Source organism: Haloarcula vallismortis ATCC 29715 (assembly GCF_000337775.1).
Classification (GTDB): Archaea; Halobacteriota; Halobacteria; order Halobacteriales; family Haloarculaceae; genus Haloarcula; species Haloarcula vallismortis.
Window position 1 is genome coordinate 57,672 of record NZ_AOLQ01000015.1, and the last position, 54,034, is coordinate 111,705.

Consider the following 54,034-nt stretch of genomic DNA (forward strand, 5'->3'; position numbering starts at 1 on the left):
CGCCGCCGTCGACGAGCCGAACAGCAGGCAGACGGAGCCCTTCCTCGTAAATCTCCTGTGCGCCCGGTGGCATGCTTCCCGGCGAACTCCCGCCAACGTCGGCGTGATGGGCGCGCGAGACGGCGTACCCAATCACCTCGTCGTTCGGCGCGATGGTCGAAACGAGCGTGATGTCCGGGAGGTGTGTTCCGCCGGCGAACGGGTCGTTAACGACGAACACGTCACCCGGTTTCGGGTCCTTCTGGAGGACAATATCTACCGCGTCGGGCATCGCGCCGAGGTGGACCGGGATGTGTTCCGCCTGTGCAATCATGCGACCAGACGCGTCGAAAAGCGCCGTCGAGCAGTCCTGGCGTTCCTTGATGTTCGGGGAGTACGCCCCGCGAATGAGCACGTGGCCCATCTCGGCTGCAACGCTCTCAAGCTGGTTTCTGAGGATTTCAAGCGTTACGGGGTCGATCGAATCCTGTCTGTCACCCGGTGTCATGGCTTCGTCGTTCATGTCTCGCTCACCTCCGCTGTCAGTGTGCCGTCATCGCGGACCCGCACGTTCCAGGCCGGTGGGACGACAATTGTACTCTCATCGCCCTCGATAACCGCGGGGCCGTCGATTCTCTCCCGTGGTGGCAGCCGCGCCCGCTCGTAGACCGGCGTTTCGCGGACCTCGGCACCGAACACCGCCTCCCGAGATTCCTTCTGTGGGTCACCCTCGGCGGCGTACTCAACCGGTGGGGCGCTCCGTTCGACGGTCGTCGTCACGCGACAGTTCACCAGCTCGACGGACTCGTCCGCTCGATACCCGTACGCGGTCTCATGCGCTGTGGCGAACCGCTCGCGGGCGTTTGCGGTGTCGAACGGTCGGTCGATGTCCACAGTAAGTTCGAAACTCTGACCGGCGTACCGGAGGTCGGCGGAGCAACGTACTGTTGCCGCCTCGCGGTCGCTGACCTCTGCCAGCAGTTCCTCGGCCAGCTCATCGTAGACTGTGTCGACATCCTGGGGGTCGACCGCGTCAAGCGGGCGCTGGTACGTCCGTACGGCGTCGCGCTTCTCGTCGGCCGCGAGCAGGCCGTATGCCGACAGCACGCCAGAAGCGCGCGGAATTACCACCCGGTCGATATCGAGGCTGTCCGCGATTGCGGCCGCGTGCATCGGTCCGGCACCTCCGAACGCGGCAAGCCCGAATTTCCGAGGGTCGTACCCGCGCTCGACGGTCACAGAACGGATTGCCCGGGTCATGTTCGCATTGGCGACGCGGTAGACGCCACGAGCGGCCTCGCGGGGACCATCGAGACCCGCCTCGTCGGCAAGGTCTGCAAGCGCGTCGTATGCTGCGTCTTCATCGAGCGATAGTTCCCCACCTAAACTGGTGCTTGCGCCGATATAGCCCAGCACGAGGTTCGCGTCGGTCACTGTCGGCTCAGTCCCGCCTTTCCCATAGCAGGCAGGACCGGGGTTTGCTCCGGCGGAGCGCGGGCCGATGCGGAGTGCGCCCCCGGCGTCAACCCAGGCAATGGATCCGCCACCTGCGCCGACTGTTTCGACGTCGACCATCGGTGTCTTGATCGGCCGTTCGTTGATGACGCCCGCCGTCGTCCGCTCGGCTTCCCCGTCGCGAACGAGGCTCACGTCGCTAGAGGTCCCGCCCATATCGAACGTGACCAGCCCGTCATGTTCGTCGGAGTCGTCGGCCGCCATCGAACCGGCCCCGACGACGCCGGCGGCAGGACCCGAGAGGACCGTCGTAACAGCGTTCCGCCTGACGGTGTCTGCGTCGGTGATGCCGCCGTTTGCCTGCATAATCCGGGGCTGTGGGACCCCGAGTTCCCGCGCCCGGTCGGTGAGGTGACTGATGTAGTGGTCAATCGCCGGCCGCACGTACGCGTCGACGACGGTCGTCGACGTCCGCTCGTACTCGCGGAACTCGGCGAGGACTTCGTGTGAGGCTGAGACGGGCACGTCGAGTTCGTCCCGCAGGATGTCTGCGACGCGTGTTTCGTTTTCTGGGTGGGCGTACGCGTGCAAGAGCGAGACGGCGACAGATTCGACATCCATCTCGTGTAACTGTGCGGCGATCGCCCGGACTTCGTCCTCGTCGACGGACTGTTCGATACCGTCAGTGGTCGTCCGTTCGGAGACTTCAAATCGCCGGCGTCTGGGCACCAGCGGTGTCGGCTTTTCGGCGGACAGGTCGTACAGCGACGGACGATCCTGCCGGCCGATTTCCAGCACGTCTCGGAACCCTTCGGTCGTGACGAGCGCGGTCTTTGCGCCGTCCTCTTCGAGGAGCGCGTTGACCGAGACGGTCATTGCGTGGGAGAACTCGCTGACGGTCTCCGGGTCGATGCCGGCCTCCGCACACGCTTTCTCGATGCCGGCGATGACGCCCTCGCTCTGGTCCTCAGTGCTCGGGACTTTCGCAGTCACGAGTTTGCCGTCGAGCGACAGCGTCACGTCGGTGAAGGTTCCACCGACGTCGACACCGATCCGCCGGCCGCCCATCTACAGCACCCCCGCGACGCTGAGCAGCGTCCGAACTCCGAGCCACACGACGATGAGCGTCACGATAGCGCCGAGGGCATTCGCTACTGACCCGTTCGTGTACTCACCGAGGAGCTCACGCTGGTTCATCGCGTATATCAAGAACACCGCGACGATCGGCAATAAAATCCCGTTGACGACCTGTGCGAACACGATGATCTGGACGGGACTGCCGCCCAGCAACACCGAGAGAATCCCGACCCCGAGGATGGTCCCCCAGACAGCACGGAACTGTGTGCTTTGCATGTCCGAATCCCAGCCCAGTGCACCCGTGGTCGCCCACGCGCCCGCGAGCGGGGCAGTCGTCGCGCTCGTGAACCCGGCGGCGAAGATGCCGATGCTGAAAAACAGTTCGGCGTACGGACCCGCGATGGGTCGCAGCTGTTCGGCCATCCGGCCGATATCGCTGATTTGCGTGCCCGGCTCGAAGGCCGCGGCCGCGGTCACCATAATCGTGATTGTGATCACGCCGCCGACGACGATTGACAGCACCGTGTCGATGCGTGAGTGGCCGATATCCTCTGGCCCGCTCCACCGCTCCTGAACGTTACTCGCGTGCAGGAACAGGTTGTACCCGACGATGGTCGTTCCGACGAGGCCGGTGATGAGGTACAGCGACCCCGAGGGGATTCCGGGGACGAACCCCATCGCAATCGCACCCGGGTCGGGACCGATGAGAATTGCCGACGCAACGAACGAGAATGCCATCACGGCGACCAGCCCAATGAGCGCTCGCTCGATCAGCTTGTAGCGCCCAGTGTAGAGCAGGAGGCCGGCGACGAGTCCCATCACGACGCCCCACACCGTCGAATCGATACCCGTAATGGTCGCGAGCCCTGCGGCACCGCCGAGGATATTCCCGGCTTCGTAGGCAGCAGTCCCAACGCCGATCGCGCCGACAACAAGGAATATACTCAGGTACTCGACGATTTGATTGTCGAACCGCTCTCGAAGCGCTTCGCCGAGTCCCTCCCCAGAGACAAGGCCCAGCCGCGCACTCATCTCTTGGAGAACAATCGTTGCAACGATCGAGAAAACCATCGTCCACAGGAGTGCGTAGCCGAACTCCGCCCCGGTGACGCTCGCAGTCGTGACCGTGCCTGGGCCGATGAACGCGGCGGCGACCATCGCTCCCGGGCCGACGGCTTTGAGTCGTTTTGTAATGCTCATGATTGTTGGTTTTGATAGCCACTGTCACGGTCCCGGCAGGTGACGAAAAGTATTGTTAAGACCTGTGTGTGTCCGGAACATCGGTTGTATGAACTCTATGTCTGTGCCGCTAGGTGTGTGAACAAGTATGACACACTTCAGCCCCGGATAGGAGTCTATCTGGGTCCCAAGCGGGGGTATTCACGGTTCCCGTGTTCTCAAAAGTACCTTCGAAACACTCTCTTCGATTTCAATTTCGAACGGGAGGTCAGTAATGCTACCGCGGATGAATCGGATCATCAACCATCGGACCGACTCGGATGGGAACACCACGTGGAAACTCCCCTTTTCGTCGCGTCGGACAGTCAGGAATCCACACAGTGAGAGCCAGTCGAGCACGTCTTCGAGTGAATCAAATCGTTCGGCATACTCTTGAGCGTGGTACTGCGCCACCTGATCGATCATTTCGAGCACTTCCTGGTCACGTGCATCTGGGTCGGTAAACTGGCTCAGGAGTGCATGAAGGAGGTCGATGTCCAGCAGGACGTGCTCGCCTGTCGAGAGCATCTCGTAGTACGTCTGAAGGTGATCGCTGTCACTCGCATGGGCCGAGTCGAAGTTTGCCGCGTAGAACGCGATTGCTTCGCGGATCAGTTGGCTTTGACTCTCCCCAGTTCGGTCGGTCAGCCCCTCTAACGTCTCCTTTGTCTCCTCGTCGAGAGAGACGGTGACGCGGTCGGTTGGCATAGTGGCCCTCGTCACTGGATGGCCTTAATATCGTGTCGTTTGGTGACAGAGACCTCTCAGACCGCAGCAAGACCGGCACGTCTGGACGGCATCCGGAACCAGTTACGGCCAGGTACCGCTCTGCTTGCCGGCGTTCATGACCCGCTGGAGTGCAACGACGTATGCAGCGGTTCGGAGCGACGGGAGGTTTCGCCCCTCGTACGCATCGATGAGGTTCCCGAACTGCTCGACGATAATTGAATCCAGTTCCTCGTTGACGCGTTCTCCGGACCAGTAGAAGCGCTGCCTGTTCTGGACCCATTCGAAGTAGGACACGATGACGCCGCCCGCGTTCGCGAGGATATCCGGAACGACCAGCGTCTCGCGGTCACTGAGAATATCGTCCGCGGTGGGAGTAATCGGGCCGTTTGCAGCCTCTGAGATGACATCAGCGGAGATCTCATGCGCCAGCGACTCGCCGATGGCGTTTTCGAGTGCGGCCGGAATCAGCAGGTCGATATCGAGCGTGAGCAGCTCCTCGTTGGTGAGCTCTCCCTCGGCCTCCGGATAGCCGACGACGCTCCCGGTTTCGCGTTTGTAGTCCTTGACTGCGATGGGGTCGAACGACGCGTCGCTGTATATCGCCCCGCTCGAATCGGAGACAGCGACGACGTTGGCACCCATCTCGTAGATGAGTTTCGCCGCGATCCAGCCGGCGTTCCCGTAGCCCTGAACCGCGACCGTCGCGCCTTCGAGGTCCTTATCGAGATACTCGAAGGCTTCACGCGCCGCGACGACCGTCGACCGCCCGGTCGCTTCGACGCGGCCTTCGCTGCCGCCGCTTGCGAGGTCCTTTCCGGTTATCACGCCGGGTTCGGTCGTGTTTTCGAGTGTCTCGTAGGTGTCCTTGATCCAGTTCATCTCGCGCTGGCCTGTGTTGACATCGGGCGCGGGCACGTCGCGGTCGGCACCTATCAGCGGCGTCAGTTCCTTCGCAAACGAGCGCGTGACCCGTTCCAGTTCACTCTCCGAATAGTTACTCGGGTCGATGACGATGCCGCCTTTCCCCCCGCCCAGTGGGATATCGCTCGTCGCCGTCTTGTAAACCATCCAGCCGGAGAGCGCCTTGACCTCGTCGCGGTCGACCTCCGGGTGATAGCGGATGCCGCCTTTGTAGGGGCCGCGGTCACCGTTGAACTGTGACCGGTACGCACGGAACACCTCGACCGACCCGTCGTCCATCTCGACAGACAGGTTCGTTTCAAGTATCCGCTCGGGCGCTTTCAGCCGCTCCAGTTGTCCTTCTGAGATGTCCAGGTGCTGTGCTGCGGAATCGATCTGTGTCCGCAGGCTCTGGTACGGATTTACATCAGACATGTCTCCACAGGACTCATAGAGATACCAAAAGCTATCTATTTCTACCAGAAAGATTACTATACCAATCGATATAGTAGATACTAATTTGAGGGCTTACATCGGCACTTGAATGCGAATCACTCAGATAGTTTTACACTTCTATCAAATTTCGATACAACTACGTCTCCTGTCTTTTCTGTCACCCGAACAGCGGTGTCCGTATCGAGTGCCACAGCGTCTGCAACCTGTTCCGTTCCACGTACTGGAACGTCGACACGATCGACGTCCGGAATCAGGCAGTCACGACGTCCGGCGCGTTCGAGCAGGACGTCACCGCTGGGGAAGTGCCAGACCCGCGTCACGGTTCGAAACACTGGCACCGACAGCGGTGCTTCGATGTGCCTGATAGCTCTCTTCTTCATCAAGCGACGTTGTACGTCCATCATAGCTGATCTGAGGCGGAAGCTGCTGGCTCTCTGAACGACGAGCAAGGACTGCCTGTATCGGCGACTGCGTGATGGCTGTCACGTGTCATGCGTTCCGGCCGTCGACCCATGGCACTCTATCGAAAGGACCACAGGAATGAGCAAATACTAAATTGTTTAACAACGAATCCTTCCGAACATTCGGTGTTTATTATTGAACCCCACATCCAAAATCCGGGAACTGAACCACCCAGTTCCCGACAGGTGGCGACAATTCGAACGAGTGTCTACACATAGCGCCAGTGGTCACAGTGAGAAATTCGTGCCCCGGAGCAGCAGATGAGCGACGCTGAGAGTCCATTCGATACGGCGCAGATTCTCGTCGTCGGTTCGGCGACCTGGACAGAGCCGTTCACAGCGGCTCTCAGAGCCAGCACCGGGGCCGCTGTTCTCACTGCCGGGACACCCCCGGCCGCTCTGGACACAGTTCGTCAGCGCTCGGTCGACTGTGTCGTCACGACAGCGACACTCGACGATGGGAGTGGCATCGACCTGGTCCGACAGCTCCGGGACTCGGCTCCGGACCTCCCAGTCGTCCTCGGGACGACGGACGGCAGTGAGGCCCTGGCAAGCGAGGCAATCGAGGCGGGCGTTTCCGACTACGTCCCCCTCACAGGGCCTGATGGCCTGTGGACAAATGAACTGGTCGAGCGAACTGGGAAGGCGCTCCAGTCCGCTCGGCGAGCGATCACGCAGCGCGAACGGGCACGGCAGTTCGACGCCGTCTTCCACGACACACAGACGGCCACGTGGGTCCTCGACCCGGACGGTTCGCTCGCCCGTGTGAATCAGACGGGCCAGGCGATGATTGACGCGGACGCGGACGCGGTCATCGGCGACCCGTTCTGGACGCTGCCGTGGTGGGCACAGTCCGAGGGAACCGAACGTGATATCCGGCAACTCGTGGCGGCCGCACGCGACGGGCAGTTCGGTAGCGCGGTCGTTCACCGGCCTGGGACGGCCACGGACCGCGTTATCGAGCTTTCGGTTCGGCCGGTCGAGAACGACTTCGGCGACATCACCTCAATCGTCATTGAGGGGATAGACATCACGGAGCAGGTCACCCTCGACCGTGACCTCCGCCAGTCCGAGGAACTCCACCGGGTCACGCTCAGCAACATGACCGACACCGTTCTCATGACGAACGAGGACGGGGAGTACACCTACGTCTGCCCGAACGTCCACTTCATTTTCGGCTACACCGACGACGAGATTCACGAACAGGAGACGATAGATACGCTCCTCGGCGAGGACCTGTTCGACCGTGCGGAACTCGCTGAGAAAGGTGCTCTCAAGAATATCGAGTGTACCGTCACGGATAAGGCGGGCCACGAGCACACGCTGCTGGTCAACGTCCGGGAAGTCGCAATTCAGGGCGGGACACTGCTGTACAGCTGCCGAGATATCACGAAACGGAAACAGCGAGAGGAAGCGCTGGCGACGCTACAGGAGACCGCACGGAAGTTTCTCTACACGGAGACGAATCAGGAGATCGCCCAGCACATCGTCGACGACGTGCTCAGTGTGTTCGACGCCTCCGCGAGTGCGATCTATCTGCACGACGTCGAGACGAACGAACTCCGGCCCGTCGCACAGTCCCAGGCGATGACCGAACACCACGGGCCGCTGCCGGCCGTCCGCACGAACGACGACACACTTCCGAGCCACAGCTTCGTCAACGACGAGACACTCGTGTTCGACGATGTCCACACGTCGGACCGACTGGAAAATCGAGCCACTGACCTCCGGAGCGTCATGTTCATTCCACTCGGCAGCCACGGCGTGTTCGTCACTGGCTCGACGGCTGTCGGGGTGTTCGATGACGTGACACAGGAACTCACCGACCTGCTCGCAGCCACCGCCGAGGCTGCCCTTGACCGGGTCGCCCGGGAGTCCCAGCTCCGGGAACAGGACCGCGAACTCCAGCGACAAAACGAGCAACTGACCGCTCTGAACCACATCAACAACACGATTCGGGAGATCGACCAGACCATCGTCAGCGCCGAAACACAGGACGAGATCAACCACACCGTCTGTGAACGGCTGACCGACACGGACCGATTCAAGTTCGCGTGGATCGGGAGCGTCGATCCGGGCGGTAACACTGTCGAACCGCAAGCATGGGCCGGCAACGAACAGGGGTATCTCGACAGTCAGTCAATCGCCGTCGCGGCCGCCGAGACCGAACCTGCGGGCCAGACGGCGGCGACCGGTGAACTGACGATGATACCCAACGTCGCCGCCGACCTCCGGGACGCGCCGTGGCGGTCGGACGCGCTTACGCGCGACTTCCTCTCAGTGTTGAGTATCCCGCTGGTGTACAACGACCTCAGGCATGGGGTCCTTACTATCTATGCGGACACGAAAGACGCGTTCGACGAGACGACGCGCACGGTGTTGCGCGAACTCGGCGAGACAATCGCCTCGGCGCTCAGCGCTATCGAACGGAAACACGCGTTGCTCACGACGTCGGTGACCCGCGTCGAGTTCGATATTGATGACGAGCGGTTCCTCCTGTCGCGCCTCGCCCGGTCGACGGGGTGTACCCTTTCCTACGAGGGCGGCATCCAGCACGCGCCGGCTGGTAACAGTGTATTTGTTACAGTCGAAGATGCCGATGTGCGTACAGTTGCGGCGGCTGCGGCGAAGATGACGACGATAGACGACGTGACACAGATTAGTGACGACGACACCGAGAGTGGGGTCCTGCGGCTGGAATTGTCACAGCCGTTCCTCGCGCTGGAACTCGCCGATCACGGCGCTATCTTCCGGGAAGCGACCGCGGACCCGGACGGAACCACGCTGGTCGTGGATGTGCCACAGAGCGTCGACGTTCGAAACATCGCGCAGTTGGTCGACAGCACGTTCTCCGGCGTCGAACTCAGGCGCAAGGAGACGCTCGAACAGGGCATCGAGCAGGACCGGAGTTCGGAGTTCCTCACGGAGCTCACGGAGCGCCAGCTCGAAGTGATTCAGACCGCCTACTACAGCGGCTACTTCGAGTCGCCGCGCACAAAATCCGGCGAGGACATCGCGACGATGCTTGAGATTTCGCCACCAGCGTTCTATCAGCACGTGCGGACCGTTCAGCGGAAGCTGTTCACCACACTGTTCGAAGACCGCAGCGTATCGGGTCTGGAATCCTGACCGGGGTTCAATAGTAAACAACCCAACTTACCCCTACTTTGTTGTTTAACCTCTGAATATTCCTTTGATGTCCTTCTATTCCTTAATCGAGTACCGGCGGTTAGAAACCGCCACTCGTGAATACACATGAGAGATGTAGAGCAAGACCACGACGAGCAGACACCGTACGAGTGCTTTGCGTGTGGCACAGTCATCACTGCAGAGAGCCACCCGGAGAACTGTCAGGACTGTGGCGGCGAGATGCGTAACCGACTGACACCGCTGGAATAACCATGGGACCGGAACTGAACTCCGCTTCTCCGTCGGAAGATTCTTCGACGCCGCCCGAGCCCGAATCAGCGCTCGAAACAGCCCGGTTGCAACTCCACCGGGCCGCAGACCACCTCGATATCGACCCGAACATCGTCGAACGACTCAGGCATCCACAAAACGTTCACGAAGTCACCGTCCCGATTGAGCGGGACGACGGCACAGTCGACGTGTTCACTGGCTATCGAGCCCAACACAACAACGTCAGGGGGCCGTACAAAGGCGGGCTTCGGTATCACCCTGACGTGACGCGGGACGAATGTGTCGGCCTCGGGATCTGGATGACCTGGAAATGCGCGGTGATGGACCTCCCCTTCGGCGGCGCGAAAGGTGGTATCGCGGTCAATCCGAAAACGCTGAGCCGGGACGAGAAAGAACGGCTCACCCGCCGGTTCGCACAGGAACTCCGCGAGGTCATCGGTCCGAACCGTGATATTCCCGCCCCGGATATGGGAACGGACCCACAGACGATGGCGTGGCTGATGGACGCCTACTCCATGCAGGAAGGCGAGACGAGTCCGGGCGTCGTCACCGGTAAGCCGCCGGTCGTTGGCGGGAGCGAAGGGCGTGAAGACGCGCCCGGCCGAAGCGTCGCGATTATCACGCAACAGGTCTGTGAGTACTACGACCAACCGCTGGCAGAGACCACGGTCGCCGTACAGGGCTACGGCAGCGTCGGCGCGAACGCGGCACGGTTGCTCGATGAGCAGGGCGCAACTGTCGTCGCGATTAGCGACGTGAACGGGGCCATGTACGACCCTACCGGAATCGATACCGCGACGGTCCCGTCACACGACGAGGAACCAGAGGCAGTCACGGAGTACGCTGACACCGTGATTTCCAACGACGAACTGCTGACGCTGGATGTTGATGTCCTCATCCCGGCCGCACTCGGGAACGTCATCACCGAGGCGAACGCGGACGACATCGCCGCAGATTTCGTCGTCGAAGGTGCGAACGGTCCGACCACGTCCACCGCTGACTCGATTCTCGCCGAGCGAGATGTGGTAGTGATTCCGGACATTCTGGCGAACGCCGGCGGCGTCACGGTGAGCTACTTCGAGTGGCTACAGGACATCAACCGTCGGTCGTGGTCACTCGAGCGAGTGAACGACGAACTCGACGCGGAGATGCGGGCGGCCTGGGACGCCGTTCAGACGGAGTTCGAAAAGCGTGATATCACATGGCGCGATGCGGCGTACATCGTTGCCCTGTCCCGTATCGCGACGGCCCACGAAACACGCGGGCTCTGGCCGTAGACTGTCTCTATCGGCTCCATCACGGATTCCGGCACTGTCCGTCGATGCTGGGAAACCGCAACTACCGTGACGCTCAGTAGCAGAACTCGAACCGTGCCCCACCAGCAGCACCTGCCGTCACACGGATGGTCCAGCCGTGTGCTTTAGCGATGTCTTCCACTATCGAGAGTCCGAAGCCAGTGCCACCGTTGGTAGATGTGACGCCGTGTTCGAGTACTTCGTCACGTTTTGCCGGCGGAATCCCCTCGCCGTCGTCCGCGACGTAGAACCCGTCACCGTCCTCTAGCTGCCCGACGGTTACTGTGACATCTTTCCCACCGTGTTCAATCGCGTTTCTGAAGAGGTTCTCGAACAGTTGTGTCAAGCGGCTGGCGTCACCGGCCACTGTCGGGACTGTATCGGCAACCGTCAGCGTTGCGTCGGCCGTGTCGACGTAACCCCACGCCTCTGTTGTCATGGTCTTGAGGTCGATCTGTTTCGTCTCCGTGACCGTGCTCTCGCCACGCGCCAGCGTGAGGAGGTCGTCGATCAACCGCTCCATGCGGTCGTGTGCCGACTCGATACGGTCTATGTGAGTAAGATCGCCGGTCTCCTCGACGATGTCGAGAAACCCGATAGCGATAGACAGCGGATTCCGGAGGTCATGGGCGACGACACTGGAAAACTCATCGAGTCGCTCGTTCTGTCGCTGTAGTTCTGTTTCCCGGCTTGCCCGCGTGAACGCCGCTTTGACAGTCGAACCTAGTATCCGGAACAGGTCCATGTCTGCCTCAGAGAAGGTCTGGTCCTGCGGTGCGCCGACGCCCATGAGTCCAAACTCGCCTAAGGGCACGAACAGGCCACTTTTGAGTTCCGTGCCTCCCGCATCAAGCGACGCTTCAGACTGGAGGTCGTCGTACTGACGTAGCTCCGACGCCTCGAACGCTTCCCACGCCAGCGTCTCGCCGGCTTCCAAACGTGGCAGCTCATCGAGTAGCTCTCTCGTGGCTGCACTCGCTGACAGTGGGACGAGTTCGTCGGTCTGGTCGGCGTACTCCCAGATTCCGGTGAGCTCGAATCCGAGAATATCGCCAGCAGCCTCGACGGCGATGTCCCCGATTTCGTCGCTCGATTGCGCAGCACTGAGCCGCCGTGCAGTCGCTTGCAGTGAGCGGAGCTTCGACTCCAACTTCTTTTGCTCAGTGATGTCCTCTAGCACGGCCAGTACGCTCGTTATCTCACCGTCCGGAGCAGTGATTGGGGTGACCGACAGGAGCAGATCCAGCTTCTCGCCGTCTTTCCGTTCCCGGCGTACCTCTTTGCCGCGAATCGGCTTACCGCTCAGTGCGCGGTCCCGGTGGGACGCGAACTCAGACTGTCGCTCGTCTGGGATTATCGGATTGGGTTCGCCAAGCACCTCTTCGCGCGACCAGCCGAACATGTTTTCCGCCCCGTCGTTCCAGCGGACGACGGTCCCGTCAGTGTCGATTTCCATGACAGTGAGCGGCGTCGCTTCGATGAGCGATTCCAGCCGCTGGTTCGTCGTCTCGAGTTTGCGTTCCCGCTTGACCTGCTCGGTCACGTTGCGAGCAATGCCGACGACTCGGACGATCTCGTCGCCGAGGATGACCGGCGCGAGGCTCGTGTCCCAGAACCGTGCGTCGGGAGCGATGTCCAACTCTTCCTGATACGAGATTGGCTCACGCTGTTCGACACAGCGCGTGTAGTTCGCCGCGAGCTCGGCACCGCGGTCGTCACCGAAGACCTCCCGTGGCGTCTGGCCCCGGACTTCGTCGGTCGTGAGCCCTGTCTGTAACTCATACCCGGGGCTGAGTCGGGCAAACTCGAACGATGGCTCGTCACCGGCCGTCTCAACATCGAGCATGAAGATGGCGTCCCCGGAGGTGTTGAGCAGTGCCTCGTACTCCTGGGCAAGTTCTCGGTGTGCTCGCTCCTCGGCTTTTCGCTCCGTGATATCCTGAAACACGCCCCGAAGCACAGGCTCGTCGTCTTGCGTGCCATCGATGCGCTCGCCCCACGCCCGCACATCGCGTATCTCGCCGTCAGTCCGAACGATACGGAGGTCGAGATCGTACGGTTCTCGGTCTTCGATTGCCCGCTCGACGGCCCCCGTAATCGTCTCTCTGTCGTCGGGATGGTAGAACTCGACTGCGTCACCGAGAACCGGGTCGTACTCGTCGCCAACGCCGTGAATCCGGCGGACTCCATCGGACCAGTCGAGGTCGCCCGTCGACGGGAAGTACTCCCAGACACCGATGTCTGCGATGTCCTGCACTCGCTCGAACAGGAACTCCTGGCGTTGCAGGTCCGCCCGGTCTTGCCCCCGCGAGATTTCGGCGCTCACGAGCTCAGAGAGCAACTCGACGAAGGTTCGCTCAAGTTTCCCGAAGGGGGCGACTCGCGTTGTGGGACTGGAAAAATTGACCGTTCCGTACCGCTCCCCGTTGACGACGAGTGGGACGCCGATATACGATTCTAACTCGAACTCACGGTACGCGGGGTGTGTCTCTCTCCCATCAGTGACTGCATCTGCGAACGAACAGACTGCATCTGTGCCCACGACTTCTTCGCAGTACGTCGATTCGAGTGCGAACTGATCCCCGGATTCGATTTCGGAATCCGGTGCGTGCACTGATTTGACTGTGTACGAATTGCCCTGAATACGCGAGACGATACCGATATCGAGGCCGAGCGTTTGACACCCTAATTCAAGAAGCTCGCGAAGGCGTGTCTCGGCCGAGGCATCACTCCGTGCCATAATGGTCTGGAGTTCTCGAAGCGCGTCGCGCTCCCGTTCCAACTGTCGCTTGGCCTCAGTTTGCTCTGTGATGTCTCGGGCAACGACCAGCACCTGCTGTGTCTTTTGGCTACGGAACGGTGTAATGCGGACGTCAAATGTCCGTCTATCGCCGTCAGCCGTGATATCGAGTTGCAGGTCCGCGTCGTACAACCCGGTAACGCCTCCGTCGCTCTCTATCTCGTTGAACGTTGAGTCGACTGCCTCTGTGAACCGCTCTTTGTCGGCTGCGCTTATGCGGTCTCCCACGACCGCTTTCAGCCGTTTTCCCGTGAGCTGAGCCGTCCCTTCCTCGGAAATCAGCCGCTTCGACGCCGCGTTCGCAAATTCGATTGTCCCCTCATCGTTGAGGACGAACACGACGTCGTGGATGTTTTGGAGGATTGTCTCACTGCGTTCTAGCTCCAGTTCCCGCTCTCGTTCCGCCGTTGTCTCGCGTGAAAAGACGGTGAGACCGTCATTGTCCGGGAATGCCCGCACTTCGACCCAGTAATTAAACGGCTCTCCCAGGTGTTGCTCGAACGACACCGGTTCGCCGGTTTCCATCGCGGTCCGGTACTTGTCTTCGAGTTCTGTTCCGACTATCGAGGGGAACTCGTCCCAGATTGTGGCACCGACGATAGCGTCGGGGTCGCGGTCGACACGCCTGGCCATCTTCTCGTTTATGTATTCAATTTGCCACTCGTCGTCGACGGCATATATCGCGTCAGTTGCGCGTTCGAGCGTCCGCTGGAAGCGGTCAGACAGCCGCTCGGCGACCACTTGCTTGCGGGCAGCTTCGACAAGTGTCCGGATGCGGCGCGCGAGTAACTCGAAGCTGTTCTGGCCCGTATTGATCGGGATGTAATCGGAGACACCCGCCTGTGTTGCTTCGCTCGCGATTCGCTCACTCCCCCGGCCGGTAAACAGGATCGTCGGTAGCTCGTACTGTTCGGCTTGGAGCCGATTCAGGAAGTCGATTCCCGTCCCGTCCGGCAGTGAGTACGAGGTGACCACACAGTCGACTGTTGAAGTCCCGAGCAACTCGAGTGCAGCTTCGACAGTCCCGACAGTTGTGACCTCAAAATCTGACGAGATATTCGCGAGTTTCGTCTGCGCTAGCTCGGCAAAATCACCATCGTCGTTAATATATAGAACGTGAATGGCATCGGGAGTCCCACCACCTGTATATGACATTACTCTACCTACGCCGCTCGCCTTTATCAAGTATATGTGCTGGTTCTTATCTGTGATACCCAGAAGCGGGAGTGGGCAACTTTCCGAACGTACCGTGACCGGGTGTTGGTTCACTCAGCGACCATCTATTCGTCCTCTGCTATCGGTAAACCATGCCTCAGTGGTACCGGAGTATATAATCTGAGATTTGGGTCAGCAACTTTATCCTCCGGAGTTCGGTACAACCGATATTGTGCCAGAGAGGTCAAGTATTGCTGTGCTTCATGTTGATGATGAACCGGATTTCTTAGATGTGGCAACTGGAATACTGGAACAGCAATCCAGTAATCTCACCGTTATAACTGCAACAAGTGCCGCCGAAGCGCTTGACCGACTTGCGACAGCGTCTGTCGACTGTATTATCAGCGACTATCGGATGCCTGAGAAAGACGGTATCGAACTCCTCAAAGCTATCCGTGAAGAGCATCCCGACCTCCCGTTCATCCTCTTCACTGGGGCAGGGAGCGAAGCTGTCGCAAGCGACGCTATCGCCGCCGGTGCAACCGACTATCTCCGGAAAGGGCACGGAACGGACCGATACGAACTCCTCGCAAACCGTATCGAAAACGCTGTCGAGCAGTACCGTACCAATCAACGCGCCACTGAACTTGAGCGGATTCGCACGCTCGTCAGCAGCATCGACCAAGCACTCATCCGAGCGAGTACGCTATCGGAGATCAAAACTCGCGTCTGTGAGATTATTAGCGACTCTGAGCCCTACCGTTTCGCATGGATCGGTGAGCGCGACTCTGACACAGACCGAATCGAGCCACAGGCCTGGGCCGGTGTCGAGGACGAGTATCTCGATACTATCGTTGTTACTGCGGACGACTCTCCGACTGGACAGGGTCCCGCAGGCACGGCGGTTCGAGAACGACGTGTCGCGACGTCGCAAAACATCCAAGATGACCCGGCGTTCGAGGTCTGGCGAGAGGACGCACTCGATCGTGGCTACCGAAGCAGTGCTGGGGTTCCGCTGGAGTACAATGGTACTCTGTATGGTGTTCTGTGTGTCTATTCGTCCCGTCCATTTGCCTTCGGTGAGGACGAACAGGCGTTACTCGACGAACTCGGGGATAGCATCTCACACGCAATGCACTCGATAAAGATTCGGGACGAACTGCGTACAGAGCGGACATTTATCGACCAGGCACTCGATTCACTCGCCGACATATTCTACGTCCTCGATTCTGCGGGCAACATCCAGCGCTGTAACGAACAATTCGCAACCCTGGCCGGCTACACTGATGCCCAAATCACGAATCTCGACGCGGTCAGTCTGTTTCCGGAAGACGAACAGGACGCAGTCGCCGAAGCAATCGAGGAGGCGCTCTCAACGGGGCACTCGACCATCGAAGTAGATTTCCTTACCGCGGAGGGGAAGCGCGCTCCCCACGAGTTCACCGCTGACCGATTAACCGATCAGGACGGTAACCTGAGAGGGATCGTCGGCACTGGTCGAAACATATCCGAACGCACAAGACGTGAACGAGAACTTCAGGATCAGAAAGAGCAACTGGAGCAGTTTGCCACAACTGTCAGTCACGACCTTCGGAACCCGCTAAACGTCATACAGGGCCGGCTTGATCTCATCCAGGCCGAACAGTCGAGTGACCATCTTGCTGTGATTGAGACTGCGACCGATCGGATGGAACGCATCGTAGAGGACCTCCTCTGGCTCGCGCGGGAACAACAGGAAATCGGGTCACTGGAACCTGTTGCCATCGAAGCCGCCGCTGAGGCCGCGTGGAAGCTCGCCTCTGACCCCGCGGACGAGGCTGAACTGTACTGTGATTGCGGGGCCGATACCCAGCCACTGATAAAAGCTGATCCCGACCAACTCCGGCACCTGCTCGAAAATCTGTTCCGGAACACGATTGATCACGCGGGTCTAGACGTCACTGTCGTAGTCGGTGGGATTTTCGGCGACCGCAGCGGATTTTACATCGAAGACGACGGCCCTGGCATCCCCGACGAGGACCGCAAAAAGGTGTTTGAGGCTGGCTACTCGACCTCCGAATCAGGGACTGGTCTGGGACTCAACATCGTCAAACGCGTCGCTGACGCTCACGGCTGGGATATTCGCGCAACTGAGAGCTCGATAGGTGGAACACGATTTGAGATTACCGGCCTCGAAGTCGTGGACTAACTCACGAGTCAGCATCTGACCGTTTTGGGCAGGACGCCAGGGTCCCTGTGATATGGTGGGCTCGCCGCTACTGAGTTTCCTGCCGCGGCCGGGCTGGATACGCCCCGAGTACGTGGCGAACGTTGTCGGCGTCCTCGCTACCGGGGCACGCCTACTCCACAGCGCAATCACTGAATCTGGCCCGACAGTCCCGGAAATTATTTGCGGTGCTTACGACCACGGTGTCGACTGTTCGTTGGGTACGTGTGTGCGCGTCGACGGAAAAATGAGTGACGCTGAATGCTCCCCGACTATCTGCCGTGGCCTCTCTGTACGCCCCCTGGGACTCATGATCGGTGGGTTAGTTCCGTCACGGGGTTTACCGACAGGGTTTGTGACCCGCCCGTCCAAAACATTACAGGCCAGTAGCTACCGGTCGCTAACGGTGACTGTGATGATGATTTCCCGGCTGACGAGCAGGTGTGCGGTCATCACGGACTCCGATATCGCGAGTACGGAAGCTCAGTAACCACAGAGCTACTAAAATGGGATAAAACGTCACAGGTGTTATTTCTGATCAACTCCATTGCATATGATAGGGTTCTGGTCCCCGCGCCACCTCCCCCACTGCATCCGGCTAAGCTCATCAAGCGGCCCGGGTCCAGAACCCGTTGTCGTGGATGACGACCCCGAATGGTGCGGTGTACACCCCCCGGCTGCCCACCATTCCTTTGCTGGCGGAACGCGGATTTCCTTGTTATGTGACGAGACAGGACCACGCGCGTGAGAACTGAGTGACTTGCGGCCAAACCCACTGGCTGCGCGGGGTCCCCGCAAGCATCTTATCGATATCGGAGCTATGTGGCTTCTGAGCTGCGTCCAATCGTGCTTCTCCCACTCCACTGCAACGTACCAGTCGTTCTGTAATCAGTGGTGCCGTATGGCCCGGAGATGACAGGATTGCGCGGAACTGCTATGTGGTATGTGTTAACACAAATGGTATTACGACTGGCGTATTACTGGGATTCGGGTTCTGGCTCCCGTTTTGGGCTTCGTCACACTTTGAGCCCACTCGTTTCACCCCCTGCCTTGAGTCCAGAACCCGACCGTGCCACTGACTACAGTGGGTGGCACACACGGTGCCCACTGCCACCCGCCATCCGCTTCCCTGCCGGGGTGAATCCCTGTCTGGCCTTACTTGCGTCCGAAAGCGTGAAATTGCTGTTTCTGTCGTGGCCCCTACCTATGGCTAGTAACTGCTCGCAGAAGCGTGTACCAAGGCCAACCGTCTTTCTCAGTGCATCTCCGCAGTTCCAGTCGCGGTAGTTGACGCCGAAGTGGAACACAAGCACGTCGGGATCGATGTCGGGTAGTGCCTCGTAGTCGATCTACATTCCGGACTGCCCTAAAAATCACATCAACCCGGCTACGCGTACCGGGTAGTGGCTGCGGGGACGAGCAGGGAATCTCTAATCCGAGATGCTTTTGTGCCAGGAAGGGTTCCATTAGCGGGGTATGAACGACCTACGCACTGGATTGAGTTATGGTGACGTTTTGCTGGTCCCGAAGCGGTCGCCGGTCGACAGTCGGAGCGACATCGACCTCTCGACGCCACTCACCCCGACCGTGGAACTGGACACGCCGCTGGTCTCCGCCGCGATGGACACCGTCACCGAGGCAGAACTGGCAATCGAGCTTGCGCGCTCTGGCGGATTTGGGGTGCTGCACCGGTTCCTCACCCCTGACGAACAGGCCGAGCAAGTAAAGCAGGTGAAAGCAGCGGACGAACAGGTCGGCGCAGCAGTCGGTATCAACGAGGATTACGTCGCACGGAGCCGTGCCGTGATTGCGGCCGGTGTCGATGCCCTCGTCGTCGACGTAGCACACGGCCACCTCGACCGGACGCTCGAAGCCGTGGAAACCCTTGCGGACGAATTCCCTGACACAGACCTCATCGCCGGCAACGTCGCGACGCCCGCGGGTGTCGAAGACCTCGCCGCCGCCGGGGCCGACTGTGTCAAAGTCGGCATTGGGCCGGGGTCCCACTGCACCACCCGGAAAGTGGCGGGTGCCGGCGTCCCCCAGCTAACCGCCGTCGATGACTGCGCTACAGCCGCCGAGGATCTGGACGTCACTATCTGTGCCGATGGTGGGATTCGCACGTCCGGTGACGCGGTGAAGGCCCTCATGGCCGGGGCCGATACCGTGATGCTGGGGAGCCTCTTTGCCGGCACTGAAGAGGCCCCCGGAGCAGTCGTCGAAGTAGATGGGACGCGGTACAAACGGTCACGGGGAATGGCGACCACCGCCGCGGCCGAGGACCGTGATGATAAACAGAACAACGTCAGCGCCGACGAGGGGGTCGAAGCACTGACCCCGTACAAGGGCTCTGTCGCTGCTGTAGCCGAGGAGTTCTGTGCCGGTATTCGCTCCGGACTCTCTTACTGTGGCGGGCATACCATCGCTGCGGCCCGTGACAAGGCGGAGTTCATCCGCGTCGCGCAGAGCGCGAAAGAACGCGAGGGGTTCCACACGGACCACGACTGGGAAGGCGTCAACGTGGAGAGTGAAGTGACGCAGGTCCGCGACGCCGGCACCGAGGCACCCGCCGATAGCGACGACTGACCTGATAGAACGACTGGCCGGGTCGGCGCTTATCGAGTGCGGGGTCGGTACCGACGCCCAACCCTCGTAGGCTGTGTACTCTAGCCGATGCTGGTGTCCGGAGACTCGATTGTCTGGCGTGTTTGGATTGCATCTGTAGAACCGCAACTACCCATATCAGGGGTGTAATTGGCCCCGTTACTCGTCGTCTTCATCGGCTGCAGGGAGGTCGTCGTCCATCTCCTCAGTACTCTGCAACAGGAGATCAGTACCGGCTGCGGCGATCATACCGACCCCAACCGCGCGTAACTGCCGGCGATACGCCGGCTTCACTTCGAGCGCGGAAGCGTTGTCGAAGTTCTTCCCGATCATGGATTTGATGAATTTGACACTTATCTGCGGGAAGAGCGCAGTCACCACGCCCTGGAAAAGCACGACTGCTGCACCGAGTTTGCGACTTTTTTGACAGTCCAACATACCTTATCTAAGTATTCGACAGGAATTACTATTGCGACTAATCTACTGCATTGAGAAATGTAGAAACTGTTTTATGATACTTCATAGCGTGAAAATGGTGTTAACTTAGATTTCGAAGGCAGTTCGACCATTCGGGGCATTAGCCAATGATATGTTGTCCTGAACGCATCGACGACGCTTCAGATGTCGTTCGAACCGGCCACGTATAATAAAAGCCTCCCGGTAACTCCACTATCCGGACTTTCGAACCTGCACTGCTGAATGCTTGTACTCGGGAATCTCGGCGACGGGGTCGAGTGCATCGCCGGTCAGGGCGTTTGCGAGGGGCTCCAGATAGTGGAACGTACAGAATACGACGCCGGGTCGAATGGCCGCCGTCACGGCCGCCGACACTGTCACGCTGCCGCGGTCGTTCTCGATGACGACGGTGTCGCCGTCCTCGATACCACGGGCGGTGGCGTCGTCCGGATGGATTTCGAGGACATCCTCCCCGCGCATCCGCATGAGGGTCTCCGACCGGCGGGTGAGCGCCCCGCTGTTGAAGTGCTGGAGCGCCCGCCCAGTCGTGAGCACGAGTTCGCCATCGGCGACGCCGTCAGCCGGCGGCGTCGGCGAAACCGGGAGCAGCGGAGCGGTTTCCTCGCCCGACGCGAACGTCTCCGTGTGGAGCACGTCGGTTCCGCAGTCGGCGTCGGCCGGGAACGGCCACCGCTGGTAGCTATCCCCGATGCCCTCGTAACTCATGCCGGCGTACAGCGGATTGACACGCGTCAGCTCTTCGAACACCGCTTCCGGGCCGTCGTAGTCGAACGCGTCCGACTCGTCGACGAGTCGCTGACCGAGGTCTGTGAGGATATCGAGGTCTCGACGGGCGTTTCCGGGCAGGTCGGCGTTCGGTCGCATCCGCATCACGCGTCGGTCCGTGTTTGTCACGGTGCCCGCTTTCTCCGCCCAACTGCTTCCCGGAAGCACGACATCGGCATGGTCGACGGTCGCTGTCTCGAAGAGGTCGATGACGACGCAGAAATCGAGGTCGTCGAAGCCAGCCCTGACAGCGCTCGCGTTGGGTTCCGTGACGGCCGGGTTCTCGCCGAACACGACCGCGGCCTTGACTGCGTCACCGAACTGGTGTGTCGCGGTCGTCTCCGTCAGGCCGGGTTCGCTCGGCGGCTCGGCGCCCCATTCGTCGGCGATCCGCTGTCGGGCGTCCGGGTCTGTAACGGGTTCGTAGCCGGGGAGCACGCTGGGAAGCGCGCCAACGTCGCCGGCCCCCTGGACGTTGTTCTGGCCGCGCAGCGGGTTCACGCCGGTGCCCGGGCGACCGACGTTGCCGGTCAGCAGTGCGAGGTTCAACAGCGCGTGCACGTTGTCGGTCCCGCACGTGTGTTGGCTCATTCCCATCCCTGTCACAATCGCCGCCCTGTCGGCTTCGGCGTAGGCTCTGGCGGCTTCCCGGACGGTTTCCGGGTCGACGCCGGCCGCGTCGGCACCTGACCCGACGTTGACGCCATCGAGATGTGCGGTCAAGTCCGCGTAGCCGGTCGTTCGGTCTTCGATAAAGGACTCGTCGACGAGTCCCTCGTCGAGAACGACTTTCGCCATCGAATTGAGGAGCTGGATATCGTATCCGGGGCGAACGTCGAGGTGAATGTCAGCGGCATCGGTCGTGTCCGTTTCACGAGGGTCGATATGGATGAGCGTGGCCCCGTTGCGAATCGCCGGCAGGAAGTACGACCGGAAAATGACGGGGTGTTGTTCGGCCGGGTTCGCGCCGGTGACGAGCAGACAGTCGGTTTCCGCGAGGTCATCGAGCGTGTTCGTCATCGCCCCGGCACCGAACCGCTCGCTCATCGCGGCGACGGTCGAGGAATGACAGAGGCGGGCACAGTTGTCGACGTTGTTGGTACCGAGCATCCGCGCAATCTTCTGGAAGACGTAGTTCTCCTCGTTCGTGCAGTTCGACGACGCGAAGAATTCGACGGCGTCTGGCCCGTGCTGGTCGATGATCTCCCCGAGGCGGTCGGTCACGCGAGACAGAGCGGCCTCCCAGGGTGCAGTGGCGAAACGCCCGTTCTCACGGACGAGTGGCTCGGTCAGCCGGTCCTCGTGTGTGACTACGTCGAACGCGGCTCCGCCCTTTGGACAGATCTCCCCTTTGGTGTTCACTGGCCCCGCTGTGCCGGTCGCTTTGCCGTTGCCCGCGTATTGTATCGTACACCCGACGCCACAGTACGGACAGACTGTCTGCTCGGCCCGGGGATTTTGGTTCTGGTCAGTGCCCATTTCTACGTGAAGTAGTGACCGTGCAGCTACAAGTAGACAACCGGTAAAACGTAGGCTGTTTTATAAGTGCGGCAAACCGACGCCAGTTGAACAAGCCCAGTGGTGTTCTCCGAACTGGTATGGTTGACCGTGTGCGGTTGGGCTACCAGTTTCGAGAGGTACACCACATACTGTAATGGGCCCTCGCTCGTAGTCCCGATAGATGCGACCAGCCCTGACGACCGTGCAAATATTCGCGCTACTCGCGGTAGTTGTCGGGACACTGGTTTTCGCTGCGTCGTTTGCCGTCGATACGACCAGCGCCCGCCCTGAACCAGTATCGTTCGATAACACTGTCCAGCGTGGGATTACGATGGCTGACGAACAGATTGCCCGGAATCGGAGCATCAGCGTTCCGCGGGCACAGGTCTTCTACTCACAGTACCGCTACGTTGTCGGCTACGTTGGCATAGATCAGGCTGTGACGTCACTCACGGAACCGGGCCACGAACAGCAGTTCGGGTATCCACTCGCGGTGTACGTTTCCGACTACAGTGACAGGCCGGTCAGATGTAGCGACGACGGCTACCTCCGGACTGCCGCACCGCCGGACTGGGTCGAAGCCAATCAGGCTCACTACGTCGTCGATAGCTCGGCGCGAGTCCCGTCAGGGGAGGCGGTTGTGCCGTTCGCCGACCGTGACGACGCCGCGGCGTTCGCCGAGACGTGCGGCGGACGAATCATCGACTGGGACACCCTCAAGACCCGGTCGTTCGACCTCGAACAGGCGGGGGCGGTCCGAAAGCAGGTCGGCCCGCGGCGAACCGACGCCGATGCCACCGTGCAGGCGGCACGAGAGCATCGGGACCGACCTGTCTCGGTTGAGGTCGGAACCGACGCCCCGACGATTCAGGCGGCTGTCGACGCGGCCCCACCGAACACGACAGTCGCCGTTCCGGCCGGCACCTACGACGAGCAGGTGACGATAGACAAGCCACTCACTCTCAGCGGTCCCGGGGCGACGCTCGACGGCGGCGGGAATGGGACGGTCGTGACAGTGACGTCGGACGGGGTCGGTGTCACCGGGTTTGACATCGTCGGCGTCGGTAACGCGACGGTCGGCGACCCAACGAAGGCCAACGACAGCGCCTGGGACGCCACCGTCACGACCGCCTACGGCAACAGCGACGCTGCCGTTACCGGGCGCAACGTCTCCGGACTGTACGTTGCGAACGTCAGCGTCGAGACGCCCGCTAGCGGCGTCGTCCTGCGGCGGACGCCCGGTGCAGTCGTCGAGAACGTCACGGTCAACGGGACGACGGACTGGCAAGACGGGTTCATGGGCGTCATCGGGATGCACGGGCCGATAGTCGTCCAGGACTCGGTGTTCAACGGCGGGCGTGACAGCGTGTACCTCCACCGGGCCGACGGGACCGCTGTCCGGAACAACACGTTCAGGGACAACCGCTTCGGCGTCCACCTGATGTACACCTCGCGGTCGCTCGTCGCAGACAACGTCGCCCGGGGACAGGAGTACGCCGGCGTCGTCGTCATGACCAACCCCGTGGCCAACGCCATCGTCGGAAACGACGTGCGCCACTCCGGCAGCGGCGTCATGATGGCCGGGTCCCGGAGCTATATTGCGCACAACGTGGTAGTCGACACCGACCAGGCGATGTCGACCAACGCCGACCGGTCCCTCTACGAGCACAACGTACTCTACGGGAATGATATCGGTGTGCGGGCGTCGACAGTCGTCCCGTCGAACATCGTCACCGAGAACGATTTCATCGCGAACGACCGCCATGCGGTCTCAGGACCGGGGCCGTTGCGCGTGTATACTCACGACGGCAGGGGGAACTACTGGAGCGGCGCGTACGACCTCACCGGCGGGTCTGGCCCGGTGTTGGCCCAGTCCTACTCGCCAACCGACTCCGTCGACCGTCGCCTTGACCAGACCAACGCCGCGATTGTCCTGCGGTCTGCACCGAGTGTCCGTGGTCTCCGGGCGCTTCGCGGCACCACACCCGGCTTTCGCCGGGGCAGCATCGTCGACAGGGCACCGCTGACAGGTCCTGCGAATCCCGAGACTGTCGAGCGCCTTGGTAACGAGACATCGATGGAGGGAGCGACATGACTGGCGAGACGTATCTCGCGGCGGACGAGGTCACGAAAAAATACGGCGACGTGACAGCCGTCTCGGCGGTGTCACTCGACGTGCCGTCAGACGCCGTGACCGGGTTCATCGGCCCGAACGGCTCCGGGAAAACGACGCTCCTGCGCCTGCTTCTGGGCGTCGAACGACTAACCAGCGGAACTATCTCGTACAGCGGTCCCGATGCCGAGCGCCAACTGGGCTACCTGCCACAGCGGCCGACCTTCCGGCCGGGCTTTAGTGTCAGAGAGACCGCAGCGTTCTACGCGGACCTCGTCGACGACGACCCGGACCGCCTTCTCGAACGTGTTGGCCTCGAAGCAGTAGCAGACCGTCCCGTCTCAGGGCTCTCCGGGGGAATGACGCGTCTTCTGGGAATCGCCCAGGCACTGGCCGGTGACCCGCCGATTGTGATGCTCGACGAACCAGCAAGCGGCCTCGACCCGGCGATGAGCCGACTGATATTCGACATCGTCGAATCGATTGCCGACGCCGGCCGTGCTGTGGTTCTCTGCTCGCACGAACTGCCACTCGTCGAGAAGACGGCTGACCGACTGGCTGTGCTCGAATCCGGCCGCCTCGTGCGGACCGGATCGGTCGAGGAACTCCGGGAACAGACCGGCGGGCCGCTCCACGAGACGTTCACAGCGCTTCTGGAACAGGACAGAGCCGCTATTGCCGCGCCGGAGGGCACACAGTCATGATAGATGGGACCCGCTTCTGGACGGTCTTCGTTCGGGAAGTCCGGAGCGCAGTCAGGACACGCACCTATCTGGCGCTCGGGCTGATTACAGCGATTGTCCTATTCGGCCTCGCCCATGCCGGTGGTGGCCCCACCGGCGGCTACGTTCCCACTGTCGTCGATACGCTCATAGCCGTCGAAGTACTCGTGCCGACGCTTGCCTTCGCCGTCGGCTATCGCGCGATAGCCGACCCCGCCGTCCGGGGAGAACTCGACGTACTTGACACCTACCCGCTCTCGACGTGGTCGTACGTCGGCGGGGTGTACGCGGGTCGTGCACTCCTGTTGCTCACTATTGTCGTCGTGCCGTTGCTGGCGCTGGGCGTCAACGTTGCAACGACCGCAGGACCGGAGACGACAGTGTTCGCGAGCCACCGGGGCGTCGACTCGCCGTTCCTGTTCATCCGGTTTGTCGCGCTGACGGTCCTGTACGCGCTCACGTCACTGACTATCGCGTTCCTGCTGTCGGCGCTCGCCGGCACCCGGGGGCGGGCGCTCGTGCTCGCACTCGCTGGGCTGCTCCTCCTCACTGTCGGAAGCGATCTGGCGGTGTTCGCAGCGCTTGACACCGGCGTTACCACGGGCACACTCGGCGGCGCACTCGCCATGACCCCGGCGGGGGCCTACCGTGGACTCGTGTTCGACCAGGTTCTGTACGTCGCTGTCCCGGGACGGTCAGCGTTCGTCCCGACGTGGGCTGCCGCACTCTCGCTGCTGTTCTGGTGGGGACTCACGTTTGTGGGGGCGATGTTTGCGACGGATGCGGCCTGATACTGTCGGCGGCACGTCTACACCGGATTTCGCCACTGTGAATACCTTGATATATATACAGGGTGGCATAGAACCGTTGTCACTCTCATCCAGAAACGAGCAACACAGGTGAGCGATGTGACACGGGAAACTATGAACCATCAATTAAATGGTGGGATCTCGGTGCAAGATACAGCGGCTGCATACGACATTCAAATTACTGCTATACGTAACGGTCATCTATGACTGTATTTACATTTTGTGTCCATGACAACCAATTACTTCTGGGCTTTACTCATTAAGTCACATAAATAATCTTCATTTGCAGACATTCAGTCGTGAAAACGACCGGAGTCGTTATGCAGAGTTCCAAACAGGTAGCTGATCATAACTACGGACGAACCAAGCACTCAACGGGAGAACGCCAACTCAGTCATCCAGAACTAGACAGTGCCGAGGTTAGCCAAATGATGAACTATTTTAATTCTGCGGAATATGAACCATTGTGTCACAGTCGAACAAGGATGCTGTTCGAGCGTACTACACGGCGATTGATGCGGAAGAGTATGATACGGTGTTTGCTCTCTTCGACGAGAGTATAGTGTATGAACGCCCTGGGCAGGAGAACATTCGTAACATAGACGCTCTCAAGGACTTTTATATCAACCAACGGCCGCTGTCTGCTGGGTCCCATGAAATCCACTCGCTCACAAGCGAAGACGAGACTGTTGCGGTGAGAGGGACATTTAGCGGCGTGCAAGCCGACACCGCTGTCTCATTTGGATTTGCCGACTTCTTCGTATTCAATGAGACGGGTCTTATTGAGCGTCGCTATACCTACACGGACCGAGATACAGTTTGATTGGTCGCGACATTGAAACTCGACGTAGCGACTGGGGGCCGCGTTCCCGAGTGCGTCGAGACGGGATAGCAATCTAGCACGAGGGACATTGAGCAAATACACGTCCGCGCAGTGGCAAGGCTGATGCTTTGTGTAAGGTGTATGGTGAGATGTACAACCTTGCGTTCTACGGTATAGACGAGGCGGATTTCCAGTTAGCACCCAATCACATTGTGGATGATGGCGAATATGAGACTATTTTAGAAAGTGCTGTCACTGCACTGATAATCTCTGATGCGGTCATTGATTCCATTTCAACAGGTGGATTACTGAGGACACATAACCCAACCGGTTCGGAAGGTCCGATAGAGACTGTTCAAATATTAGACGAGAGCTTTAATTTGCAGTTCTCTCATGAAAACCGGAAGAAGAGGTATTGATGTACGTCTTGGAAGCGATGCAAGATATGCGCCCTCCATCTTGCACAGCGGTCAGAAAACATACGGCGCTTATCAGACATTTCGGCGGTCAGTCCGCACATCTACTGAACGACTGTTTCATGTTATAGTAACCGAAAACAACATTTTGTGAAGCGTTGCATGACACCCGCATAGTTAGAGCAAACAGTATGCGTTCAGCCGTCGTCTGCCGCGGCCGCGAGCCCGTCGTCGACCAGCCGTGTGAACCGGTCGATAAGACGGTCGGTAAGCGACGGACGGACCGCCGCAAGCAGCCGCTGTGTCTCGTCCGGGTCAGTCAGGGTCACGACGACACGGCCCCGCTCACCGTACGATTTCTCGAGTATCCCTGCATCGGCCAGTGCCGAAACGTGCCAGGACACCGTACTCCGGGCGACGCCTAACCGGTCGGTCAGTTCGTCTGCTGACAGGGACTCCGCTTCCAGAAGATGCAAGAGAATCGTCCGCGCAGTCTCCCGCCGGGCAAAGGCGAGTACGCGCCGCTCCCAGGGGTCGTACTCCCGGCTGTAATAGTGCGTTTTGCCCTGAATCTCTTCGGCGACGATATCGCCGGCACGGTGCAGTTTCCGCAGGTGATACTGTGCCTGACCGGTCGCGATATCGAGATCTGCTGCAAGCGCGTTGAAATGGACTCCCGGTTTGGACTCGACGTGGGAATGCACCTGCTCAGTAACCGTGGACATTGTCTTCAGGACAGCTTTTCACCCACCGAGACAACAGGGTATCGAACGTTCTCACCGCGTGGGAACTCGCCTACATCCCACCGACTAGTTCCCGTGATATATCTTCCGCAGGGAGCGTCTGACCGCCGTACTCCTCGACGAACGACTCGGCGTCCGCGCTGTCGCTAAATGGAACGATAGCGGTCCCCATCGCCCCCTCTACGTCGGAGTTCGCGACGACAGTGAGGCTTTCCGTCGAAGCGAAGGCTTCGCGCCCTAGATGGCGAGAGATGATGGTCTTGCCACCGTCGGTCTGGGTATCGTAGTCAACTGTACTGTAGTCGGTGAGGAACGTCTCCGCGGGCGTCCACCCTGATTGTTCCTTAGCGAATCGGTGGCGATACGTGCAGGTCGTACTGCAAAACCGTGCCGGCGGGTCGTGGCCCTCTGGCGCATTGTCCTGATAGTACGTTTGGCCGGCTGGCCCCGGGTGCTGGTCGATAACCATTCCACACTGGTCACAGTTCTGGCCGCTTTCGATGCTGACTGGGTCTCTCCCTTCACTGGTTCCCAGACACCCCGAAAGTGATACGACTGCCAGAGTCCCAGTCCCGGCCAGGAAGCATCGTCGTGTGAGACCTGCTGCGTGCTCAGACATACGAGGGAGTACACTGAACGACACCAAATGGTTCATGGTGCGACCGTCGAAACGCCGGTCAGTCGGGGACGCTCGGCGGTGCGACTGAATAGATCGCACTCAGTACCAGCAACGCGATGAGGAAGTCGAATCCATGCTCAGTGAGGTGATGTACGACCATCGGGACGACACCAAGGACGGTCCCGATGCCGACCACGGACCGAAAGAACAGTAACCCGATAGCGGCGGTCAACAGCACGTACGGCCGTGACCGGCGTCGGCGTGTACTGACCGCTGCGACGACAAACAGCGCCAGCGTCCCGAGTGTAGCGAGGCCCAGTACGGCGATCAACACTGCAGATTGACCGGGACCGATCCAGTCAGCCGAGGGTTGGAGCATCTCTCAATACTTTGTTTCACGCAGTAGCACTGGAATCGGTTTCGGTCGCAATCGCTGTCGCGCCTCCATCATCGACCGGGATGTCCCGGAATACCTCCGCCGACGAATACCCGTTTGAACGGGTATGAAACCCCCTCAGGTAGCCACCAGCACCGGTCGTCCGGCGTTCCGGACAACCCGGTCTGTACCACGAGCCGCCGACAGTCACGGCTCGATGTTCTCTCGAAAGTCGGGTGCCAATCCGGTCTGTTTGATCCCGGTGAGATCCGTTATCTCGAATTCGTAAAGCGCGACCCCGCCGGACGTGGTGGCCGTCTGGAGCGTGTTTGGTCGCCAGGCGTTTTGTGTCATCGCTGTGATATCCGGCCATTCGTCCTCTGGCACACTGTCGATATCCCCGGCAAGCATCACGCTCTCCCACTCAAACGTGGTGTCGATTTCGTAGACGAGAAACCGGCCGCGGCCGGCTCGCTCAGTTAGTTCCGCTTTCTGGCTTGACTCGCCCAGTAGATACGTGAAGTAGAGACACGCCCCATCGTCAAAGCCGTACGAGAGCGGCAGCAAATACGGAACATCTGTCGTCGGAAGCCCTAACACTCCGGTTGAGTGTGTGGCGAGAAACTCTCGGATTTCCTCGTCGTCCATCCGTTCTAGTCCATACTTCTCTAATTGATCGATTGTCATAGCTCGCGTCTGACCATCCAGTTACGTCTGATAAATGTGATCCAACGGTAAAAAAGTAGAGCGGGCTTCTCGGGAGAAAGACCGTCTAGAGTGTGGCACAGATACTGGTCCATCTCCAGACGGGTCCGGCACTGATTAGATTTTTTGGGATACATACCGCTGAGACCGCTTTGCAGTCCCGTAAAATATTCAGGCGTCGCTGTTGACCGCCGGACTTCTAACAATCTGAGAACTGCGACTGTAGTTTATTTACTGACAGCAACGAGTTGGAAACACAGCAATGTTCAGTTCAATTCTGGTCCCGACCGACGGCAGTGAACACGCGACCCGCGCCGCTGAACACGGTGCCGCGCTGGCACGTGCGTTCAACGCGACACTACACGTTATAGCTGTCATCGATACGCGAACGGCAGGCGGGCCGTTCAGCGGCGGCGATCTTGACGACGAGACACTCGACCGCATGACGGCTGACGCCGACGAAACAGTCACGGCTGTGACGGATGCGGTGGACGCCGCCGGAGCGGTACAGACGACTATTCGCACGGGTAATCCTGTCGACGAGATCTGTACATACCGCGACGACCACGATATAGACTTGATTGCGATGGGAACGCACGGTCGGACAGGTGTCGGGCGGTATCTCGCCGGGAGCGTGACAGAGAGTGTTGTCCGGCAGGCCGATGTCCCTGTTTTCACTGTCCGCGCCACCGAACAGAGTCGCGAGACCGATTCTTACGACGATATTCTCGTCCCTACGGATGGAAGCACGTCCGCAACAGCCGCTGTCGAACCGGCCTGCGAAATTGCGGCCCAGTTCGATTCCCGTGTTCACGTTCTGAATGTCGTCAATCTCAGCAATGTCGCGACCGGTTCGGAATACACGCTGCCGAAAGACTTGATCGAGACGCTCGAATCACAGGGTGAGACAGTGACCGAGCGGATTGCAGCGCAAGTACGCGCGTCCGGCGTGGAAACTGTTACACAGGTCGTCGATGGATTCCCGGCGGCAGATATTCTCGATTACGCCGAGGAGAACCATATCGATCTGATTGCGATGGGGACGACCGGTCGGACTGGGCTCAATCGGTTCATCATGGGAAGCACGACGGAACGGGTCATCAGACACGCTGACATGCCTGTGCTAGCAGTCAACGCCCGGGACCAGCACGGTGACGAAGCCTGAATACGGGGGAACGCGCTCCTGTCTGTCAGCGTCTGACTCCGTACGCCTCGGCCATGTCTCTAGCCAGGCCACAGTCAGATGCGACTCGACCATGCACTTATTGCTGTTCCTGTAGTGACAGTAACTATGTCCACGGACAACCCGGTTACGATGACGGACGAAGAACGGGACGCGCTTCTGGACAACGGGGGGACTGGCGTCCTCTCGCTCGCCGCCGGCGACGCACCGCCACACTCGGTTCCGGTATCATACGGGTACGACGCGTCGACTACCACCTTCTATTTCCGACTGGCCGTCGGCACTGAGAAGTCGAAGGGCGAACTCAGTGACCGCTCGGCGACGTTCGTGACCTATCGCGAGACGGATACGGGATGGCAGAGTGTGGTCGCCAGCGGTCGGCTTGAAGACGTCGAACAGGAGGGAATCGAGACAGAAACGCTAGAGGGGCTCGAACACGTCGAAATCCCCTTGATAGACATCTTCGAACGCCCCCTCCGGGAAGTGACATTTGAATTCTACCGCCTCGTACCTGATGACCTAACGGGACGGACCGAGCCCTGACACGAGACAGTTCTCAGCAGTACCCGCCCGCTGGGGATATGAATCTGAGACAATTGGCACTACTAGTCTCCCGTCTAAACCCGCATGGTTCCGAAACACCGTCGTACTGTATAGGCAAACTCATATCAACGCAGCGGTAGATCAGCCGTCCATGTCCGAAGCCGCCCACACACAATCGACTGCCGACGTTCTTTCGGGACTCGACAGCGAGTCCGATGGGCTATTGGCATCGGAAGCTCGGACTCGGCGCGAGAGATACGGCGAGAACGAAATCACGCAGGGGAGCGAACGGACACCACTCGATATCGCTGTCGCCCAGTTCGATAGCGCTCTTATTTGGGTTCTCGTTGCAGCAGCGATACTGTCCGTGTGGGCGGGACACGCCGTCGACGCAGTACTGATAGCTGTGATCGTGATCGGCAACGGCCTGTTCGGCTTCGTACAGGACTATCGTGCAGAGGGAACGCTCGAATCACTGCGAGAACTGACCGCTCCAACCGCGACAGTCAGGCGCGACGGACAGTCTGTCGACGTTGACGCGACCGAACTCGTCCCGGGCGACGTTGTCGAACTGGAGAGCGGTGATGTCGTTCCAGCCGACGGTCGGCTGATTGATTGTCAGTCTCTGGAGGTAGACGAAGCAGCGCTCACCGGTGAGAGTACGCCAGTCGCGAAAGGAACTGGGCCGGTCGGAGCCGATACACCGCTAGCGGAGCGTGAATCGATGGTGTACAAAGGGACGAACGTCACGCGTGGTTCGGCCGTTGCCGTCATCACGACAACCGGGATGGACACCGAGGTCGGGTCCATCGCCCGCCAGCTCGCAGGCACGGAGGAAACCGACACACCACTGCAGGCTGAGCTCGACACGCTTGGGCGGACACTCGGTGTCGGTGTGATAGGCCTTGCTGCGCTCGTGATTCCCCTTCTCGTCCTTCAGGGGACCGAGCCGGTTCAGGCGGCGCTCACCGCGATATCGCTCGCTGTGGCCGCGGTTCCCGAAGGCCTTCCGGCGGTAGTGACGCTAACGCTGGCCCTCGGCGTTCGGACAATGGCTGACGAGAACGCGCTCGTGCGGCGCCTGCCCGCCGTCGAGGCCCTGGGCTCCGTCGATGTCATCTGTACCGACAAGACCGGGACGCTGACAGAGGGGCGAATGTCGGTCAGTCGGCTCTGGGTCACCGACGCTGTTGTCGACACTGCCGAGATAGACGGGGCAACTTTGCCGGACCGTGTCGCCACGGTGCTTCGTGCAGGGACACTGTGTAACGATGCGACCCTCGAAGAGGGCGACCCGACAGAACGAGCCATTGTCATGGCGGCTGACGAGGCTGGAATCGACGTCAAGCGCCTCCGTGAACAGAACCCGAGAACGGACGAGATCCCGTTCTCCTCGGAGCGCAAGTGGATGGGGACTGTCCACGATGACACGGTCTACGTAAAAGGCGCACCTGAAGTGATCCTCTCGAAGTGCGACCGTGTCCTCACCGAAAGCGGCCCGACGGACCTGACGCCCGACGGAGCCAGGCAGATCAGAGACCAGGTCAGGGCGTTCGCTGACGACGCGCTTCGGGTGCTCGCAGTGGCGTACACAGAGGATGCCGACGTGGTCGAGCGCGATGATACAACCGGCCAGGCCGACGATGTCAGTGACGACCTGCTCTTTGCCGGGTTGGTCGGCATGATCGACCCGGCCCGCGAGGAGGTTGCTGATGCGATCGCGGCGACCGAGCGTGCAGGCGTCGGTGTGAAGATGGTAACCGGCGACAACGTCCGGACTGCCGCGGCCATCGCCGGCGAACTCGGGATCGGCCAGCGCGTGATGGAAGGCCGCGACGTCGAGGGCTGCTCCGAGGATGCGCTCCGTGACCGCGTTGCGTCCGTTGACGTGTTCGCACGCACGTCCCCGGAGCACAAGGTCCGGATTCTGCGAGCGCTGCAGGCGAACGGTCACACTGTCGCAATGACTGGCGACGGGGTCAACGACGCACCGGCGCTGAAAAACGCCGACATCGGCGTCGCGATGGGCGTCCGCGGGACTGACGTGGCTAAACAGGCCAGCGACGTCATTTTATTGGACGACAACTACGCGACAATCGAGCGGGCAATCGAGCGCGGCCGGGCGATTTTCGACAACGTCTGGAAGTTCGTTGGCTACCTGCTGAGTGCCAACGTCGCCGAAGTCGCCATTGTGTTTATCGCCTCGTTATTCGGCTACCTCGTTCTGCCGGCAGTCCAGTTGCTGTGGATTAATCTCCTTACTGACGGGCTGCCAGCGCTCGCAATCGGGGCCGATCCGAAAGGCGATGACGTGATGCAGCGACCGCCCAGAGATTCGGCCCGGGGAATCATCGACCGCGAGATGCTCGCCCTCATCGGTGGCACGGGAGTCATTTCGACAACCGTAATGCTCGGACTGCTACTGGTCACGCTTGCCGACACAGCCACAGTCACGCCCTACGCGATGACGATGGTCTTCACCGGGTTCGTGTTCCTCGAATTCGAGAAACTGCACGTGATCCGCTGGCTCCGGGAGACACCGCCACTGTCGAATCGGTGGCTGTCGTCCGCAGTTTGTGGCTCGATACTCCTGCAGCTTGCCGCCCTGTACACCCCTCTCAACACATATTTCGGGACGGTCCCGCTCGGCCTCGCCGACTGGGGGTTGATCGGTGCGGTCCTCTTGCTCGCCCTGCCGCTGTACCTCGCTGTCGCCAGCGGTGTGAAGCGCCTGTGATGCTCCGAGCTGTGTCTGCTAGAGCTGTCCGGTAAGCACTTTCGCGGCGACCAGCACTGGGTCCCAGACGGGGCTGAACGGCGGCGCATACGCCAGATCCAGCCGTTCCAGTTCGTCGACAGTCATGTCTGCCTCGATGGCTGTCGCGAGCGTGTCGATACGTATCGCCGCCCGGTCTTCGCCGACGATTGCGCCGCCCAGCAGGCGGCCACTCTTCCTGTCTGCAACGAGTGTCACGTCGGTGTCGTCGCCGCCGGGGTAGTACCCTGACCGGGAACCGGTAGTGACTGTTTTCGATACCGGGTCGAAACCGGCAGCGCTGGCCCGCTCGTGGTCGAGGAGACCGACGCGACCGCATTCGAGATCAAATGCCTTCACGACGGCTGTCCCGGCGATATCGCCGACGAGTGAGGGTTCGCCAGCGACGGTCTGTCCGATTGCGCGACCGGCCCGGTTCGCTGTCAGTCCGAGCGGCACCCAGTCGGGTGAACCGGTCACGGCGTGATTTGCTTCGGCGCAATCCCCGGCGGCGTAGACGCCGTCGACGGTCGTAGCCCCATATTCGTTGACCGCTATCGCCCCGGAGTTGCCCAGCTCGACCGGTGTGTCCGTAATGAGTGCCGTGTTCGGGCGGATGCCGATACCAACCAGCGCGAGGCCCACGTCGGTGGTACTGCCGTCGTGAGCGACCGATGCAACGCGCCCGTCGTCACCGACGAGCGCGTCGACGGCGGTGTTCAGATGCAGCGTCACACCCTCCTCCCGGAGATGGTCGGCGACGCGTTCGCCCACCGCTTTCCCGAACGGCGGCAGGAGGTGGCTCGACCGCTGAAAGAGGTGTGTCTCTACGTCGTGGGCCCGAAACGCCTCAGCCATCTCCACGCCGACGTAGCCGCCGCCGACGATGGCGACCCGCTCGGGCGGCTCCCAGTCGGTGTACTGCTCGACAAGCGCCGTATCGACGTACTCGATACTCTTGTCGACGGCATCTTCGTCAGGTCTAGACAGCGCGGCGCGGACTGCGGCGGCTGAGTCAAGCCCGTGCATCGTGAACGCGCCGTCGAGTTCCGTCCCCGGAATCGGCTCAGTCGTCGCGTGTGCGCCCGTCGCGACGAGCAGGTCGCCATACGGCTGGTCGACGGTCTTGCCGTCGTGGGTGACGGTGACGGTTTCGGCACCGGTATCGACGCCGACCACTTCGTGGTTCCGGCGAAGGTCGATACCTCGGTCGGCTGCCTCCTCGGGCGACAGTGAGAGGAGGTCCGTCAGGCGCTCGACAGTTCCCTTCACGTAGTACGGCGTTCCGCAGTGAGCATAGGACACCCACTCGCCTTTCTCGAAGACAATCACGTCACGGCTCGGTACCTCGCGGGCGAACTTGCTCGCGGCGCTTAGCCCGGCCGCGTCGCCACCGATGACTACGAACGGGTCCGTCATACAGTCCGTTGCGTCACTGCGGTACTTAGGGTTGAGTGAGGGACGGGTAACTGCGTGGGCTACTGCTACTAATCGTGTCCGGGATGAGTTCGAATTAACCGACCGGTGGTTTTCGTGAGGGACGCACGGCTTTCGATTCAGCCGCGCCGTGTTTCGCTCCAGCGTGATTGGATGTGACTGCTGTCGGAATTAGCGGGTAATGACTTCATAGTCGTCGACGAGCGAGCGGAGACTCGGGCGACTCTCGTGGTCGTTTAGCGTGACCAGCTTGGCGGTCGCGACGGCGCCTTTGACGCCGAATGCGCCCGAACAGTAGTCACAGACTGCCGTGTCATCCTGTAAGTTCCGATACAGTTCGTGGTAGTCGCTGCTCTCATTTTCGAGCTCCGCAATCCACTGCGTTCCGGCCCCGTCGAAGATGCGTTTGGGGTCGTCCTCGTCGTTCTGTGTGATTGACTCCGCACCGTCGACTGACCGCGCGGGAAATTAATCGCCAGCGGTGACGAGAGTGCCTGTGAACCACCAGTCCCCTATTCCGCGTAGGACTGAATAAGCGCTCGGAGGTCCGCTTCACCTTTGACGCCGACTATCTCTTCGACCTGCTTGCCATCGGCAAACAGGATGAGTGTCGGGACGCCCCGGACTCCATACGACTGAGCGAGTTGCTGGTTGGCGTCGACATCGACTTTGGCAACGGCCGCATTGGTTTCCGCGGCCAGTGTCTCGACTACAGGTTCGAGCATCTGGCACGGGCCACACCAGTCGGCATAGAAATCTGTGAGGACGATATCGTGCCTGCCGACGACATCGTTGAGTTGGTCCGCCCCATCAATGTGAATCGGTTCCTCCGTCGTGGTCGGTTCGGCGTCGGACGCGGTATCGGTTGTCATCAACACTCTCTATGCGTCTGCAATAGATAAGAGTTTGCACAATAAACACAATACTATGGACTACAATACGCCGAAAAGATGTAGTGGAGAGATGTGTCCACAGGTAGAACGCTACTCATCGCGGGAGCCATCGATACAGAGGCGTCGTTAGCCTTCGACAGTCGGGGCCGAGGACTCAGCCTGTTCGTACTTGTTTTCGAACTCCTGAATCAGCTGCCCCATCTTCGCGTACCAGTCGTTGAGCATCCGTTGCATCTCGTCTGCGATCTGTGACGGGTCTGTCGGCGAGTAGACGTGGTAGTAGCCGCCCTGATCGTAGTTGATCTGGTCTTTCTCGATGAAGCCTGTCTGGAGAAGCCGCTGGACGGCGCGATACGCGGTCGAGCGCTCTCGGTCGACTGCTTCGGCGAGTTCGTCTACGGTCAGCGGTTCATCAGCCTCGACGAGCGCCCGAAAACACTCTTTGTCGAGTTCTTTGAGGCCGTGGAAACATTCCAATAGCCCTTCGCACTGCATATCCTGTCGGAGCTGTTCAGACATCGAATCTGGCATCGTTATCACGTCTCTGTAGCCGCTACGCCGTTAAAAGACTTGTGTACAGTTCGCACAAATGCACGCAAAAGCTGCTAGCGAACGGGTGGTTGAGCGACCGTTCATGCAGGCGAGACGACCTTCACCGTCCAGGTCGTCTCACCTGCTGTGGCTGTAGCGCCAGTCTCATTTCCCACCACCGACACACTCGTTGCTGCTCACTCAGCCATTCTGTCGTCATCGTGGTTGGGGGTGGTAGAGTCACAACCTGACCGAATCTCTGCTGCCGTCGCTTCTGTGATATTATTGCTCAATTTTCACAGTTCTCATTTCTGCTGAGAGAGTTAGCTCGGGGTTCCAAGAACGGACCCCGTTCAGTCGCCGGTCACCACTCTCCCACGGCGAAGTTTTCTTGCTAGTTTATACCCGCATCGCTCCTGTAGGGCTGGGGAATATCTATATTCTGCTCACGGAGTACAGCCACATCCTCGACGCGTGGCGAGCTCTCTATTCGATCCGATATTTGTGAGAACAGGCCACGCTACTGGCAGTGCATCCGAAGAGACTTTGCTCTGTAGGCACAATACAATACACGAATGACACTCCCAATCGACCCGAGTCAGATCGACCCTGAAGACATCGGTGAACAACAGGCGACGCTCGAAATGAGCCACGAGGACGCAATCGAACACGTCCGGGACGTGTTCACCGACGCCGGATTCGGTGTCCCCGTGGAGTTTTCGCCTTCCGACATGCTCAACGAGAAGATCGACGCGGGGCGAGACCCCTACTACGTGCTGGGAGCTTGCAACCCCGAAGTCGCCGACCGCGCCCTCGACGCGACGGACAACAAACTCGGCGCACTCATGGCCTGTAACGTCGTTATCTGGGAGGAAGAGCCCGGGACACAGCGCGTCTATCACGTTTCGATTATGCGCATCGCTCGCCTCGTCGGGATGGCTCCCGACGACGAGGAGATGGCAGACATTGTCGCCGACACCGGTGAAATCGTCGACGAGGCATTCGAGAACCTCTAACATGGGGTATCACACGTTTGACGCCGGCCGGGCCGACAAGCTCGAAGACGCACAGCAGCGGTATCGTTTCCTCTCCGCAGAAGAGCTCCGCTGGGCGTTGTCGGCCGACAGCGACGAGACGGTCGTAGACTTCGGGAGTGGGACCGGCTTCTACACCGACGATGTTGCACCGGCCGTCGACCACGTGTACGCCGTCGATATTCAGGACGCGATGCACGACTACTACCGAGAGAAAGGCGTCCCTGATAACGTCGACCTCGTCACGAGTGGGGTCGATGACCTCCCGTTCGATACCAGCAGCCTCGACGCGGCGTTCTCGACGATGACGTACCACGAGTTCGCCAGCGACGGGGCGCTTCGCGAAGTCGGACGGGTGCTCAAGCCGGGCGGGACGTTCGCTATTGCCGATTGGTCCGCCTCCGGAAGTGGTACCAACGGCCCGCCTGTCGATGAACGGTTTTCAGCCGACGAAGCGACGGATGCACTCCGCAAGCACGGGTTCACGGTTGAGTTCGAGGCAGTGCGGCCGGAGACATTTCTGCTCGTTGTGAGTGCCGAATAACGGGTCAGCACTGACCACCGGACACGCCCGGTTTCGCCTTTCCCTCAATAGTCGGTCCGGGAGCAGCACTGACCGTCCTGTTGTACTCGAATTTCTCGGGTGTTAACTGGCGAACAGCCGCCGCTCTGCGCGTTCGTGTTCGGCGGCGAGTACGTCTACCAGCGGAGCGAACGGCGTCATCTCGTCCAGTTCTCGGTCTGCGCTCTCTTCGACTGCGGTCGTCATCACGGGCCGCAGGTCAGCCAGAATCCGCTGGGCGTCCGTGTGGCCGAGCGAGAGGAGTCGCTGTGCCGCGCCCAGCAACCCAGTCACGAACCCGTGACAGCAAAGCAGGCAGGCCTCGCGGACGGGGACGTCGGCCAGTCCGGTCGCAACGCCGAGGACGACGGCGTAGTTCCCGGGTGCGTCGTTGGCGTCGACACGCTCGGCATAGCGGTCCAGCAGTGCCTCGTCACGCAGTTCTGTCTGGAGTGAGAGCAGTCGGTCGCCGGACTGCTGGGCGCTCTCGCGGAACTCCGCGGCCAGCGTCACAGCCGAGAGCCGCCGGTCGGCCCGGCAGATGGCGTCGAAATCCCCGTCGATAGCGGCGGCGTGTGCGGCCCGGAGCGCGACGAGTTCGGCGGGGCCGACCTGCTGGCGGAGGTATGTCGACAGGAGTGCTTCGAGGTCCGCTGGGTCTTCGACCCGGTCGTCCTGAATGAACTGCTCCAGTCCGTACGAAACCGTGTAGGTCCCGACCGGGAGAAACGAATCGGCGAGTCGGAACGATTCCAGCGTCGCGGCGTCGGTCATTGCTCGCCTCCGTCGATAGTACGGACGCCGTGGTCGTGGGCGTGGCCACCGCCGCTGTGACTGTGGCCGCTACCGTCGTGGTCTGTCCCGTCACCGTGGGTGTGGTCGACCCCGCCGTCGTCGAATGTCGTCGGTGGCACGTCCTCGTACCGCATCGGCACGTCTGCGGGGAGCAGTTCGGTGACCGTCGTCTCCATCCGTTCTTTCGAGTCGGTCACGGGGAACAGCGCTTCTCGCTCGCGGACCGCGAGGTTCCAGTGTCTGTTCCCGACTGCGTGACCGAGTTCCAGCGCCGCGGTCGGTGACACATCGCTGTCCGCGAAATCGAGCACGAGGGCCTCGATAGCGGCGAGTTCGACGACGATGCGGGTCCCGTCCTCAGTCTCCAGCACGTCGCCGTCCGCGAGGTCGCGGGCGACCACGATACCGAGGTCTCTGCCGTCTGTCGCTTCAGTCCGGACCCGGGAGCGACGGCGTTCGGTGTCCGAGAGGACGACAGTGGCGCAGTCTGACGCGTCGAGACTCTCGGCGACAGAGTCGTCATCACGGTGGCCGAGGTAGGTGTCTGCGACCAGCATCAGTACTTCCTCCCGGACGGCGCGGGTACGTCTAGCAACTCCTGTCTGGAGTGGTCCCAGGCCGCGTGGAGTGTCGCCTGCACGGTCTCGGCCCGGTCGCCCAGAGCACGAACCGCAACGCCAGCGCCGTTCGGTAAGGCTGTCGCGCCGGCCCGGGCCTCGCCGTCGGTGACGACCTCGTGGAGCGCGTCGCTCAGTTCGGTCTCGTCGCAGTCGGGCGCGAGGACGAACGCCGTCCCGTAGACGGTGAACTCGCCGAGCACGCCGGGCGCTGTGGGGTCCCCGTCTTCCGGCGTCAGATGCGTCGCGTCCTCGAACAGGAGGCCGTCGGGCCCGGTTCCACGCACGCGGGAGAGGTACCGCTCGAACTCGAAGCGCTCGCCCCGAGCGAGCCGTCCGGGGACAACCACGTCGCTGACCACAGCAGTCGCGCCGGGGGCCAAGTCGACCGTGAGCTCCTGCAGGTACCTGGAATCGGCGTGGAGAATCGTCGGCTCGGGCACGTAATCCAGATGGCCGCCAGCACCGACGCTGAGGGTCGTGTTGGCGGCGGCGTAGTTACACGTCATCGACTGGACCTTCGTCGAGCTCTGGGTCGAGACGTGTGCGATGGCCTCGTCCCCGACCGTTATCGCCACGTCGTGGCGGTCGCCCTGGGCGACGCCGCCGGTCGGTGACTGGATGAAAACTGTGTCGGCGTCGGGATGGGGGTCGTGACCAAGCGTCCCCGAGATGTGGAAGGGGACCGTGGCGTAGTCATGAACCAGGGTCGTTCCCTCAGCTGTCCGCTCGAATGTCAGTTCGAGCACGCCGTCTTTCCCCGGCGACCCCACGGCGGCCTGTGGCACGGCCTCGGTTGCATACCCCTCGAACGCGGGATGGGGCGCGTCGGCGGCCATCAGGCGAACAGCACCCCTTCGCGGACGTGTGACAGCACCTCGTCAACGTTCGTCTCGTCTTTGCAGTTGGTAAATACAACTGGGCCGTCCCGGACCTCGTCGGCGTCCCGCGCCATCACGTCGAGGTCGACGCCGACGTGGGGCGCGAGGTCCGTCTTGTTGATGACGAGCAGGTCACAGTCGACGACGCCGGGGCCGCGCTTGCGGGGGATATCCTCGCCCTCAGCGACCGAGATGACGTACAGCGAGTAATCGGCGAGTTCGGGGTTGAACGTCGCCGCGAGGTTGTCGCCGCCGCTCTCGACTAACACGAGATCCAGTTCCGGGTGCTCGGCGAGGAACGAATCGATCTGCTGGAGATTCATCGACGGGTCCTCGCGGATGCCCGTGTGCGGACACGCACCGGTTTCGACGCCGGCCACGAGGTCCTCGGGGACGACGCCGGCGAACCGTTCACGGAGTACGTCGGCGTCCTCCTGGGTGAGGATATCGTTGGCGATGACGCCCACGTCCAGGCCCTGCTCGCGCAGTTCGGGGACGAGCGCGGTCAGTAGTGAGGTCTTCCCGGAGCCGACCGGGCCACCGATGCCGACCGTCGCCACGTCGCGGTGTGTCAGGCTCATTCGTCTGTCTCCGGTTGTTCGTCGCCGCCGTCAGTCGTCGCTTCAGTTGCCTCCTCGCTCTCGTCATCGTCAGCGCTTCCGACGCTATCGGAGCGGATCGGGTCGTGGACCGTGACGAGTTTCGTTCCGTCAGGGAACACCGGTTCGACCTGGATCATATCTATCATCTCCGGGACGCCGTCCATCACGTCCTCGCGGCCGAGCAGTTTCGACGCGCCGGACCGGATTTCGGCGACGGACTGGCCGTCCCGGCCCCGCTCGATACACCAGTCGCTGATGTAGGCGACGGCTTCGGGGTGGTTCAGCGGGACGCCGCGTTCCTTGCGGCGTCGCGCGACTTCTGCGGCAGTAAAGACTGTGAGTCGCTCCTGTTCTTTGGCTGTGAGTTTCATAGCAGGTACCGCTGTGCGAGTGGGAGTTCTGAAGACGGTTCGCAGGTGACGTGGTCGCCGTCGACCCGGACCTCGAACGTCTCCGGGTCGACCTCGATGTCGTCGGGGCAGTAGCTGTTGTACACCATGTCGTCCTTACCGGGTGTGCGTGCGCCCTCTATCGGGACGACGCGGGAGTCAAGCCCGTACTCCTCGCCGACTCCGGCCTCGGCGGCCGCCGGGGAGACGAACGAAAGCGAGAGGGCGTGTTTGGCCTTGCCGACCGCGCCGGCCCGTTCGCGCTGGAGAATCGGCTCGCAGGTCATCAGCGAACCGTTCGCTTCGCCCATCTCGGAGTGGACCGGGAAGCCGCCCTTGAACGTCATCGCCGGCTTGACGCCGAAGAACGCGGGATCCCAGAGGCAGATATCGGCGAGCTTTCCGGGTTCGAGCGTCCCGACGTACTCCTCGATGCCCGCCGAGATAGCCGGGTTGATGGTGTACTTCGCGACGTAGCGCTTGATGCGGTGGTTGTCCGCGCCGGTCCCCTCGTCCTCGGGGAGCGGGCCGCGCTGGGACTTCATCTTCGAGGCCGTCTGCCACGTCCGGGGGATGACTTCGGCCATCCGGCCCATCGCCTGGGAGTCGGAGGTCATCATCGAGATCGCGCCCATGTCGTGAAGCACGTCCTCTGCGGCGATGGTCTCCGCGCGAACCCGGGACTCGGCGAAGGCCACGTCCTCGGGCACGTCTGGGTTGAGGTGGTGACACACCATCACCATATCCAGGTGCTCGTCGAACGTGTTGTCGGTGTAGGGCATCGAGGGGTTCGTCGACGACGGCAGCATATTCGGCTCGCCGACCATCTCCATGATGTCCGGGGCGTGACCGCCGCCAGCACCCTCGATGTGGAACAGGTGCATGGTCCGGCCGTCGACAGCACCGAAGGTGTTCTCGACGAAGCCGGCCTCGTTCAGCGTGTCCGTGTGCATACACACTTGCACGTCCTCGTCTTCGGCGACTTCGAGACAGGTGTCGATCGTCTCGGGTGTCGACCCCCAGTCCTCGTGGAGTTTCAGCCCGCAGGCACCGGCTTCGACCTGCTCGCGGAGCGGGCCGGGGTCGGAGGCGTTGCCCTTCCCGTAGAAACCGACGTTGACCGGCCATTCCTCGGCTGCCTGCAGGAAGCGCTTGATGTTCTCCGGGCCGGTCGTGGTCGTCGTCGCGCCGCCGCCGTACCCGCCGCCGAGCATCGTTGTGATGCCGCCAGAAAGCGCGTGTTCGTGGAGCTGTGCGGAGTTGAAGTGGATGTGTATGTCGAGGCCGCCGGCGGTCGCAATCTTCCCCTCGGCTGGGTAGACGTCCGTCGACGGACCGACGACCATGTCGACACCATCCATTGTGTCGGGGTTTCCGGCCTTCCCGATGCCGGCGATCTCACCGTTCCGAATCCCGATGTCGGCCGCGACGATACCGAGTATCGGGTCGATAATCGTCGCGTTCGTCAGCACCCAGTCGAGTGCGCCCTCCGCCTGTGTGACGCCGGGGGCCATTCCCAGCCCGTCGCGGAGCGTCTTCCCGCCGCCGAAGACGGCCTCGTCGCCGTGTGTGCGGAGGTCTTCCTCGACTTCGGCCAGCAGTTCCGTGTCGCCCAGCCGGACCTTGTCGCCTGTCGTTGGCCCGTACAACTCGGCGTAGTTCTCGCGGTCGATGTCGCGTGTCATTGGTCCGCCTCCGCGTTACCGCCGTCCGTCGCCGTCTCGCCGGTGTCTCTGAACCCGGCCGCACGCATGCGCTCAACGGCGTTGCTCGTATCGCCGTCGACGCTCCCGTTGACCAGTCCGTTCATCCCGTGGGCGCGGCGCTTCCCGCCGATTTCCACGAGCTCGACCGTCTGCTCGTCGCCGGGTTCGAACCGGACAGCCGTGCCAGCGGGGATGTTCAGCCGCATCCCCATGGCTGCCTCGCGGTCGAACTCCAAGGCCGCGTTGGCCTCGAAGAAATGGAAGTGCGACCCGACCTGTGAGGGCCTGTCGCCGGTGTTACCAACCGTCACTTCCGTCGTCTCCCGTCTTTCGTTCAGCGTCACGGTCCCCTCGCCCGGGATGACTTCGCCGGGCACGAGTCCGTCGCTCATCGTCCCACCGACCCAAGTATTTCTGACTGTTCGTCTATCATCTGCTCCTCTCTTTGAATACTCATACTAAAATGGTTGCTCTCTGCGCAAGTGACGCCTCTATATCGAGTACTGGATTAAATGCTAAAGTTCCGGACGTAAATGAAGGGCCCCGACTGCGGGATTGTCTTCCTCCGCGTGGGAAACGAGACTCACGTCCAGTCCGGCCGCGGTCCCGGCGACCGACGGCCCGTCCGGCGCGGGCGAGAATTTGATGGCCGATTTGCGGGCTCAGTCCCCGGATTTGACTGACAGCGGGCGGACAGGTCGCGCTGTCAGAAAAACGGCGCCGGTTCCCGGTTTTGTCGCATTGACCGCCGCTACCGAAGAATTGCTGAAAAGTTCAAATTCTTCGGCCAGTACTAGTGGTTTCGGTGACTAATTGTCATATCCTTTGACGACCTTATACTCCACAGTCTGTGTGGAGGACAATATAATATAAGAGTGGTAAACCTTATTTTCCCCCTCCCGGACGGCAACATTGTGAGAGAAATCATGGACGAACGTTCGGATATCATGGGTAAAGAACGAGAGATGACCAACGGAGATGTGGAAAACGGTGGCAATACCGAAGCGGAACTAGCGGTGGTAGCATGAACCGGTCGTCCGTCAGCCGCCGACAGTTCCTCGGCGCGAGCGGGGCCGCACTCGTCGGCGGCCTCGCCGGCTGTTCCGCTGGCGAAGGCGGCACCTCGACGGACACCACGAGCAGCGCCGAAACCCTCAAAATCGGTGTTCTCGAGGACCAGTCCGGGAACTTCGCCCTCGTCGGCGACCCGAAAGCAAAGGCGTCGATGCTCGCAATTGAGGAGATAAACGCCAACGGTGGTATCGACGGCAAGCAGATCGAGACGTTCCAGCGCGATCCCCAGTCGGACAACCAGCGGTATCAGGAGCTTACCCGCACGGCAATCAACGAGGAGAACGTCGACGCGCTGTGGGCCGGTTACTCTTCGGCAACTCGGGAGGCCATTCGGCCGATAATCGACCGCAACGAACAGCTGTATTTCTACACCACCCAGTACGAGGGCGGTGTCTGCGACGAATTCACCTTCGCGGTCGGTCCGACTGCCCGCCAGCAACTCGGCATCGTCCTCCCGTACCTGGTCGAAGAGTTCGGACCAGACATCTACACCATTGCGGCCGACTACAACTTCGGACAGCTCTCGGCCGACTGGGTGAAGGTGCTGGCAAACGAGAACGACGCGAACGTCCTTGGCGAGGAGTTCATTCCGCTCAGCGAGTCCTCGTTCGGCTCGACCATCAACCGGATTCAGGAGGAAGACCCCGACTTCGTCATGTCGATGCTCGTGGGCGCAAACCACACGTCCTTCTACGAGCAGAAGGCCTCGGCAGGGCTCGACATCCCCATCGGCACCTCGACGGCGATGGCACAGGGGTACGAGCACCGCCGGCTCGACGGTCCGGCTATGGCTAACATCTACGCCGGCGTCAACTACATGGAGGAAGTTCCGACCGAGAGCAATACGGGCGACGGCGGTTTCGTCGACCGGTACTTCGAGATGTACCCCGACGCGCCCTACCTCAACGAGGAGGCCGAGACGAACTACTTCTCGACGTACATGTACAAGAAGGCCGTCGAGCAGGCCGGCACCACCGAACAGCCGGAAGTCATCGACGCCTTGGAGTCGGGGATCGAACTCGGCACGGAAGAGGCACCCGAAGCGCCCGAGGGCGAGACGATCCGTCTCGACGGCGCAACCCACCACGTCGACCACCACATGTGGATTATGCGCGCCGACGAGGAGCACAACGTCGAAGCCGTCGAGAACCGCCAGATTCCCGAGACGTTCCTCTCGGAGACGGCCGGCTGTAACCTGCCCGAGAACCCGGAGCAGACCCAGTACACCCCGGTCGACTACTACGAGGAGGCCGAGTAGGGATGGTAAACGGGATCAACCTCGCGTTACAGTTCCTCGATAGCTTCGCGTTCATCGTGCTCGCCGCAGCGGGGTTGGCCATCATCTTCGGCATCATGGGCGTCATCAATCTGGCACACGGAGAGTTCATCCTCATCGGTGCCTACACCGCGACGCTGGCCGTAACGCAACTCGACCTCCCGCTTGTCGTGGCGATGCTCGTCGGTGGTCTGATAACCGGCCTCTTCGGGGTCCTGACCGAGCGGGTGATTATCTCCGGCGCCTGGCCCAACTACGTCAGCCAGCGGACGCTTGGCCGTGACATCATCGAGCCGCTGTACGACCGGCTGGCCGATTCGATGGTCGCCACGTTCGGGCTCAGCCTGATACTGACTCAGGGAGCTCGGATACGCTTCGGGAACTCAATCAACCAGATTGCCACGCCGTTTGGTGCGATATCGTACGGTTCGTTCTCCTACTCGACGTATCGGATCGTGCTGGCCGGGGTCAGCATCGGGCTGCTTCTGGCCACCTACTACCTGTTCACTCGGACGGATTTCGGGATGCGCGCCCGGGCGACGATACAGGACAAGGAAACGGCACAGGCCATGGGCGTCAACACTGACCGAATGTACATGCTGACGTTTGGAATCGGTTCGGCGCTGGCTGGACTGACCGGCGCGCTGTTCGCGCCAGTCATCTCGATGCAGCCGACGCTGGGCGACCAGTTTCTGGTCGAGGCGTTCGTCGCCGTCGTCGTCGGGGGGCCCAGCGTCGTCCTCGGGACCGCGCTCTCGGGCGGCGTCCTCGGGGCGATTCTGGCCACGTTCTCGAATCTCTACGGGACCTTCATCGGACGCATCGCGCTGCTGGTCGCCGCGCTGATTGCGCTCCGATTCCTCCCCGAAGGGATCACCGGCTTCCTCGAACAGGTACGGAAACGAAGACAGGAGAGCGAATAAATGTCGACAAACAGTGCAAACGGCGAGGCGGACAGGTCGCTCCCGAGCCGGCTCCGCAGCCGGTTCGAGGGGCCAAACACTATCGGGGAATCACGCGGGTTCTGGGTCGGCTTCGCTGTCGCCGTGGCGGCACTCGCCGTCTACCCAGCGTTCGGTGACGGCTCACAGCTGTCGCTGTTTATGGTGCTTGCCTTGCTGGGGCTTTCCCTGTCAGTCGTCTGGGGCTATTCGGGCGTACTGAGCTTCGGGCAGGTCGTCTTCTTCGGCATCGGGGCCTACACGTTCGGCGTCGTCTCGATCAACTTCGCGACTCCGGGCGGTATCACGGCTGCCGTCGTCGCCGGTATCGTCGGCGGTGGCCTCAGCGCAGCGATACTGGGCTATTTCATGTTCTATGGCGGGGTGCGAGACGTCTACGTGACCATCATCACGCTCGTTTCGACCATCGTGATGCACACGTTCATGGCCCAGACCGCGGGGTCCGAGTGGGCCATCGGCGAGGCTGCCCTCGGTGGGTTCAACGGGATGCCAGATATCCCTCTGTTGACCCTCGGGGTCGAAGGAGTCTCCTACCAGTTCATCTACAACCCGTTTCCGATGCGGATCATCGGTATCGGCGCGTTTGAGATCAGCCCGTTCTACTACCTCGTGCTGGTGTTGCTGGTCGGGACGTACCTCGGACTCCGAGCCCTCGTGAACTCCGACTACGGCCGTGTGATGGTCGCTGTCCGCGAGGACGAGGACCGCACCGAGATGTTCGGCTACAACGTGACCCGCGTCAAGTTCGTCGTGTTCACACTTGGAGGCGCGCTGGCGGGTCTGTCCGGCGTCCTGTACGCCGCGCGGAACGTCTACATCGACCCGACGGTGTTCTCGCTGCTGTTCGCGACGCTGCCGGTCATCTGGGTGAGCATCGGCGGCCGCAAGAGCCTGCTCGGGGCCGTCGTCGCAACGCTTGCCATCGAATACCTCCGCATCTCGATGGCGGGCGAACTGGCGCTGGTACTGCTTGGCACCCTGTTGCTGGTGACGATTCTGGTCCTTCCGAGCGGCTTCGTTCCGTGGCTCCATGAGCAGGCCATCGAAACCCGACTCGGCCCGGGCGAAGCTGGTGAAGCTGACGCCCCCGACGCACCGAGTGAGGTGAGTGACTAATGAGTGATACTGAAACCGAATCCGACGTCGATTCGCTCGGACCGAACGTCCGACAGACCGCCGCGGAACTGGCAACGGGTGACAGAACGGAGACGCTGCTGCAGACCGACGGGCTCGTCAAGCAGTTCGGCGGCTTCACCGCCACTGACGACGTGGACTTCTCGGTCGCCGAAGGGGAGCTACGCTGTCTCATCGGCCCAAACGGTGCCGGCAAGTCGACGCTGCTGAACCTGATTACCGGGACCTACGAGGCGAGCGATGGCAGTATCTACTACAACGGCCACGACATCACTGACTTGGACCCACACGAGCGGGTGTCACGCGGCATCAGCATGAAGTTCCAGGTTCCGTCTGTGTACGGTGACCTGAGCGTCAGAGAGAACGTCAGGCTCCCCGTCCAGCAGTTCGCCGACGGGGAGGAACGACGGCGGCTGGTTGCCGAGGCCATCGAGGCTGCAGGGCTTACGGGCTATGAAGATGTCGACGCCGGCCAGCTCTCACACGGTCAGCAACAGCAACTGGAAATCGGGATGGCTGCCGCGCTTGAACCCGACCTGCTCCTGCTTGACGAGCCGGTCGCTGGCCTCGACGTGGCCGAACGCGAAGCCATCGCCGAGCGAATCACGCGGCTCAACGAGGAGCAAGGCATCGCCTTTGTGGTTATCGAACACGACACCGACTTCGTCGCGAGTATCGCCGAAGAAGTCACTGTCCTGCACAACGGCGAGGTGTTCCGGGAAGGGCCGGTCGAGGAAATCGAATCCGACCCCGAAGTTCAGCGCATCTACTTGGGGGGTGAGTCGTGATGCTCGACCTCGACGACGTTTCCGCCGCCTACGACACGACACCGATACTGCGGGACGTGGACCTCTCCGTCGAGGCGGGGGAAATTGTCGGCGTGATGGGCAAAAACGGTGTCGGCAAAACAACGCTCCTGAAGACGGTGATGGGCTTGCTAGAGCCCAGCAAAGGGACCATCAGCTACGACGGCGTTGATGTGACCGACGCGAGTGCCGACGAGCGCGCCCGCGCTGGCATCGGTTACATCCCGCAGGGCCGGGACGTGTTCCCCAAGCTAACCGTCGAACAGAACATCAAAATGGGTGAGACCATCCGGTCTGACAGCGACGAAACGCTGTACGACCAGATATACGACTACTTCCCCGTGCTCGAAGAGCGGGCCAGTCAAGAGGCCGGCACGCTCTCTGGCGGGCAACAGCAGATGCTGGCCATCGGCCGCGCACTTATCTCGAACCCCGACTTGCTCCTGCTCGACGAGCCAAGCGAGGGAATCCAGCCCTCCATCGTCGACCAGATCAGCCAGGACATGCAGGCGATAAACGACGACCTCGGGACGACGATTCTGTTCGTCGAGCAGAACCTTGGGGTCATCCGTGAGATGGCCGACCGCTGTTACGCGATGGAGCGTGGCACGGTCGTCGACGAACTCGGCCCGTCGACGATTGCCGACGAGGACGCGATTGCGGAGTACCTCGCGGTCTGAGACGGACTGCTATCGCAGTTTTCGACTTCGTCGCTGGGCGGTCGCCGTCGGAACGACGGGTCGCCGCTCAGACCTGTGGTGGACTGTCTGCCAGCCGACTCATCCACAACCACGCGCAAGCAACCGAATCAACAGGGACTTGAGTACCCATCGTACAGACGTGTACACGAATGTCCGATCGTGATTCATGGATATCGAACCTCGGGTTCGTGCTTGCCGCTGTCGGCGGTGCGGCGGGTCTCGGGAACATCTGGCGGTTCCCGTGGCTGACTGCCGGAAACGGCGGCAGCGCGTTCCTCATCGTCTACCTGTTGGTCGTTGTCGGCATCGGCGTTCCGGGATTGCTCGCTGAATTCGTCCTCGGACGCTGTGGGCGACAGACGCCAACCGCGGCGTTGCGCTCGCTCACCGGATCCCGCTGGGGATCGTGGCTAGGCGCGTTTAACGTCCTCACAACGCTCGTCATCCTTTCGTTCTACTCCGTCGTCGGCGGGTGGATTCTCCGCTACACGCTTGTCTCGCCGGTCGGAGCGTACTTCGGGCAGCCCCAGCAGTACTTCGGGGCGATGAGCTTCGGACTCGAAGCGGTCGCCTTTCACCTGCTGTTCCTCGGCATCGTGGCCGCAATCGTCTTTTTCGGCGTGAGCAACGGTATCGAACGCGTCTCGAAGGTGATGCTCCCCGGCGTCGTGATTATTCTCCTCGGCCTCGCGGTCTGGACGGCCACCCAGCCGGGGACAGCCGCCGGTTACGCGTTCTATCTCAGTTTCGACGCTGAATACCTCGCCGCGAACTTCCTGAGCGTTATCGGACCAGCGGCGGGGCAGGCGCTGTTTACCCTTTCGCTGGGCGCTGGAGTCATGCTGACCTACGCCTCGTATCTCGACGATAGCGCCTCGCTTCCGCGAGATACGCTCGTTATCGCGGTCTCAAACACGTTCATCGGAGTCCTCGCCGGGCTGGTGGTCATCCCGCTGCTTTTCTCACAGGGTGTCGACCCCGGGCAGGGCGGTCCCGGCGCGCTATTCGTGGCGCTTGCGACGGCGTTTGCGACGCTTCCGGGCGGGAAACTCGTTGCGACAGCGTTCTTTGCGACTGTGCTGATGGCCGCGGTGACCAGCGGTATCAGCCTGCTTGAGACACCGGTGGCAACGCTCGTCGACAGCTTCGGCGTCCCACGACGCCGGGCGACGGTACTGGTATCGCTCCTGCTTGCGGCCACTGGGAGCGGGCTGTCGCTCACAAGCTCGGTGTTCCAGTTCGTCTCCGGCACGCTCGCCGACCTACTCCTGACTGTCGGACTGTTCGCGTTCACTGTCATCGTCGGCTGGCTGCTGCGTGGGGAAGCGCTGGCCGAGTTCCGCGCTGGAACCGACCGTTTCGAATGGCTAGCCAAGCCGTGGCTCCTGACCGTTAGCTGGGTGCTCCCCGTCGTCGTGTTGTTCCTGTTGACGAACACCCTCGCGTCGCTTGCCGGGATGTCTCTGGGACTCGGGGGTCGAGCGATTATCGCTGTCATTGGCACCGTCGCCCTGGCTGTCGTCGTTCGAAACGGAAGCCGGAGCGACCGGTTGAGTTCGCATTGACATCCTCCCCGCGCTAAAGCGCGAGGATTCCCCGAAGGGGATATTCAGGTTGCGCGTTTCCTCGGTTCTCAAGGACGCTTTCGCGTGGAACGTCAAAGGTAGCCGTCCAGTTGTGACCAGGGACGTGCTTTCCAGCGCGTTTAGCCCTGTCAATGGGGCCTTCCTCCCTGCATACAGCAGGCGTCAACGACGGCTGGCTATTCAACCAGCGAGGCAGCACGGTTCGCGTCAGCCGAACTGTTACGCCGTGCATGGGTCTCCCTCCCGTTGAGCGATATTTTCCGATGCGTTCAGATCAGCGTGACGTCCACGACCACACTCCGAACATGAAAAGTGGTCACCATCACGAGTCCCTGTCGAACCACACGCCGAACATCGCTGACTGGTGTGATATGCATCTACCTTCTCGACGCGGATACCAGCACGTTCGGCTTTGTACGTGATGAACTGTTGGAGTTGGTGGAAGTGCCACGAGTGAACGCCCGACCACGAACTGTCTTCGCGGATGCCTTCGAGGTCTTCCATCCGAATGACTGGGTTTGCGAACTGTTCGGCAAACGTGATGAGGCGACGGGAGAGTTTGTGATTCAGATCTGTGATTCGACGCTGTTCTTTGTCACCCACACGGTTGCGTGCGCGAAGCGCACCCGCCTCTGCAAGCGACTCGCGTAGGGAACGATATTTGCGCCGAACATACTTCGCCTCACCACCAGAGACCAACATGGACTTGTCTTCGCCGTGGGCTGTCGCAGCGAGTATGTGACGTTCGCCAATATCGACACCGATGGGTGTCTCACCCGCCGTGTCGGCGGCGTACTCAATATTGAACGTACAGTACCAATCGTCACCGCGACGGTAGACCTGGAGGCGGGTCTTGTCGGCGTCTCCTTCGACGAGTCGTTCTACGGGGTCGGCTATGTCGTCGTACACCTCTATCGGAGTGTACCACCACTGGGAGACGCATGGGAAGCCGACGACGACTGTGCCGTTCTCCGTCGTGTCGAGTTCCCAATTCTGATTATTGACGGCGAAGGGCTGACTCTCTCGGTAGCGAACCGCTCCATCTTTACTGTGGTCGGATTTGGCCTCCCGGATGGCCTGGTTCTGGATGGCCGAGTAGAGATTATTGTTGATGCTGGCGGTGGTCACGGATTTGTCGAAGTCGCCGTTTTCCCATCCGTCGATGCAAAACTGCTTGTTGTCACGGTAGAGCTGAGTAGCCTGTTGCCACTCTTTTCGCCGTGAGAGGGATGGATTGTGGAACTTCGCGGTGACAGCTACCGTGACCATTACAACTGTAATTATATTCTATATTGTAAATACCTGTTGGAATATCAGGCCGTGCTATCGACGGTGGTTGTGTCATCAACTGTCGGATTCATCCCCGCGCTGAAGCACGGGGCTTTCTCCTCGATTCTCCGTAATACGGGCTGTTGTGACCCGTCTCTTCTCTGTCGTCGTTGTAGCGGGGAACGATACCTACGACTATCCTTCCCGCACACTGTCCGCCAACGGCTCTTGTACGCCGCGGGGCCGAAAAGTACGCACCCTGTCTGAACTGTTTTCATACATCACTACGCGCGAGAACCCGTTGAATCGGTGTTACTGTTAAGAGCAGTCACGGACATGGCTACTCCGAGCGGCCTTACTCTGGAACGACGGTAACACTGGTCATCGAACGCAAACTGATACCTCTCCCTGTCACCATCACTGTTGAAGATCAGCGATGGGTCCGTACAATGTGTTCCGGCATTTCGTGGCCGCCGCCTGGTGCTAACACCCCTTGCAACTGCAGTAGCGCTCACAGACCGGGTTCGAACAGTCGGGACGACGCGCTGAGCAGAACTCTCGGCCGTGGGTGATAAGCAGGACGTGCAGTGGGTAAGTCAGTTCGTCGGGAATGAGTGCGTCTAGCTCGTCGTGGGCGCGCTTGTTAGTGGCCGACTCGGTTACTAACCCGAACCGCTTGGAGACCCGCTCGACGTGGGTATCGACAGCCATCGTTGGCTTCCCGAAGTGGAAGTTCAGGACGACGCTGGCGGTCTTTGGGCCAACCCCCTTGATGTCGGTGAGCCAGCCTTTCGCCTCCTCGGCAGGCATGGCGTCGAGAAAGGCAAGGGAATAGGCACCACCGGTTTCCTCGCGGATGGCCGCAAGCGCCCGCTGAATGCGGGCAGCCTTCTGGTCGGGCAGTCCTGCGACGCGGATGGTGTCGGCTAGTTTATCATGGTCTGCGGACTCAATGGCTTCGAAATCATCGTACGCCGCGAATAGCGCCTCGGAGGCTCGGCGCGTGTTCTCGTCGGCGACGTTCTGTGAGAGAATCGTCGTCACCAACTGTCGAACCCCCTCGCCAGGGTCGGCGCTGGCGTCGGCGCCGTGATCGCTCGTGCGTTCGACTGGGCCATGCAGTGAGACGAGATCGTCATGCAGGTCACGAACATCGGCGGCGTCCCACTTCTCAATCGTCGACATATTCCTTGACACGGACCGGACCGACTTCAAGACACTGACCCGCCGTTCGGTTTCGATCCGTGTCAGTCCACGCCGCCCCTACCCCCTGCCAGAAACGACTTTTGACGGAGCCACCCCACCCACCGTGTGACTGGTAGGCAGCAGCAATGTCGGGGCCTGTCTATCGGGGCAGTCCCCCATCACTAACAGCAATCGTGTGTAGTGATAGGGGGAGGTAATCACAGCGGCTCTGCCTGAATATAACGAGATGTAGTGTCACTGACTGTGGATTTCTTCTTAGCGATGCGAAA

45 protein-coding genes and 1 pseudogene (1 of these 46 running past the window's edge) are annotated in these 54,034 nt (G+C 61.0%); 21 read left to right on the forward strand and 25 right to left on the reverse strand.

Annotated features, from left to right (window positions below):
* The 5 genes from C437_RS05095 to C437_RS05115 form a co-directional block, all read right to left on the reverse strand.
* A protein-coding gene (locus C437_RS05095) for a hydantoinase B/oxoprolinase family protein (protein WP_004515826.1) crosses the window boundary here: on the reverse strand, positions 1-502 show its 5' portion. The gene continues 1,124 nt to the left of window position 1, outside the view; 502 of the gene's 1,626 nt are visible here — the first part of the coding sequence; its start codon is at positions 500-502; its stop codon lies beyond the left edge, outside the window.
* Positions 499-2,502: a hydantoinase/oxoprolinase family protein gene (locus C437_RS05100; RefSeq protein ID WP_004515827.1), complete on the reverse strand. Its 2,004-nt coding sequence runs from the start codon at positions 2,500-2,502 to the stop codon at positions 499-501. Before C437_RS05100 ends, C437_RS05095 begins: the two co-directional genes overlap by 4 nt.
* Positions 2,503-3,711: an Nramp family divalent metal transporter gene (locus C437_RS05105; protein ID WP_004515828.1), complete on the reverse strand. Its 1,209-nt coding sequence runs from the start codon at positions 3,709-3,711 to the stop codon at positions 2,503-2,505.
* Between the two features lie 180 nt (positions 3,712-3,891).
* Positions 3,892-4,437 carry a ribbon-helix-helix protein, CopG family gene (locus tag C437_RS05110; protein WP_004515829.1) on the reverse strand — a complete coding sequence of 182 codons (546 nt, stop codon included), beginning with the start codon at positions 4,435-4,437 and terminating at the stop codon, positions 3,892-3,894.
* 102 nt (positions 4,438-4,539) lie between these two features.
* Positions 4,540-5,793: a Glu/Leu/Phe/Val family dehydrogenase gene (locus C437_RS05115; RefSeq protein ID WP_004515830.1), complete on the reverse strand. Its 1,254-nt coding sequence runs from the start codon at positions 5,791-5,793 to the stop codon at positions 4,540-4,542.
* Positions 5,794-6,536: 743 nt separating this feature from the next.
* Between C437_RS05115 and C437_RS05125 the strand changes: the two genes are divergently transcribed.
* The 3 genes from C437_RS05125 (at position 6,537) to gdhB (ending at position 10,972) form a co-directional block, all read left to right on the forward strand.
* A complete protein-coding gene (locus C437_RS05125; RefSeq protein WP_004515832.1) occupies positions 6,537-9,404 on the forward strand; it encodes a bacterio-opsin activator domain-containing protein in 2,868 nt (955 codons plus the stop codon).
* A 126-nt stretch (positions 9,405-9,530) separates the two neighbouring features.
* On the forward strand, positions 9,531-9,674 hold the full coding sequence (locus tag C437_RS20095; RefSeq protein WP_004515833.1) for a rubrerythrin-like domain-containing protein: 144 nt from the start codon (positions 9,531-9,533) through the stop codon (positions 9,672-9,674).
* Between the two features lie 2 nt (positions 9,675-9,676).
* A complete protein-coding gene (gene gdhB / locus C437_RS05130) occupies positions 9,677-10,972 on the forward strand; it encodes a glutamate dehydrogenase GdhB (RefSeq protein ID WP_004515834.1) in 1,296 nt (431 codons plus the stop codon).
* A 73-nt stretch (positions 10,973-11,045) separates the two neighbouring features.
* Here gdhB and C437_RS05135 read toward each other — a convergent pair whose 3' ends face one another.
* Complete coding sequence (locus C437_RS05135) at positions 11,046-14,945, reverse strand: PAS domain S-box protein (RefSeq protein WP_004515835.1); 3,900 nt, start codon at positions 14,943-14,945, stop codon at positions 11,046-11,048.
* 256 nt (positions 14,946-15,201) lie between these two features.
* On the opposite strand from C437_RS05135, the gene C437_RS05140 reads away from it, so the two are divergent.
* Together C437_RS05140 and C437_RS05145 are read left to right on the forward strand one after the other, a co-directional pair.
* Positions 15,202-17,133 carry a hybrid sensor histidine kinase/response regulator gene (locus tag C437_RS05140; protein WP_275040377.1) on the forward strand — a complete coding sequence of 644 codons (1,932 nt, stop codon included), beginning with the start codon at positions 15,202-15,204 and terminating at the stop codon, positions 17,131-17,133.
* Positions 17,134-18,627: 1,494 nt separating this feature from the next.
* Positions 18,628-19,737, forward strand: coding sequence for a guanosine monophosphate reductase (locus tag C437_RS05145; protein ID WP_004515837.1), 1,110 nt, complete (start codon positions 18,628-18,630; stop codon positions 19,735-19,737).
* A gap of 177 nt (positions 19,738-19,914) precedes the next feature.
* Here the strand turns inward: C437_RS05145 and C437_RS05150 are convergent, their stop codons facing one another.
* Both C437_RS05150 and fdhF read right to left on the reverse strand, forming a co-directional pair.
* The gene (locus C437_RS05150; RefSeq protein ID WP_004515838.1) at positions 19,915-20,193 is read right to left on the reverse strand and encodes a hypothetical protein; all 279 of its coding nucleotides are present in this window, start codon (positions 20,191-20,193) and stop codon (positions 19,915-19,917) included.
* A 231-nt stretch (positions 20,194-20,424) separates the two neighbouring features.
* Positions 20,425-22,476: a formate dehydrogenase subunit alpha gene (gene fdhF, locus C437_RS05155; protein ID WP_004515839.1), complete on the reverse strand. Its 2,052-nt coding sequence runs from the start codon at positions 22,474-22,476 to the stop codon at positions 20,425-20,427.
* 202 nt (positions 22,477-22,678) lie between these two features.
* Between fdhF and C437_RS05160 the strand changes: the two genes are divergently transcribed.
* From C437_RS05160 to C437_RS05180, 5 genes are all read left to right on the forward strand, one after another.
* A complete protein-coding gene (locus C437_RS05160; protein ID WP_004515840.1) occupies positions 22,679-24,592 on the forward strand; it encodes a NosD domain-containing protein in 1,914 nt (637 codons plus the stop codon).
* Positions 24,589-25,314, forward strand: a complete 726-nt coding sequence (locus C437_RS05165; protein ID WP_004515841.1) for an ABC transporter ATP-binding protein — start codon at positions 24,589-24,591, stop codon at positions 25,312-25,314. Before C437_RS05160 ends, C437_RS05165 begins: the two co-directional genes overlap by 4 nt.
* Complete coding sequence (locus C437_RS05170) at positions 25,311-26,123, forward strand: ABC transporter permease (protein WP_004515842.1); 813 nt, start codon at positions 25,311-25,313, stop codon at positions 26,121-26,123. Before C437_RS05165 ends, C437_RS05170 begins: the two co-directional genes overlap by 4 nt.
* A 484-nt stretch (positions 26,124-26,607) precedes the next feature.
* Positions 26,608-26,964 carry a nuclear transport factor 2 family protein gene (locus C437_RS05175; RefSeq protein WP_004515843.1) on the forward strand — a complete coding sequence of 119 codons (357 nt, stop codon included), beginning with the start codon at positions 26,608-26,610 and terminating at the stop codon, positions 26,962-26,964.
* Between the two features lie 149 nt (positions 26,965-27,113).
* Positions 27,114-27,383 carry a hypothetical protein gene (locus tag C437_RS05180; RefSeq protein WP_004515844.1) on the forward strand — a complete coding sequence of 90 codons (270 nt, stop codon included), beginning with the start codon at positions 27,114-27,116 and terminating at the stop codon, positions 27,381-27,383.
* 194 nt (positions 27,384-27,577) lie between these two features.
* On the opposite strand, the gene C437_RS05185 is transcribed toward C437_RS05180, so the two are convergent.
* The 4 genes from C437_RS05185 to C437_RS05200 all read right to left on the reverse strand — a co-directional run bounded on the left by C437_RS05185 (position 27,578) and on the right by C437_RS05200 (position 29,805).
* Entirely contained in the window at positions 27,578-28,105 is a 528-nt protein-coding gene (locus tag C437_RS05185; protein WP_004515845.1) for a winged helix-turn-helix transcriptional regulator, read from the reverse strand.
* Positions 28,106-28,175: 70 nt separating this feature from the next.
* Entirely contained in the window at positions 28,176-28,742 is a 567-nt protein-coding gene (locus C437_RS05190) for a nitrous oxide reductase accessory protein NosL (protein ID WP_049919624.1), read from the reverse strand.
* Between the two features lie 58 nt (positions 28,743-28,800).
* A complete protein-coding gene (locus C437_RS05195) occupies positions 28,801-29,121 on the reverse strand; it encodes a DUF7471 family protein (RefSeq protein WP_004515847.1) in 321 nt (106 codons plus the stop codon).
* Between the two features lie 204 nt (positions 29,122-29,325).
* Positions 29,326-29,805, reverse strand: coding sequence for a pyridoxamine 5'-phosphate oxidase family protein (locus C437_RS05200; protein WP_049919625.1), 480 nt, complete (start codon positions 29,803-29,805; stop codon positions 29,326-29,328).
* Between the two features lie 280 nt (positions 29,806-30,085).
* Between C437_RS05200 and C437_RS05205 the strand changes: the two genes are divergently transcribed.
* The 3 genes from C437_RS05205 to C437_RS05215 all read left to right on the forward strand — a co-directional run bounded on the left by C437_RS05205 (position 30,086) and on the right by C437_RS05215 (position 34,286).
* The gene (locus C437_RS05205) at positions 30,086-30,988 is read left to right on the forward strand and encodes a universal stress protein (protein ID WP_004515849.1); all 903 of its coding nucleotides are present in this window, start codon (positions 30,086-30,088) and stop codon (positions 30,986-30,988) included.
* Positions 30,989-31,114: 126 nt separating this feature from the next.
* Positions 31,115-31,549 carry a pyridoxamine 5'-phosphate oxidase family protein gene (locus C437_RS05210; RefSeq protein WP_004515850.1) on the forward strand — a complete coding sequence of 145 codons (435 nt, stop codon included), beginning with the start codon at positions 31,115-31,117 and terminating at the stop codon, positions 31,547-31,549.
* Between the two features lie 151 nt (positions 31,550-31,700).
* Positions 31,701-34,286, forward strand: a complete 2,586-nt coding sequence (locus tag C437_RS05215; protein WP_004515851.1) for a calcium-translocating P-type ATPase, PMCA-type — start codon at positions 31,701-31,703, stop codon at positions 34,284-34,286.
* An 18-nt stretch (positions 34,287-34,304) separates the two neighbouring features.
* Here C437_RS05215 and C437_RS05220 read toward each other — a convergent pair whose 3' ends face one another.
* The 4 genes and pseudogenes from C437_RS05220 to C437_RS05230 form a co-directional block, all read right to left on the reverse strand.
* A complete protein-coding gene (locus C437_RS05220) occupies positions 34,305-35,723 on the reverse strand; it encodes an FAD-dependent oxidoreductase (RefSeq protein ID WP_004515852.1) in 1,419 nt (472 codons plus the stop codon).
* 189 nt (positions 35,724-35,912) lie between these two features.
* A pseudogene (locus C437_RS21215) lies at positions 35,913-36,170 on the reverse strand (DsrE family protein); the annotation flags it as partial.
* A gap of 83 nt (positions 36,171-36,253) precedes the next feature.
* Complete coding sequence (trxA, locus tag C437_RS05225) at positions 36,254-36,613, reverse strand: thioredoxin (protein WP_004515853.1); 360 nt, start codon at positions 36,611-36,613, stop codon at positions 36,254-36,256.
* A gap of 147 nt (positions 36,614-36,760) precedes the next feature.
* Positions 36,761-37,165 carry a helix-turn-helix domain-containing protein gene (locus C437_RS05230; RefSeq protein ID WP_004515854.1) on the reverse strand — a complete coding sequence of 135 codons (405 nt, stop codon included), beginning with the start codon at positions 37,163-37,165 and terminating at the stop codon, positions 36,761-36,763.
* A gap of 575 nt (positions 37,166-37,740) precedes the next feature.
* Between C437_RS05230 and C437_RS05235 the strand changes: the two genes are divergently transcribed.
* Positions 37,741-38,181: a DUF302 domain-containing protein gene (locus C437_RS05235; RefSeq protein ID WP_004515855.1), complete on the forward strand. Its 441-nt coding sequence runs from the start codon at positions 37,741-37,743 to the stop codon at positions 38,179-38,181.
* A 1-nt stretch (position 38,182) separates the two neighbouring features.
* Positions 38,183-38,743 carry a class I SAM-dependent methyltransferase gene (locus C437_RS05240; protein WP_004515856.1) on the forward strand — a complete coding sequence of 187 codons (561 nt, stop codon included), beginning with the start codon at positions 38,183-38,185 and terminating at the stop codon, positions 38,741-38,743.
* A gap of 102 nt (positions 38,744-38,845) precedes the next feature.
* Here the strand turns inward: C437_RS05240 and C437_RS05245 are convergent, their stop codons facing one another.
* From C437_RS05245 to C437_RS05275, 7 genes are read right to left on the reverse strand one after another with little or no spacing between them, the layout of a single operon-like run.
* Positions 38,846-39,535 carry an urease accessory protein UreF gene (locus C437_RS05245; RefSeq protein WP_004515857.1) on the reverse strand — a complete coding sequence of 230 codons (690 nt, stop codon included), beginning with the start codon at positions 39,533-39,535 and terminating at the stop codon, positions 38,846-38,848.
* Positions 39,532-40,113, reverse strand: a complete 582-nt coding sequence (locus tag C437_RS05250; protein ID WP_004515858.1) for an urease accessory protein UreE — start codon at positions 40,111-40,113, stop codon at positions 39,532-39,534. Before C437_RS05250 ends, C437_RS05245 begins: the two co-directional genes overlap by 4 nt.
* Entirely contained in the window at positions 40,113-41,012 is a 900-nt protein-coding gene (locus C437_RS05255; protein WP_004515859.1) for an urease accessory protein UreD, read from the reverse strand. The genes C437_RS05250 and C437_RS05255 overlap by 1 nt, the downstream gene beginning before the upstream one ends.
* Complete coding sequence (gene ureG / locus C437_RS05260; RefSeq protein WP_004515860.1) at positions 41,012-41,635, reverse strand: urease accessory protein UreG; 624 nt, start codon at positions 41,633-41,635, stop codon at positions 41,012-41,014. Before ureG ends, C437_RS05255 begins: the two co-directional genes overlap by 1 nt.
* Positions 41,632-42,027, reverse strand: coding sequence for an urease subunit gamma (locus C437_RS05265; RefSeq protein ID WP_004515861.1), 396 nt, complete (start codon positions 42,025-42,027; stop codon positions 41,632-41,634). The genes ureG and C437_RS05265 overlap by 4 nt, the downstream gene beginning before the upstream one ends.
* A complete protein-coding gene (gene ureC / locus C437_RS05270) occupies positions 42,024-43,730 on the reverse strand; it encodes an urease subunit alpha (RefSeq protein WP_004515862.1) in 1,707 nt (568 codons plus the stop codon). The genes C437_RS05265 and ureC overlap by 4 nt, the downstream gene beginning before the upstream one ends.
* Positions 43,727-44,143, reverse strand: a complete 417-nt coding sequence (locus C437_RS05275) for an urease subunit beta (protein ID WP_004515863.1) — start codon at positions 44,141-44,143, stop codon at positions 43,727-43,729. Before C437_RS05275 ends, ureC begins: the two co-directional genes overlap by 4 nt.
* Before the next feature lie 632 nt (positions 44,144-44,775).
* On the opposite strand from C437_RS05275, the gene C437_RS05280 reads away from it, so the two are divergent.
* The 6 genes from C437_RS05280 to C437_RS05305 all read left to right on the forward strand — a co-directional run bounded on the left by C437_RS05280 (position 44,776) and on the right by C437_RS05305 (position 51,269).
* Positions 44,776-46,083: an urea ABC transporter substrate-binding protein gene (locus C437_RS05280; protein WP_004515864.1), complete on the forward strand. Its 1,308-nt coding sequence runs from the start codon at positions 44,776-44,778 to the stop codon at positions 46,081-46,083.
* Positions 46,084-46,085: 2 nt separating this feature from the next.
* Entirely contained in the window at positions 46,086-47,024 is a 939-nt protein-coding gene (gene urtB / locus C437_RS05285; RefSeq protein ID WP_004515865.1) for an urea ABC transporter, permease protein UrtB, read from the forward strand.
* Complete coding sequence (gene urtC, locus C437_RS05290; RefSeq protein WP_004515866.1) at positions 47,025-48,179, forward strand: urea ABC transporter, permease protein UrtC; 1,155 nt, start codon at positions 47,025-47,027, stop codon at positions 48,177-48,179.
* Positions 48,179-48,985: an ABC transporter ATP-binding protein gene (locus C437_RS05295; protein WP_004515867.1), complete on the forward strand. Its 807-nt coding sequence runs from the start codon at positions 48,179-48,181 to the stop codon at positions 48,983-48,985. Before urtC ends, C437_RS05295 begins: the two co-directional genes overlap by 1 nt.
* A complete protein-coding gene (locus tag C437_RS05300) occupies positions 48,985-49,683 on the forward strand; it encodes an ABC transporter ATP-binding protein (RefSeq protein WP_004515868.1) in 699 nt (232 codons plus the stop codon). Before C437_RS05295 ends, C437_RS05300 begins: the two co-directional genes overlap by 1 nt.
* Positions 49,684-49,853: 170 nt before the next feature.
* Positions 49,854-51,269 carry a sodium-dependent transporter gene (locus tag C437_RS05305; protein ID WP_004515869.1) on the forward strand — a complete coding sequence of 472 codons (1,416 nt, stop codon included), beginning with the start codon at positions 49,854-49,856 and terminating at the stop codon, positions 51,267-51,269.
* A gap of 240 nt (positions 51,270-51,509) precedes the next feature.
* Here the strand turns inward: C437_RS05305 and C437_RS05310 are convergent, their stop codons facing one another.
* Positions 51,510-52,559, reverse strand: coding sequence for an RNA-guided endonuclease TnpB family protein (locus C437_RS05310; RefSeq protein WP_004515870.1), 1,050 nt, complete (start codon positions 52,557-52,559; stop codon positions 51,510-51,512).
* Positions 52,560-53,042: 483 nt separating this feature from the next.
* Positions 53,043-53,744: an endonuclease III domain-containing protein gene (locus C437_RS05315; protein ID WP_004515871.1), complete on the reverse strand. Its 702-nt coding sequence runs from the start codon at positions 53,742-53,744 to the stop codon at positions 53,043-53,045.
* Positions 53,745-54,034 lie beyond the last annotated feature (290 nt).

What these genes read in the sequence shown, in the direction of transcription:
- C437_RS05100 (WP_004515827.1), bottom strand. Translation starts at nt 2,502, where the DNA reads ATGGGCGGCCGGCGGATCGGTGTCGACGTCGGTGGAACCTTCACCGAC.
- C437_RS05105 (WP_004515828.1), bottom strand. Translation starts at nt 3,711, where the DNA reads ATGAGCATTACAAAACGACTCAAAGCCGTCGGCCCGGGAGCGATGGTC.
- C437_RS05110 (WP_004515829.1), bottom strand. Translation starts at nt 4,437, where the DNA reads ATGCCAACCGACCGCGTCACCGTCTCTCTCGACGAGGAGACAAAGGAG.
- C437_RS05115 (WP_004515830.1), bottom strand. Translation starts at nt 5,793, where the DNA reads ATGTCTGATGTAAATCCGTACCAGAGCCTGCGGACACAGATCGATTCC.
- C437_RS05125 (WP_004515832.1), top strand. Translation starts at nt 6,537, where the DNA reads ATGAGCGACGCTGAGAGTCCATTCGATACGGCGCAGATTCTCGTCGTC.
- C437_RS20095 (WP_004515833.1), top strand. Translation starts at nt 9,531, where the DNA reads ATGAGAGATGTAGAGCAAGACCACGACGAGCAGACACCGTACGAGTGC.
- gdhB (WP_004515834.1), top strand. Translation starts at nt 9,677, where the DNA reads ATGGGACCGGAACTGAACTCCGCTTCTCCGTCGGAAGATTCTTCGACG.
- C437_RS05135 (WP_004515835.1), bottom strand. Translation starts at nt 14,945, where the DNA reads ATGTCATATACAGGTGGTGGGACTCCCGATGCCATTCACGTTCTATAT.
- C437_RS05145 (WP_004515837.1), top strand. Translation starts at nt 18,628, where the DNA reads ATGAACGACCTACGCACTGGATTGAGTTATGGTGACGTTTTGCTGGTC.
- C437_RS05150 (WP_004515838.1), bottom strand. Translation starts at nt 20,193, where the DNA reads ATGTTGGACTGTCAAAAAAGTCGCAAACTCGGTGCAGCAGTCGTGCTT.
- fdhF (WP_004515839.1), bottom strand. Translation starts at nt 22,476, where the DNA reads ATGGGCACTGACCAGAACCAAAATCCCCGGGCCGAGCAGACAGTCTGT.
- C437_RS05160 (WP_004515840.1), top strand. Translation starts at nt 22,679, where the DNA reads ATGCGACCAGCCCTGACGACCGTGCAAATATTCGCGCTACTCGCGGTA.
- C437_RS05165 (WP_004515841.1), top strand. Translation starts at nt 24,589, where the DNA reads ATGACTGGCGAGACGTATCTCGCGGCGGACGAGGTCACGAAAAAATAC.
- C437_RS05170 (WP_004515842.1), top strand. Translation starts at nt 25,311, where the DNA reads ATGATAGATGGGACCCGCTTCTGGACGGTCTTCGTTCGGGAAGTCCGG.
- C437_RS05180 (WP_004515844.1), top strand. Translation starts at nt 27,114, where the DNA reads ATGTACAACCTTGCGTTCTACGGTATAGACGAGGCGGATTTCCAGTTA.
- C437_RS05185 (WP_004515845.1), bottom strand. Translation starts at nt 28,105, where the DNA reads ATGTCCACGGTTACTGAGCAGGTGCATTCCCACGTCGAGTCCAAACCG.
- C437_RS05190 (WP_049919624.1), bottom strand. Translation starts at nt 28,742, where the DNA reads ATGTCTGAGCACGCAGCAGGTCTCACACGACGATGCTTCCTGGCCGGG.
- C437_RS05195 (WP_004515847.1), bottom strand. Translation starts at nt 29,121, where the DNA reads ATGCTCCAACCCTCGGCTGACTGGATCGGTCCCGGTCAATCTGCAGTG.
- C437_RS05200 (WP_049919625.1), bottom strand. Translation starts at nt 29,805, where the DNA reads ATGACAATCGATCAATTAGAGAAGTATGGACTAGAACGGATGGACGAC.
- C437_RS05205 (WP_004515849.1), top strand. Translation starts at nt 30,086, where the DNA reads ATGTTCAGTTCAATTCTGGTCCCGACCGACGGCAGTGAACACGCGACC.
- C437_RS05210 (WP_004515850.1), top strand. Translation starts at nt 31,115, where the DNA reads ATGTCCACGGACAACCCGGTTACGATGACGGACGAAGAACGGGACGCG.
- C437_RS05215 (WP_004515851.1), top strand. Translation starts at nt 31,701, where the DNA reads ATGTCCGAAGCCGCCCACACACAATCGACTGCCGACGTTCTTTCGGGA.
- C437_RS05220 (WP_004515852.1), bottom strand. Translation starts at nt 35,723, where the DNA reads ATGACGGACCCGTTCGTAGTCATCGGTGGCGACGCGGCCGGGCTAAGC.
- trxA (WP_004515853.1), bottom strand. Translation starts at nt 36,613, where the DNA reads ATGACAACCGATACCGCGTCCGACGCCGAACCGACCACGACGGAGGAA.
- C437_RS05230 (WP_004515854.1), bottom strand. Translation starts at nt 37,165, where the DNA reads ATGCCAGATTCGATGTCTGAACAGCTCCGACAGGATATGCAGTGCGAA.
- C437_RS05235 (WP_004515855.1), top strand. Translation starts at nt 37,741, where the DNA reads ATGACACTCCCAATCGACCCGAGTCAGATCGACCCTGAAGACATCGGT.
- C437_RS05240 (WP_004515856.1), top strand. Translation starts at nt 38,183, where the DNA reads ATGGGGTATCACACGTTTGACGCCGGCCGGGCCGACAAGCTCGAAGAC.
- C437_RS05245 (WP_004515857.1), bottom strand. Translation starts at nt 39,535, where the DNA reads ATGACCGACGCCGCGACGCTGGAATCGTTCCGACTCGCCGATTCGTTT.
- C437_RS05250 (WP_004515858.1), bottom strand. Translation starts at nt 40,113, where the DNA reads ATGCTGGTCGCAGACACCTACCTCGGCCACCGTGATGACGACTCTGTC.
- C437_RS05255 (WP_004515859.1), bottom strand. Translation starts at nt 41,012, where the DNA reads ATGGCCGCCGACGCGCCCCATCCCGCGTTCGAGGGGTATGCAACCGAG.
- ureG (WP_004515860.1), bottom strand. Translation starts at nt 41,635, where the DNA reads ATGAGCCTGACACACCGCGACGTGGCGACGGTCGGCATCGGTGGCCCG.
- C437_RS05265 (WP_004515861.1), bottom strand. Translation starts at nt 42,027, where the DNA reads ATGAAACTCACAGCCAAAGAACAGGAGCGACTCACAGTCTTTACTGCC.
- ureC (WP_004515862.1), bottom strand. Translation starts at nt 43,730, where the DNA reads ATGACACGCGACATCGACCGCGAGAACTACGCCGAGTTGTACGGGCCA.
- C437_RS05275 (WP_004515863.1), bottom strand. Translation starts at nt 44,143, where the DNA reads ATGAGCGACGGACTCGTGCCCGGCGAAGTCATCCCGGGCGAGGGGACC.
- C437_RS05280 (WP_004515864.1), top strand. Translation starts at nt 44,776, where the DNA reads ATGAACCGGTCGTCCGTCAGCCGCCGACAGTTCCTCGGCGCGAGCGGG.
- urtB (WP_004515865.1), top strand. Translation starts at nt 46,086, where the DNA reads ATGGTAAACGGGATCAACCTCGCGTTACAGTTCCTCGATAGCTTCGCG.
- urtC (WP_004515866.1), top strand. Translation starts at nt 47,025, where the DNA reads ATGTCGACAAACAGTGCAAACGGCGAGGCGGACAGGTCGCTCCCGAGC.
- C437_RS05295 (WP_004515867.1), top strand. Translation starts at nt 48,179, where the DNA reads ATGAGTGATACTGAAACCGAATCCGACGTCGATTCGCTCGGACCGAAC.
- C437_RS05300 (WP_004515868.1), top strand. Translation starts at nt 48,985, where the DNA reads ATGCTCGACCTCGACGACGTTTCCGCCGCCTACGACACGACACCGATA.
- C437_RS05305 (WP_004515869.1), top strand. Translation starts at nt 49,854, where the DNA reads ATGTCCGATCGTGATTCATGGATATCGAACCTCGGGTTCGTGCTTGCC.
- C437_RS05310 (WP_004515870.1), bottom strand. Translation starts at nt 52,559, where the DNA reads ATGGTCACGGTAGCTGTCACCGCGAAGTTCCACAATCCATCCCTCTCA.
- C437_RS05315 (WP_004515871.1), bottom strand. Translation starts at nt 53,744, where the DNA reads ATGTCGACGATTGAGAAGTGGGACGCCGCCGATGTTCGTGACCTGCAT.